At 57.7% G+C, this 56,718-nt stretch carries 57 protein-coding genes, 4 tRNA genes and 1 riboswitch (2 of these 62 running past the window's edge); of the genes, 40 read left to right on the top strand and 21 right to left on the bottom strand.

Annotation, left to right across the window (positions count from 1 at the left end; translation table 11 throughout):
* The 3 genes from KP808_RS17610 to KP808_RS17600 form a co-directional block, all read left to right on the top strand.
* Positions 1–467: the 3' portion of a MarR family winged helix-turn-helix transcriptional regulator gene (locus tag KP808_RS17610; protein WP_058399935.1), read on the top strand. It extends 22 nt beyond the left edge of the window; the window shows 467 of its 489 coding nt (coding positions 23–489); its start codon lies beyond the left edge, outside the window; it ends in the stop codon at positions 465–467.
* Positions 468–543: 76 nt separating this feature from the next.
* Positions 544–1,752, top strand: coding sequence for an HlyD family secretion protein (locus KP808_RS17605; RefSeq protein ID WP_230016582.1), 1,209 nt, complete (start codon positions 544–546; stop codon positions 1,750–1,752).
* Between the two features lie 63 nt (positions 1,753–1,815).
* Positions 1,816–3,375, top strand: coding sequence for a DHA2 family efflux MFS transporter permease subunit (locus KP808_RS17600; RefSeq protein ID WP_230016581.1), 1,560 nt, complete (start codon positions 1,816–1,818; stop codon positions 3,373–3,375).
* Positions 3,376–3,539: 164 nt separating this feature from the next.
* On the opposite strand, the gene KP808_RS17595 is transcribed toward KP808_RS17600, so the two are convergent.
* Positions 3,540–4,994: a TrkH family potassium uptake protein gene (locus KP808_RS17595; protein WP_004665905.1), complete on the bottom strand. Its 1,455-nt coding sequence runs from the start codon at positions 4,992–4,994 to the stop codon at positions 3,540–3,542.
* 173 nt (positions 4,995–5,167) lie between these two features.
* Here KP808_RS17595 and KP808_RS17590 point away from each other — a divergent pair, with 173 nt between their 5' ends.
* On the top strand, positions 5,168–5,728 hold the full coding sequence (locus tag KP808_RS17590; RefSeq protein WP_230016580.1) for a nitroreductase family protein: 561 nt from the start codon (positions 5,168–5,170) through the stop codon (positions 5,726–5,728).
* On the opposite strand, the gene KP808_RS17585 is transcribed toward KP808_RS17590, so the two are convergent.
* The 6 genes from KP808_RS17585 to KP808_RS17560 form a co-directional block, all read right to left on the bottom strand.
* A complete protein-coding gene (locus tag KP808_RS17585) occupies positions 5,725–7,074 on the bottom strand; it encodes a sensor histidine kinase (RefSeq protein ID WP_058409650.1) in 1,350 nt (449 codons plus the stop codon). The genes KP808_RS17590 and KP808_RS17585 overlap by 4 nt on opposite strands.
* A gap of 86 nt (positions 7,075–7,160) precedes the next feature.
* Complete coding sequence (locus KP808_RS17580; protein WP_058399939.1) at positions 7,161–7,673, bottom strand: Spy/CpxP family protein refolding chaperone; 513 nt, start codon at positions 7,671–7,673, stop codon at positions 7,161–7,163.
* Positions 7,674–7,782: 109 nt separating this feature from the next.
* A complete protein-coding gene (locus tag KP808_RS17575) occupies positions 7,783–8,460 on the bottom strand; it encodes a response regulator transcription factor (protein WP_002554461.1) in 678 nt (225 codons plus the stop codon).
* A gap of 7 nt (positions 8,461–8,467) precedes the next feature.
* Positions 8,468–8,881, bottom strand: coding sequence for a hypothetical protein (locus KP808_RS17570; protein ID WP_058399941.1), 414 nt, complete (start codon positions 8,879–8,881; stop codon positions 8,468–8,470).
* A 143-nt stretch (positions 8,882–9,024) separates the two neighbouring features.
* Positions 9,025–9,324, bottom strand: coding sequence for a YciI family protein (locus KP808_RS17565; RefSeq protein ID WP_230016579.1), 300 nt, complete (start codon positions 9,322–9,324; stop codon positions 9,025–9,027).
* 1 nt (position 9,325) lies between these two features.
* Entirely contained in the window at positions 9,326–9,922 is a 597-nt protein-coding gene (locus tag KP808_RS17560; protein ID WP_002554458.1) for a septation protein A, read from the bottom strand.
* Positions 9,923–9,987: 65 nt separating this feature from the next.
* Here KP808_RS17560 and KP808_RS17555 point away from each other — a divergent pair, with 65 nt between their 5' ends.
* From KP808_RS17555 to arfB, 8 genes are all read left to right on the top strand, one after another.
* Entirely contained in the window at positions 9,988–10,851 is an 864-nt protein-coding gene (locus KP808_RS17555) for a PHP domain-containing protein (protein WP_122281828.1), read from the top strand.
* A 13-nt stretch (positions 10,852–10,864) separates the two neighbouring features.
* Positions 10,865–11,494: an L-threonylcarbamoyladenylate synthase gene (locus KP808_RS17550; RefSeq protein WP_002554456.1), complete on the top strand. Its 630-nt coding sequence runs from the start codon at positions 10,865–10,867 to the stop codon at positions 11,492–11,494.
* A gap of 119 nt (positions 11,495–11,613) precedes the next feature.
* Entirely contained in the window at positions 11,614–12,312 is a 699-nt protein-coding gene (locus tag KP808_RS17545; RefSeq protein WP_170855934.1) for a segregation and condensation protein A, read from the top strand.
* Between the two features lie 15 nt (positions 12,313–12,327).
* The gene (scpB, locus tag KP808_RS17540; protein ID WP_122257994.1) at positions 12,328–13,095 is read left to right on the top strand and encodes an SMC-Scp complex subunit ScpB; all 768 of its coding nucleotides are present in this window, start codon (positions 12,328–12,330) and stop codon (positions 13,093–13,095) included.
* A gap of 304 nt (positions 13,096–13,399) precedes the next feature.
* Positions 13,400–13,591, top strand: coding sequence for a DUF1289 domain-containing protein (locus tag KP808_RS17535; protein ID WP_005767716.1), 192 nt, complete (start codon positions 13,400–13,402; stop codon positions 13,589–13,591).
* Positions 13,592–13,775: 184 nt separating this feature from the next.
* Positions 13,776–15,002 (top strand): 23S rRNA pseudouridine(2605) synthase RluB, encoded by a 1,227-nt coding sequence (gene rluB / locus KP808_RS17530; protein WP_005781848.1) that lies wholly within the window; start codon positions 13,776–13,778, stop codon positions 15,000–15,002.
* Positions 15,003–15,273: 271 nt separating this feature from the next.
* Complete coding sequence (locus KP808_RS17525) at positions 15,274–16,683, top strand: amino acid permease (protein WP_219169742.1); 1,410 nt, start codon at positions 15,274–15,276, stop codon at positions 16,681–16,683.
* A gap of 31 nt (positions 16,684–16,714) precedes the next feature.
* Positions 16,715–17,128: an alternative ribosome rescue aminoacyl-tRNA hydrolase ArfB gene (gene arfB, locus KP808_RS17520; RefSeq protein WP_003314723.1), complete on the top strand. Its 414-nt coding sequence runs from the start codon at positions 16,715–16,717 to the stop codon at positions 17,126–17,128.
* A 259-nt stretch (positions 17,129–17,387) separates the two neighbouring features.
* Here arfB and KP808_RS17515 read toward each other — a convergent pair whose 3' ends face one another.
* The 4 genes from KP808_RS17515 to phhA all read right to left on the bottom strand — a co-directional run bounded on the left by KP808_RS17515 (position 17,388) and on the right by phhA (position 20,558).
* Positions 17,388–18,587, bottom strand: coding sequence for an MFS transporter (locus tag KP808_RS17515; RefSeq protein ID WP_230016578.1), 1,200 nt, complete (start codon positions 18,585–18,587; stop codon positions 17,388–17,390).
* Between the two features lie 138 nt (positions 18,588–18,725).
* Entirely contained in the window at positions 18,726–18,905 is a 180-nt protein-coding gene (locus KP808_RS17510; protein ID WP_005746724.1) for a hypothetical protein, read from the bottom strand.
* Positions 18,906–19,368: 463 nt separating this feature from the next.
* Positions 19,369–19,725, bottom strand: coding sequence for a 4a-hydroxytetrahydrobiopterin dehydratase (locus KP808_RS17505; RefSeq protein WP_058409642.1), 357 nt, complete (start codon positions 19,723–19,725; stop codon positions 19,369–19,371).
* A gap of 35 nt (positions 19,726–19,760) precedes the next feature.
* Positions 19,761–20,558: a phenylalanine 4-monooxygenase gene (gene phhA, locus KP808_RS17500; protein WP_230016577.1), complete on the bottom strand. Its 798-nt coding sequence runs from the start codon at positions 20,556–20,558 to the stop codon at positions 19,761–19,763.
* A 267-nt stretch (positions 20,559–20,825) separates the two neighbouring features.
* Here phhA and KP808_RS17495 point away from each other — a divergent pair, with 267 nt between their 5' ends.
* Positions 20,826–22,415 carry a sigma-54-dependent transcriptional regulator gene (locus tag KP808_RS17495; protein WP_230016576.1) on the top strand — a complete coding sequence of 530 codons (1,590 nt, stop codon included), beginning with the start codon at positions 20,826–20,828 and terminating at the stop codon, positions 22,413–22,415.
* Positions 22,416–22,498: 83 nt separating this feature from the next.
* Here the strand turns inward: KP808_RS17495 and KP808_RS17490 are convergent, their stop codons facing one another.
* Positions 22,499–22,765, bottom strand: coding sequence for a DUF2790 domain-containing protein (locus tag KP808_RS17490; protein ID WP_122258001.1), 267 nt, complete (start codon positions 22,763–22,765; stop codon positions 22,499–22,501).
* Positions 22,766–23,077: 312 nt separating this feature from the next.
* Between KP808_RS17490 and acs the strand changes: the two genes are divergently transcribed.
* The 14 genes from acs (at position 23,078) to astE (ending at position 38,775) form a co-directional block, all read left to right on the top strand.
* Complete coding sequence (gene acs / locus KP808_RS17485) at positions 23,078–25,033, top strand: acetate--CoA ligase (RefSeq protein WP_002554444.1); 1,956 nt, start codon at positions 23,078–23,080, stop codon at positions 25,031–25,033.
* Between the two features lie 529 nt (positions 25,034–25,562).
* Positions 25,563–26,339 (top strand): ABC transporter substrate-binding protein, encoded by a 777-nt coding sequence (locus KP808_RS17480; protein WP_002554443.1) that lies wholly within the window; start codon positions 25,563–25,565, stop codon positions 26,337–26,339.
* A gap of 84 nt (positions 26,340–26,423) precedes the next feature.
* Entirely contained in the window at positions 26,424–27,113 is a 690-nt protein-coding gene (locus tag KP808_RS17475; protein WP_002554442.1) for an ABC transporter permease, read from the top strand.
* Positions 27,110–27,808 (top strand): ABC transporter permease, encoded by a 699-nt coding sequence (locus tag KP808_RS17470; RefSeq protein WP_002554441.1) that lies wholly within the window; start codon positions 27,110–27,112, stop codon positions 27,806–27,808. Before KP808_RS17475 ends, KP808_RS17470 begins: the two co-directional genes overlap by 4 nt.
* Position 27,809: 1 nt before the next feature.
* Positions 27,810–28,922 carry a succinylglutamate desuccinylase/aspartoacylase family protein gene (locus KP808_RS17465; RefSeq protein WP_230016575.1) on the top strand — a complete coding sequence of 371 codons (1,113 nt, stop codon included), beginning with the start codon at positions 27,810–27,812 and terminating at the stop codon, positions 28,920–28,922.
* A gap of 22 nt (positions 28,923–28,944) precedes the next feature.
* Positions 28,945–29,709, top strand: a complete 765-nt coding sequence (locus KP808_RS17460) for an ABC transporter ATP-binding protein (protein WP_002554439.1) — start codon at positions 28,945–28,947, stop codon at positions 29,707–29,709.
* A 135-nt stretch (positions 29,710–29,844) separates the two neighbouring features.
* Complete coding sequence (gene argR / locus KP808_RS17455) at positions 29,845–30,837, top strand: transcriptional regulator ArgR (protein ID WP_004665895.1); 993 nt, start codon at positions 29,845–29,847, stop codon at positions 30,835–30,837.
* Between the two features lie 236 nt (positions 30,838–31,073).
* The gene (locus KP808_RS17450; RefSeq protein ID WP_122281824.1) at positions 31,074–32,291 is read left to right on the top strand and encodes an aspartate aminotransferase family protein; all 1,218 of its coding nucleotides are present in this window, start codon (positions 31,074–31,076) and stop codon (positions 32,289–32,291) included.
* Positions 32,292–32,424: 133 nt separating this feature from the next.
* Entirely contained in the window at positions 32,425–33,456 is a 1,032-nt protein-coding gene (gene aruF, locus KP808_RS17445) for an arginine/ornithine succinyltransferase subunit alpha (RefSeq protein WP_005746295.1), read from the top strand.
* Positions 33,457–33,519: 63 nt separating this feature from the next.
* A complete protein-coding gene (gene astA / locus KP808_RS17440; protein WP_004659722.1) occupies positions 33,520–34,545 on the top strand; it encodes an arginine N-succinyltransferase in 1,026 nt (341 codons plus the stop codon).
* Positions 34,542–36,011, top strand: coding sequence for a succinylglutamate-semialdehyde dehydrogenase (gene astD, locus KP808_RS17435; RefSeq protein ID WP_230016574.1), 1,470 nt, complete (start codon positions 34,542–34,544; stop codon positions 36,009–36,011). Before astA ends, astD begins: the two co-directional genes overlap by 4 nt.
* A 48-nt stretch (positions 36,012–36,059) precedes the next feature.
* A complete protein-coding gene (gene astB, locus KP808_RS17430) occupies positions 36,060–37,406 on the top strand; it encodes an N-succinylarginine dihydrolase (RefSeq protein WP_230016573.1) in 1,347 nt (448 codons plus the stop codon).
* A 61-nt stretch (positions 37,407–37,467) separates the two neighbouring features.
* Complete coding sequence (locus tag KP808_RS17425) at positions 37,468–37,755, top strand: hypothetical protein (protein ID WP_005731381.1); 288 nt, start codon at positions 37,468–37,470, stop codon at positions 37,753–37,755.
* 12 nt (positions 37,756–37,767) lie between these two features.
* Complete coding sequence (gene astE, locus KP808_RS17420) at positions 37,768–38,775, top strand: succinylglutamate desuccinylase (protein WP_230016572.1); 1,008 nt, start codon at positions 37,768–37,770, stop codon at positions 38,773–38,775.
* Between the two features lie 153 nt (positions 38,776–38,928).
* Here astE and KP808_RS17415 read toward each other — a convergent pair whose 3' ends face one another.
* Positions 38,929–39,441 carry a 6,7-dimethyl-8-ribityllumazine synthase gene (locus KP808_RS17415; RefSeq protein ID WP_230016571.1) on the bottom strand — a complete coding sequence of 171 codons (513 nt, stop codon included), beginning with the start codon at positions 39,439–39,441 and terminating at the stop codon, positions 38,929–38,931.
* Positions 39,442–39,567: 126 nt separating this feature from the next.
* Positions 39,568–39,734: riboswitch (FMN riboswitch) on the bottom strand.
* A 212-nt stretch (positions 39,735–39,946) separates the two neighbouring features.
* Here KP808_RS17415 and ltaE point away from each other — a divergent pair.
* The 7 genes from ltaE (at position 39,947) to KP808_RS17380 (ending at position 45,909) form a co-directional block, all read left to right on the top strand.
* The gene (ltaE, locus tag KP808_RS17410) at positions 39,947–40,951 is read left to right on the top strand and encodes a low-specificity L-threonine aldolase (protein WP_230016570.1); all 1,005 of its coding nucleotides are present in this window, start codon (positions 39,947–39,949) and stop codon (positions 40,949–40,951) included.
* 144 nt (positions 40,952–41,095) lie between these two features.
* A complete protein-coding gene (gene alaS, locus KP808_RS17405; RefSeq protein ID WP_230016569.1) occupies positions 41,096–43,720 on the top strand; it encodes an alanine--tRNA ligase in 2,625 nt (874 codons plus the stop codon).
* Positions 43,721–43,813: 93 nt separating this feature from the next.
* On the top strand, positions 43,814–45,046 hold the full coding sequence (locus KP808_RS17400) for an aspartate kinase (protein WP_002554427.1): 1,233 nt from the start codon (positions 43,814–43,816) through the stop codon (positions 45,044–45,046).
* A 171-nt stretch (positions 45,047–45,217) separates the two neighbouring features.
* Positions 45,218–45,406, top strand: coding sequence for a carbon storage regulator CsrA (gene csrA / locus KP808_RS17395; protein WP_002554426.1), 189 nt, complete (start codon positions 45,218–45,220; stop codon positions 45,404–45,406).
* A 62-nt stretch (positions 45,407–45,468) separates the two neighbouring features.
* Positions 45,469–45,559 (top strand) — tRNA-Ser (locus tag KP808_RS17390).
* 109 nt (positions 45,560–45,668) lie between these two features.
* Positions 45,669–45,745, top strand: a tRNA-Arg gene (locus KP808_RS17385).
* Between the two features lie 87 nt (positions 45,746–45,832).
* Positions 45,833–45,909, top strand: a tRNA-Arg gene (locus KP808_RS17380).
* A 43-nt stretch (positions 45,910–45,952) separates the two neighbouring features.
* Here KP808_RS17380 and bamE read toward each other — a convergent pair.
* A complete protein-coding gene (gene bamE / locus KP808_RS17375) occupies positions 45,953–46,444 on the bottom strand; it encodes an outer membrane protein assembly factor BamE domain-containing protein (protein WP_058399958.1) in 492 nt (163 codons plus the stop codon).
* Positions 46,445–46,768: 324 nt separating this feature from the next.
* Between bamE and mgtE the strand changes: the two genes are divergently transcribed.
* Positions 46,769–48,211, top strand: coding sequence for a magnesium transporter (gene mgtE, locus KP808_RS17370; RefSeq protein ID WP_002554424.1), 1,443 nt, complete (start codon positions 46,769–46,771; stop codon positions 48,209–48,211).
* Between the two features lie 174 nt (positions 48,212–48,385).
* Here mgtE and KP808_RS17365 read toward each other — a convergent pair whose 3' ends face one another.
* From KP808_RS17365 to KP808_RS17355, 3 genes are all read right to left on the bottom strand, one after another.
* The gene (locus tag KP808_RS17365; RefSeq protein ID WP_002554423.1) at positions 48,386–48,712 is read right to left on the bottom strand and encodes an Arc family DNA-binding protein; all 327 of its coding nucleotides are present in this window, start codon (positions 48,710–48,712) and stop codon (positions 48,386–48,388) included.
* 446 nt (positions 48,713–49,158) lie between these two features.
* Entirely contained in the window at positions 49,159–49,344 is a 186-nt protein-coding gene (locus KP808_RS17360) for a PA3371 family protein (RefSeq protein WP_002554422.1), read from the bottom strand.
* Positions 49,345–49,380: 36 nt separating this feature from the next.
* The gene (locus tag KP808_RS17355; RefSeq protein WP_219169728.1) at positions 49,381–49,620 is read right to left on the bottom strand and encodes a hypothetical protein; all 240 of its coding nucleotides are present in this window, start codon (positions 49,618–49,620) and stop codon (positions 49,381–49,383) included.
* Between the two features lie 316 nt (positions 49,621–49,936).
* Here KP808_RS17355 and KP808_RS17350 point away from each other — a divergent pair.
* Positions 49,937–50,013: transfer RNA gene (locus tag KP808_RS17350), tRNA-Arg, on the top strand.
* Positions 50,014–50,942: 929 nt separating this feature from the next.
* Positions 50,943–51,062, top strand: coding sequence for a DUF4917 family protein (locus KP808_RS17345; protein WP_230016568.1), 120 nt, complete (start codon positions 50,943–50,945; stop codon positions 51,060–51,062).
* Here the strand turns inward: KP808_RS17345 and KP808_RS17340 are convergent.
* On the bottom strand, positions 51,051–51,284 hold the full coding sequence (locus tag KP808_RS17340) for a hypothetical protein (RefSeq protein WP_147466509.1): 234 nt from the start codon (positions 51,282–51,284) through the stop codon (positions 51,051–51,053). The genes KP808_RS17345 and KP808_RS17340 overlap by 12 nt on opposite strands.
* Before the next feature lie 749 nt (positions 51,285–52,033).
* Here KP808_RS17340 and KP808_RS17335 point away from each other — a divergent pair.
* Genes KP808_RS17335 through KP808_RS17325 form a run of 3 tightly spaced genes read left to right on the top strand, consistent with a single transcriptional unit; the run spans position 52,034 to position 55,256 of the window.
* Positions 52,034–53,215: a cupin domain-containing protein gene (locus KP808_RS17335; RefSeq protein ID WP_230016567.1), complete on the top strand. Its 1,182-nt coding sequence runs from the start codon at positions 52,034–52,036 to the stop codon at positions 53,213–53,215.
* A gap of 23 nt (positions 53,216–53,238) precedes the next feature.
* A complete protein-coding gene (locus KP808_RS17330; RefSeq protein ID WP_122258012.1) occupies positions 53,239–54,051 on the top strand; it encodes a TylF/MycF/NovP-related O-methyltransferase in 813 nt (270 codons plus the stop codon).
* Entirely contained in the window at positions 54,036–55,256 is a 1,221-nt protein-coding gene (locus KP808_RS17325) for an MFS transporter (RefSeq protein WP_122258013.1), read from the top strand. The genes KP808_RS17330 and KP808_RS17325 overlap by 16 nt, the downstream gene beginning before the upstream one ends.
* A gap of 912 nt (positions 55,257–56,168) precedes the next feature.
* Here KP808_RS17325 and KP808_RS25975 read toward each other — a convergent pair.
* The 3 genes from KP808_RS25975 to KP808_RS17315 form a co-directional block, all read right to left on the bottom strand.
* On the bottom strand, positions 56,169–56,234 hold the full coding sequence (locus KP808_RS25975; protein ID WP_227447959.1) for a hypothetical protein: 66 nt from the start codon (positions 56,232–56,234) through the stop codon (positions 56,169–56,171).
* Between the two features lie 99 nt (positions 56,235–56,333).
* Complete coding sequence (locus KP808_RS17320; protein ID WP_147466510.1) at positions 56,334–56,606, bottom strand: alcohol dehydrogenase; 273 nt, start codon at positions 56,604–56,606, stop codon at positions 56,334–56,336.
* Between the two features lie 24 nt (positions 56,607–56,630).
* Positions 56,631–56,718, bottom strand: the 3' portion of a protein-coding gene (locus KP808_RS17315; protein WP_230016566.1) for a DUF3772 domain-containing protein. Its footprint extends 2,321 nt past the window's final position; the window shows 88 of its 2,409 coding nt (coding positions 2,322–2,409); its start codon lies off the right edge, out of view; its stop codon occupies positions 56,631–56,633.

Here is a 56,718-nt window from a genome sequence, read left to right as displayed (position 1 = left end):
ATTTCGATTCCAGCCTGATCGGGCTGCTGGTCGGTCGTACCAATGCGCTCAAAGACCGCATGCTCGACAAGTACCTGCTGCCTTATGACGTGACGTTCGCGCAGTTCAAGGTGCTGATCATCATTGCCCAGTTCTCGACCGACACCCCTGTGGAGTTGTGTCGTCACCTGTCGCTGGACAGCGGTTCGATGACCCGCATGCTCGATCGGCTGGAGCAGAAAGGGCTGGTTGTGCGCCAGCGGTCAGCGACTGATCGTCGTCAGGTGCGCCTGGCGTTGACGGAGCAGGGGCAGGCGCTCTCGGACCTGCTGCCGCAGATTGGTGCGGACGCCATGAATGACACCTTTGCCGCGCTCGACAGTGATGAGGTCGAGACCCTGACAAGGATTCTCACCAAGGTACTGGTGGCCGCCGATGACCACATCACCCTGACTCGTCTGAGCTTCAACCCCAAAGCTAAAAGCTGAGCGGCAGATCTGTCGGCAGGCGTGCGCCTGCCCCTCGTCCCTGTCTCGCCGTTTCGCTGATAAAAAGGTAACTGCCATGGCCACTGCCGCCACTGAAAACACATCTGCCCAGTCCTCACAGCAAACTCCGAAGCCCGGCAAGCGCAAGTTCCTGCTGATCGGGCTCGCCGTCATCGTCGTGATTCTTGGTTTGGCCATCTGGGCCTGGTACGAGTTTTACGGCCAATGGAGCGAAGAGACTGACGACGCCTACGTGAATGGCAACGTCGTCGAAATCACCCCGTTGGTCACCGGAACCGTTATCAGCATTGGTGCCGATGACGGTGATCTGGTGCACGAGGGGCAGGTACTGCTCAAATTCGACCCGAGCGATGCCGAAGTCTCGCTGCAAAGCGCCGAGGCCAATCTGGGCAAGGTTGTACGTCAGGTGCGTGGTTTGTACAGCAATGTCGATGGCATGAAGGCACAACTGGCTGCGCAGCGTACCGCCGTGCAGACCGCTCAGGAGAACTATAACCGGCGGCGCAGTCTGGCCGCGGGCGGGGCGATTTCCCAGGAAGAGCTGTCGCATTCCAGAGACAGCCTGACCAGCGCGCAAAGTGAGTTGAACAATATTCAGCAGCAGTTGAGCACCAGCGTGGCGCTGGTCGATGACACGGTTGTCTCCTCACATCCCGACGTCAAGGCTGCTGCCGCCCAGTTGCGTCAGGCCTTTCTGGCCAATGCACGCAGTACGCTGGTAGCGCCTGTCACCGGTTATGTGGCCAAGCGCAGCGTGCAACTGGGCCAGCGCATTCAGCCGGGCACCGCGACCATGGCTGTGATCCCGCTGGATCAGTTGTGGATTGATGCCAACTTCAAGGAAACCCAACTGGGCAAGATGCGCATTGGTCAGCCGGTGGAAATCAGCTCCGACCTGTATGGCAGCGATGTGAAGTACAGCGGCACTATCGACAGCCTGGGGGCTGGCACCGGCAGTGCCTTTGCGCTGTTGCCTGCACAGAACGCGACGGGTAACTGGATCAAGATCGTCCAGCGTGTGCCGGTCCGTGTACATATCAACCCTGAAGAGCTGGCGAAGCATCCGTTGCGCATCGGTCTGTCGACCACCGTCGAGGTCAATCTGCATGACCAGAGCGGTCCGGTGCTGGCGCAACAGCCGCGCAAGCAGGCCGCTTTCAGCACTCAGGTTTACGCCGCGCAGCTGGCCGACGCTGATGCGTTGATCGCCCGTCTGATTCACGAGAACAGTGCTTCCAGTGGCAAGACTGCCGTTCAGCGCTGAACCGCCAATCCGTGAACCCCGGCCGCTTGGCCGGGGTGTCGCACTCGTCTTCAGGGATTTGCGATGAGCAACAACGCCCCCGCTTCTTTCACCCCGCCAAGCCTGTTGCTGTGCACCATCGGTCTGTCGCTGGCGACCTTCATGCAAGTGCTCGATACCACGATTGCCAACGTGGCGTTGCCGACCATCGCCGGCAATCTGGGGGTCAGCTCCGAGCAGAGCACCTGGGTTATTACCTCGTTCGCAGTCAGCAACGCGATTGCCTTGCCACTGACCGGCTGGCTCAGTCGCCGCTTTGGCGAGGTGAAGCTGTTTCTATGGGCCACCATTCTGTTCGTGATGGCGTCGTTTCTGTGTGGCATTTCCCAGTCCATGCCGGAACTGGTGGGGTTCCGGGCGTTGCAGGGCATGGTGGCCGGTCCTCTTTATCCGATGAGCCAGACATTGCTGATCGCGGTTTATCCTCCGGCGAAAAGGGGCATGGCGCTGGCATTGCTGGCGATGGTGACGGTGGTTGCGCCTATCGCCGGGCCGATCCTCGGTGGCTGGATCACTGACAGTTACAGTTGGCCGTGGATTTTCTTTATCAACATCCCCATCGGCTTGTTCGCTGTGCTGGTGGTGCGTTCGCAGATGGCTAAAAGGCCGGTCAGCACCGCTCATCAACCGCTGGATTACATCGGCTTGCTGGCCTTGATTGTCGGTGTCGGCGCGTTGCAGATAGTGCTCGACAAGGGCAATGATCTGGACTGGTTCGAGTCGAACTTCATCATCTTCGGTTCGCTGATTTCGCTGGTCGCGTTGGTCTTCTTCGTGATCTGGGAAATGACCGACAAGCACCCGATCGTCAACCTGCGGCTGTTTGCCTACCGCAATTTCCGTATCGGTACGCTGGTCATGATCGGCGGCTATTCAGGCTTCTTCGGTATCAACCTGATTCTGCCGCAGTGGTTGCAGACCCAGATGGGTTACACCGCGACCTGGGCGGGGCTGGCCGTCGCACCGATTGGCATCCTGCCGGTGCTGATGTCGCCCTTTGTCGGCAAGTACGCGCACAAATTCGACCTGCGTCTGCTGGCAGGGCTGGCGTTTCTGGCGATGGGGCTGAGCTGTTTCATGCGTGCCGGCTTCAACACTGACGTGGACTTCGAGCACGTGGCAATGGTGCAGTTGTTCATGGGCATTGGTGTGGCGCTGTTCTTCATGCCCACCCTGAGCATTCTGCTGTCCGACCTGCCGCCCAATCAGATCGCCGATGGTTCAGGGCTGGCAACCTTCCTGCGCACCCTGGGCGGCAGCTTCGCAGCCTCGCTCACCACCTGGATCTGGATTCGCCGCGCCAACCAGCATCATGCCTACCTGAGTGAAAACATCAGCACCTTCGACCCGACAACCCGGCATGCCCTCGACAGCCTGGGCGGCGCGAGCCCGCAGGCCTACGCCCAGCTGGAACGCACCCTCAACGCGCAGGCCTACATGATGTCCACGGTGGACTACTTCTACCTGCTGGGCTGGGTATTTGCGGGGCTGATTCTGCTGGTCTGGCTGGCCAAACCGCCGTTTGGTGCCAAGGCGGGGCCCAGCGGCGGGGGGCGGGCACTAGTTGCTTATGCGCCTGACTGAACCGTGCCTTGGCCAAATTGCCCCAAGGCGCTTTTCAACCGCGATGGCATTGACGACGCAGAGTGCGACTGCATTACTGCGCGGAGCGTGGGAACGATAAATCAAATGCCGTCTTCGCGAATAAGCGAAGCGTCGTCTGGTCCGCTCCTGCGCCCAGCCAGACCTCAATGCCGCCAGAACGCCGGTACACACAGCACCAGCACGGTAATGATCTCCAGTCGGCCAAGCAGCATGCCGCCGGACAGAATCCACTTGGCAGCATCGGGCAGGGTAGAGAAGTTGCCCGCAGGCCCAATCACCTCGCCCAGCCCCGGCCCTACGCCGGACACAGTGCTGGCAGCGCCGGTCAGTGCAGTCATCCAGTCCAGCCCGAGCAGCGACAGCATCAGTGCGATCAGGCAGATAGTGATGGTGAAGAAAAACGAAAAGGTCAGAATCGAGCGAACGATTTCGTCGTCCAGTCGATGGCCGTTGTATTTCTGCTTCATCACCGCGCGTGGGTGAATCAGTTGATTAAGGTTGGTCTTGAGCAGGATATAGGCGACCTGAAAGCGGAAGATCTTCACCCCGCCCGCCGTCGAGCCCGAACAGCCGCCGATGAAACCCAGATAGAAAAACAACATCAGCGAGAAGTTGCCCCACAGGCTGTAGTCACCGAGTGCAAAACCGGTAGTTGTCACCACCGACGTCACGTTCAGCGCCACGTGACGCAGCGCCTCGGTCCACGGCAGGTCGGTGGTGTTGGCGTACCAGACAGTCATTACCAGCCAGGTGACCAATAGCAGCCCGATCAGCCCCTGCACCTGCTCATCCTTGATCAACGCCTTGCGATTACCGCGCAGGGTCGCGACATACAGGGTAAAGGGCAGGCTGCCGAGGATCATCACCACAATCGCGACCCAATGCACCGCAGGCTGCGGCCACTTGGCCAGCGACAGGTCGGAGGTAGAGAACCCGCCCGTGGAAATGGCCGACATCGCATGGTTGATCGCATCGAACAGGCTCATGCCCGCCGCCCAGAAGGCCAGGCTGCCCAGCGCGGTAAAGCCGACATAGGCCAGCACAATGAACTTGGCCACCATGTGCGAGCGGGGCATGACCTTTTCCGAGCGGTCCGAGGATTCGGTCTGGAACAGGCGCATGCCACCAATGCGCAGCAACGGCAGAATCGCCACGGCCATACCGATGAAGCCGATACCGCCAAGCCAGTGCAGCATCGAACGCCAGATCAGAATGCCCGGTGACATGCTGTCCAGATGGCTGAGCACGGTGGAACCGGTGGCGGTGATGCCTGACATGCTTTCAAAGAACGAATCGGTGTAACTGATGTGCTGGGTCAGCAGAAAGGGCAGGGCGGCGAAGATGCACACCACGATCCAGCTGGAGACGGTCAGCATGTACATGTCCCGCGGGCGCAACTGGACGTTGTCGGGGCGTCCGGGCACCACCAGCGCCAGGCCGGCGATAAAGGTGATGGCACTGGCCCACAGAAACTCGCGCAGGTCCTCGAAACGGTCGTAGATGACCAGCGTGGCCATGGGCACGATCATGGCGACAGCCAGGGTGATCAGGAAGATGCCGATAATGAAACCGATGATGCGAAAGGTCGGCAACGACATGAATGGCTCGGGCGGGTGTGAGGGAAGGCGCCATTCTACCCGCGCTTGAAGGCATGTAAACCAGTGCAGCCAGGGGCAAGGTTCGACAGAGTGGGTAAGGAATTGTCCGTCGCACTCGTTATTGACGGTAAACAGGCTCTAGAATGCTCGATCACTTTTCAAGGAGACCGCCCATGCAGGCGCTCGACGCTTTGCTCAATCGCGTATCGGTTCCGCGACTGGTCGACCCGGCCCCGGATGCTGCGCAGCGGGAAATCATGTTCGGTGCGGCGCTGCGCTCACCGGATCATGGACAGCTCAAGCCTTATCGTTTCCTGACCGTCGAAGGTACGGCCCGTGAGCGCATGGGCGAGCTGTTGGTGGAAGCGCTGCAGCAAAGTAGCGGTGAGATTACCCCGCAGGCGCTGGAAAAGGCCCGTCTGGGACCGTTGCGCGCACCCTTGGTCGTGGTGGTGATCGCTCGCTTGCAAGACCATTTCAAGGTTCCGCGTTCGGAACAGATGATCACCGCCGGGTGCGCCGCCCACGGCGTGTTGCTGGCGGCATATGCACTGGGTGTCGGCGCGGTCTGGAGGACGGGTGAGCTGTGCTATACGCCACACGTCGCCAAAGGGTTCGGGCTTGAGGCCGACGAAGAGGTGATTGGCTTTCTATACCTCGGCACCCCGCAGAACCCGCCGCGCGAAGCCCCGAAAGTCGACGTTGGCGGGTTTGTCAGCGAGTGGCAAGGCTAAACAGATGATGAGCTGAGCGGTTCTCTGGGCAGATCCAGCGTGGCAATGAAGCCGCCGTCCGGGTGATTGCCCAGCATCAGAGTGCCGCCATGTCGCTCCGCTGCGCGTTTGGCGATCGCCAGCCCCAAGCCGTGACCGGGCGTGGTCTGGCCGGGGGCGCGATAAAACGGCTCGCCCAGTTGCGCAAGGTGCTCTTCGGCAACGCCTGGGCCGTGATCGCGAACACTCAGGCGGACCTGACTGTCGACCTGGCTCGCCTGCAGATCAATGCGCTGCCCTGTGGGGTTGAAGCGCAAAGCGTTGCGCAGCAGGTTATCCAACGCCCGTTCGATCATGTCCGGCCAGCCCTTCAGGTGCAGGTCATGCTGCACCTGGACGCGAATGTTCTGGTCGACACCGTCCAGTTGCGTGTCGTTTTTCAAGCGTTGCAGAAGTGCATCGAGGTCCACGGGTTCAGGGCCACGAAGCTCTGCGTCGAGGCGCGCCAGGGCCAGAATCTCGCTGATCAGCGCTTCCAGCCGGTCGCATTCGCGGCCTAGACGCGGCCAGAGCTTTTCACGCTCGGCAGGCTCCGCACGTTCAGCCAGCGCCAGGGCGATACGCAGCCGGGCCAGTGGCGAACGAAGTTCATGTGACACATCACGCAACAGCTGCCGCTGGCTGCCGATAAGGCTTTGCAGGCGTGCGCCCATACGGTTGAAGTCAGTGGCCAGCACGCCGAATTCATCACGCCGGTTGGCCAGTTGGCCGAGGCTGTGCTGTTGATAGCTGGTCTGCCCCAGATCATGCACCGCGCCGCGCAGACGGCTCAGCGGTCGGGTGATCGAGAGCGTTACGAACAGGCTGAAAAGGGTCAGCACCACCAGCGCAATACCCAGCGCACTCAGCGGCCACATCAGGCTCTGACGGTGCCACTCGTCGAGCTCCGGGTGCGGAACGCGGTAGATGAACAGGTACGTTTCACCGGTTTTCGGACTGCTGTATTCGGTTGCCAGACGGCGCCAGGGCAGTTTGCGGCCCTGATCCTCGTCGGCCTGCTGGCGCGCTTCGAGCGCAGCGGCGCGTGGCGGGAAAGTGCCACGCACCATAGGCTCGCCGCTGTCGCTCAGCACCTGAACATCGATACGATTGCGTCGTTTGATATCCTGAAGGAAATCCTGAGCGTTATCCGCGCCCTTTTCTTCGAAGCGTTGGGTCCATTGTTCCGGCAGTGAGTTGAGCACCGGATGACGATTGAGAATCCATGCATCCTGATTGAGCATGTGCCCGACGAGCACCGACAGGCCTCCCACCAGAGCAATGGCCAGCCAGAAGCTGGCCAGGATTCGCCAGAACAATGAACGCACAGGATTCCCTCGATCTCAATAAAGAAGCCCGGCATGCGTATGCATGCCGGGTCTGGTTCAAGTCATCTGGCCAGACGGCCTGACCATTACTGCATCTTTGCAGCTTTTTCCGCTTTCCAGGCTTTGAATTCGGCCCATTCGGCGCGACGCTCGTCCTGCCGTTTCTTGATTTCGTCGAACTGCTTCTGCTGTTCAGGGCTCAGCAGTACACGAATGGCGCTGTCGGTCTCGGCGCGCTTGGCATTGATTTCGTTGTACATCGCTTTCTGCTCGGGGGCAGGCATCTTGTCCAGATAGCGTTGAGTGATCTCATGGTGTTCGTGCTTCTGCTCGCGCATCAGCCGGTCGATCTGCTGACGCTGTTCACGGCTCAGGTCCAGGTCTCGCAGAGGGCCGGGGCCTCGACGCATTTCCGGACCAGGGCCTGGCTCGCCCATAGGGCCGCGACGCATGTCTGGACCTGGGCCACGATCAGGACGATCAAGGCGCATTGCCGGCGCATCTGCGTCAGGGCCACCCGCTGGCGGAGGTGGCGGTGCAGCCATGACAACGGTGGGCAGGGCAGTGGCGAACATCAAAGCGATCAGGGTCTTGCGCATGGTGTATCTCCTTGTCTCTAGTGCGGCTCGATGCCGATGAGCCCAGTTTAGGGAGATCAAGGTCAAGCGCAGTCAGCGCTTGGTAAAGCTTGTGTAAGGGGGCAGATACTTACAAAGCATAATAATAGCCGCGGCTGCGCAGGGCGACGATGCGTGGGCGACCGTCAGCGTGAGGGCCGATTTTCTTACGCAGGTTGCTGACGTGCATGTCCAGGCTGCGGTCGTAGAGCGTCAGTTTGCGGCCCAGCGCCAGTTGCGCCAGCTCCTGCTTGTCCAGTGGTTCCCCGGGCTGGCGCATCAGTGCTTCAAGCAGACGGCTTTCGGAGACGGTGAGGGTCAGTTCCTTTTCGTCGACACTGACCACGCCGCGCATCGGACTGAAGGTCAGGTCGCCCAGTTCCAGTTGCGTAGACGACGCCACCGGGTGGCTGCGACGCAGCACGGCGCGCAGGCGGGCGGTGAGCTCACGCGGGTCGCAGGGTTTTGCCAAGTAGTCATCAGCGCCCAGTTCAAGGCCCAGAATGCGGTCCAGCGGTTCGCCGCGTGCCGAGAGCATGACCACCGGCAGGTCCGGGTGGTCATTGCGCAATTGCTTGAGCAGCTCCAAGCCGCTGCCATCAGGCAACATCACGTCCAGCACCACGGCCGCCGGAGCTGCATCGGCCAGAGCCTGACGCGCACTGGCGCCGTCGTGACAGGCGCGCACCTGAAAACCTTCCTGGCTCAGCCAACTGCTCAGCAGCTCGCACAGCTCCTGATCATCATCAATTAGTAACAGCTCGCTCATGACTCACTCAATTTAGCCACTGCCGACGTTGCCTACGCCAACCACTGACCAATATACCGCACAGAAGGGCGAACATCGCAACGCCACCGCCTGCGACGAACCATTGTTGTTGCTCGGTCAGCAAGCGAGGAGGCGCTGCCGACAGTGCTTCTTTGAGCTGCAACTTGAGCTTTTGGTTCTCTTGGCGCAAACGTGTCAACAAGGCGTTGTCGCGTTCCGGGTCGACGTTTTGCAACTGCCGTGTCAGCTCGTCGCGCTGACGCTCGCTGTCCTTGAGCCGCAACTGAAGGTCGGCAATCTGATTGGCGGGGCTGGGCAGGTGCAAAGGCTGCACTGCGCCGCTCTCAGTGACCGTCTCGGCGTTCACCTGAAACCCTGTCGCCATCAAAACTGCCAACAGACACCACGTACCTGAACGCATCTGAACTCCCTTTTACCGAGCCGTGTAAATTCGCACATTGAGCAGGTTATCGGCAGTGTGTCGGGAAGGATGAGCAAGAGGCGGGGGTCAACACGGCTCTGCCTCGGTTGAAGCAGAGCGTGTCTGTGTGTCAGAGGAGGGGATCAGGGCAGGACTTGCTTGAACGGCTTGACCACGACATTGGCATAGACGCCTGCTGCAACGTATGGATCGGCTTCGGCCCACGTTTTGGCGGCGCTTTGCGATTCAAACTCGGCCACGATCAGGCTGCCGCTGAAACCGGCAGCACCCGGGTCGTTGCTGTCGACTGCCGGGTGTGGACCGGCCATCACCAGACGGCCTGCGTCCTTGAGCGCGTGCAAGCGCTCAAGGTGTGCCGGGCGCACGCTGAGGCGTTTTTCCAGCGAGTTTTCGACGTCGGTGGCGATGATTGCGTAGAGCATGTCAGTCCTCGGATTTGGTCGTATTGGGAGCGGTGTCGTGCAGATGGCGTGACAGGTAGATCCCTTGGCCGACCAGGAAGATCAGGGTCATGCCCAGGCTGCCGAATACTTTGAAGTCGACCCAGAATTCCTGATAGGTGAAGGCCACGTACAGGTTGGCCGCGCCGCAGAACAGGAAGAATACGATCCAGGCGATGTTGAGCCGGGTCCAGATCGCCGCTGGCAGGGTCAGTGCGTGGCCCATGATGCGTTGGATAAGCGGGCGGTCACCGATGAAATGACTGCCAGCGAAGGCCACGGCAAACAGCCAGTTGACCACCGGGGCTTTCCATTTCAGGAAGGTTTCGCTGTGGAAGGCCAGTGTCAGACTGCCAAACACCAGACAGGCGACCAGTGTGAGCCACTGGCTTTTTTCCAGCTTGCGCTGTTTGAGGTAAAGAATGCCGTAGACCACCACCGAACTGATGATCAGCATCGCCGTTGCGCTGAAAATGCCGCCTACCATATAGGTATTGCCGAGGATATCCACGGCACGCGGCTCGGTTTTGTAAACGATGAAAAACAGGAGCAGCGGGATGAAGTCGATGAATTGTTTCACAATGGCAGCCAGAAGCAGGATGTGGCGGCATAATAACAAACATCAATGAACACGAAAGCACCACTATGAATGTTGACCTGCACTGCCACAGCACCGCTTCCGACGGGGCGCTCTCGCCCACGGCACTGGTTGCCCGTGCTCATGAAAATGGCGTGCGCGTCCTTTCGCTGACCGACCACGATACCCTCGAAGGGCTTGAAGAGGCCCGCGCGGCAGCGCATTCATTGGGCATGCAGCTGGTCAATGGGGTGGAGCTGTCCTGCACCTGGGGCGGTGCGACCATCCATATTCTGGGCTATGGATTCGATACCGAGGCACCGGCGCTGACCGAAGCCATCGTGCGTTTGCATGAAGGGCGCTGGCTGCGTGCGGAAGAAATCAGCCGCAAATTGGCGATCAAAGGTATGCCTGGCGCGCTGGAAGGCGCTCGCGCGATCCAGCAGGAACTGGGTGACAGCGGTAATGCGCCTGCGCGTCCACACTTTGCTGACTTCATGGTGCGCGCAGGTTTCGTCAAGGACCGCGCCGAGGCGTTTCGTAAATGGCTGGGTGCTGGCAAACTGGGCGATGTGAAGCTGCACTGGCCAACGCTGGAAGAAACCGTCGCCACCTTGCGGGCGTCGGGTGCATGGGTCAGCCTCGCGCATCCTTCACATTATGACTTTACCCGCAGTAAACGGCGTAAACTGGTCAGCGATTTCGTCCAGGCTGGTGGGCACGCCATAGAAGTGGTCAATGGCATGCAGCCTGCCGATCAGGTGGGGACCCTGGCCATCCTTGCACGCGAGTTCGGTCTGCTGGTTTCTGCCGGCAGCGACTTCCACGGTCCTGGCAACTGGGGCGAGATCGGCACTTATCGTCCCGTGCCTGAAGATCTACCGCCTTTGTGGTGCAGATTTAAACATGAACAGCCTACTGCCGCCGTCTGAACAGGAAGTTACCGTGAGTCAATTTTTCCAGGTCCATCCGGAAAACCCGCAGCCGCGCCTGATCAAACAGGCCGCGGAAATCATAAAAGCCGGCGGGCTGGTGGTGTACCCGACAGATTCGTCCTATGCGCTGGGTTGTCAGATCGGTGACAAGAGCGCCATCGAGCGTATCCGCCGCCTGCGTCAGCTGGACGACAAGCACAACTTCACCCTGATGTGCTGCGACCTGTCGCAACTGGGGCTTTTTGCCAAGGTCGACACTGGCGCTTTCCGTGCCCTCAAGGCGCACACCCCAGGGCCTTACACCTTTATTCTCAACGCCACCCGCGAGGTGCCGCGCCTGGTGCTGCACCCCAAGCGCCGCACTATTGGCCTGCGCGTGCCGAGCCATCCCATTGCCCAGGCCTTGCTCGAGCAATTGGGCGAGCCGCTGATGAGCGTCAGCCTGATCATGCCGGGTGACACTGTGCCGCTCAGCGATCCCTACGAGATGCGCCAGATTCTCGAGCATCAGGTGGACCTGATCATTGATGGCGGGATCGGCGGTATTTCGGCGTCCACGGTCATCAACCTGGCCGGTGGAGAGCCCGAGGTGGTTCGGGTCGGCTGCGGTGATCCAACGCCGTTCGGTGAACGCGCTTAATGACCGTCGTCGAGGCAGTCGACAGCCAGGCAGACGCCCAGCAGGAGCTGCCGTTCGCGCTGGTCTACGGGCGTGCGGTCACGCAGATGCCGCTGGACCTGTACATCCCGCCCGACGCGCTGGAGGTCTTTCTTGAGGCGTTCGAGGGGCCGCTCGACCTGCTGCTGTACCTGATCCGCAAACAGAACATCGACATCCTCGATATTCCCGTTGCCGAGATCACCAAGCAGTACATGGGTTACGTCGAGCTGATGAAAACCGTGCGCCTGGAGCTGGCGGCCGAATACCTGGTCATGGCCGCCATGCTGGCCGAGATCAAGTCGCGCATGCTGCTGCCGCGCTCGGCGGAAGTCGAAGAGGAAGAAGGTGACCCGCGCGCCGAGCTGATTCGCCGCCTGCAGGAATACGAGCGTTTCAAGGCCGCTGCCGAAGGTATTGACGGCCTGAGCCGGGTCGGCCGCGATGTCATCGTACCGAAACTGGACGCCCCCGAAGCCCGCGCACGCAAGTTGCTGCCGGATGTCAGCCTTGAAGAAGTGCTGATGTCGATGGCCGAAGTGCTGCACCGTGGCGACATGTTCGAAAGCCACCAGGTCAGCCGCGAGGCACTGTCCACCCGCGAGCGCATGAGCGATGTCCTGGAACGTCTCAAGGGCGGCGGTTTTGTGCCGTTCGCCGAGCTGTTTACCGCCGAAGAAGGGCGTCTGGGTGTGGTCGTGACGTTCATGGCGGTGCTTGAGCTGGTCAAGGAGTCACTTGTCGAACTGGTCCAAAACGAGCCCTTTGCGGCGATCCATGTCCGGGCGCGAGCCGAGTAGAGCAAGAACACACCCATGAACCTCAACGAACCCCGCGAACTGGCCCCGCTGCTTGAAGCATTTCTGCTGGCCTCCGGAAAGCCGCAGACACTGGAGCGGCTTTATGAGCTGTTCGAAGAGGGCGAGCGTCCCGAACCGCCGGTGTTCAAAAAAGCGCTGGAGGTGCTGCGTAAGTCTTGCGAGGGGCGTGCTTTCGAACTCAAGGAGGTCGCTTCGGGTTATCGCCTGCAGATTCGTGACCGGTTTTCCCCCTGGGTCGGACGGCTGTGGGAAGAGCGGCCGCAGCGTTACTCCCGCGCCATGCTGGAAACCCTGGCCTTGATCGCTTATCGCCAGCCGATCACGCGGGGCGAAATTGAGGAGGTGCGCGGTGTTGCGGTGAACAGCCACATCGTCAAGACCCTGCTGGAACGCGAGTGGATTCGGGTGGTGGGCTATCGTGACGTGCCTGGCAAGCCGGCGATGTTCGCGACCACCAAGGGGTTTCTGGACCACTTCAACCTCAAAAGCCTCGATGAGCTGCCACCGCTGGCCGACCTGCGCGAGATGGAAACCGAGCCGGTCCTGGATTTCGAAGACGCCCCCGTACCCGCGCACCTGCAAGCCCTGGCCGACGCCAGCCTCGACCCGGACGCAGAGCCCGAAGCGCCTCGCGACGAAACCAGCTTCCGCAGCCTGCTGGTGGAGCTGGATTCGATGGAGCAGGGCCTAAAGACCGATTTCGACGACCTGCTGCGGGCGGAGCCAGAGCCTGAAGACGACAAAGGCGACGATGAGGTCTGATTGACTCGCGCTCCCACGCTGAAGCGTTCAGCGTGATAAACAAGTCTCGTGGGAGCGAGCTTGCTCGCGAAGGCGATGGTGCAGGCTCGCTATTTTCGGACTCTGTAAGGGCCCTTTCGCGAGCAAGCTCGCTCCCACAAGACCTGTATGTAGCCATGAGCGTTCTGCGTCCTCTTGATACCTCGTCCTGGAGCGTGCAGAACGATAATCAGGACTGTAGTGCCAACGCCCAGCGCACTTCGGTCGAATTCATACGCCAGCCCAGGGTCACATCTGATACCACTCGCCATGAGAGCCGCTGCCCATGAGTTCGACCAAGAACCCCTGCATCAGTCTGTGCAAGTTCGATGATGATATCTGCCTGGGCTGTGGCCGCAGCAAGCGTGAAATCAAGGCCTGGAAGAAACTCGACAAGGATGACAAGCGCACGGTACTCGATGAGTCCGCCAAGCGGCTGGCGAAGCTCAAGACCGCCGGTCGTAAAAAGAAGAAGTGATTCGGGCATTTGCCACTGACGCTGGATGCGTAAACCGGCGTAGGGGCGTATGATGGCCGACCCTCGGCGATCAAGTGTCGCCCGGGCTTTCAAGTATTTCGCCCTGCCGCTATCCACAGCGCGCCGGGCACAGGTCTTGCCGGTTCTCGGCCAGCCCTGATTCGACACACCGGGAGGTGCCCAGATGAGTGAAAAAGACAAGCAGGACAGCCAGGAAATCGGACCCGCAGGCGAAAAGCTGCAGAAGGTTCTGGCGCGCATTGGCGTGGGTTCACGCCGTGACGTAGAAGCCTGGATTACCCAAGGCCGCATCAAGGTCAATGGCAAGGACGCGACCCTCGGTCAACGCGTCGACCTGCATGACGCCATCAGTGTCGATGGTCGCGTCATCAAGCGCGAAGAAGCAGCCGAAACGGTTCGCCGCGTGATCATGTACAACAAGCCCGATGGCGAAATCTGCACCCGTGACGACCCTGAAGGCCGTCCGACCGTGTTCGATCGTCTGCCGCGCCCAAAAGAGGGTCGCTGGATCAACATCGGCCGTCTCGACATCAACACCACCGGTCTGCTGATGTTCACCACTGACGGTGAGCTCGCCAACCGTCTTATGCACCCATCGTTTGAAATGGACCGCGAATACGCGGTTCGTGTGCGTGGCGAAGTCGATGATGACATGCTGCTGCGCCTCAAGAATGGTGTGATTCTTGAAGACGGTCCGGCACGTTTCACCGACATCCAGCAGGCACCAGGCGGCGAAGGTTTCAACCACTGGTATCACTGCGTGGTGATGGAAGGTCGTAACCGTGAAGTACGCCGTCTCTGGGAATCCCAAGGGCTGGTTGTCAGCCGTCTGAAGCGTGTGCGTTACGGGCCGGTGTTCCTCAACTCCGACCTGCCGATGGGCCGCTGGCGCGAAATGAGCCAGTACGAAGTCGACATTCTGGCGGCCGAAGTCGGTCTGCAACCTGTGGCCCAGCCGCAGATGAATGCCAAGACCAAAGACAAGATGGAGCGTCTGCAGCGTCAATCGTCGCGCCCTCTGGGCAAAGGCGAGCGCGTTCGCACCTTGCGTCCGGCTGCTGGCGCTCCGGCGACCGGCGATCGCGCACCGCGTCAGCCGCAAATTACCGGCAGCGAACGCGATCGTCCGCGTGGCGGCGATTCCACGCAGCGTCCTTCGCCGCGCAAGGATTCGGGCAAGCCCGGTTCGCGTGCACCGCGCCCGGCGGACAACAGCCGTGGCACACCGGTCGCCGAGCGTCCTAGCGAGATGAACAAGCGTCCTGCCAAGCCTGGGCCAAAGCGTGTTGGCATCAAGCTGGTCAACGACGATGCACCGTCAGGCAAGCGTCGCGGTCCACCGGCAGGTTCGGGTCAGCGCCCTGGCTTCGGTCGTCGCAAGCCTGAGTGATCCTGTGGTGTGAATGAATGGCAACGCCAGCCCCGAGGGCTGGCGTTGTCGTTTAGGGCGATGTGAGAAACCTTGTCATACAGCCCCGGCGCATTCATTTCCCTGTTTCAAACCTCAACCTGTATGCAGGTGTACAATGCCGCGCTTTTTTCTGTGAATCATTGCTGCTCAATGCTTCGGATTACCCGTCCGGGGTGCTGCAATTCTGTTGCGCCACGAGCGCGGCAGGTCCTTTTCGGTCACAGAACAAGAACAATCAGGTAGCTATCGAATGAGTGAAACAACTGCACCTTCGGGTGAATTGAAGCGCGGTCTGAAGAATCGGCACATTCAGCTGATTGCTCTGGGCGGCGCTATCGGCACTGGCTTGTTTCTCGGGTCGGCGGGCGTGCTGAAATCGGCCGGGCCTTCGATGATTCTCGGTTATGCGATTTGTGGCTTCATCGCTTTCATGATCATGCGCCAGCTGGGCGAGATGATCGTCGAAGAACCGGTCGCCGGGTCGTTCAGCCATTTTGCCCACAATTATTGGGGCGGTTTTGCCGGGTTCCTGTCTGGCTGGAACTGCTGGCTGCTGTACATCCTGGTCGGTATGTCGGAGTTGACTGCTGTCGGCAAGTACATTCATTACTGGCTGCCGGACATCCCGAGCTGGGTTTCAGCGGCTGCGTTCTTCATTCTGATCAATGCCATCAACCTGACCAACGTCAAGGTGTTCGGCGAGACCGAGTTCTGGTTCGCGATCATCAAGGTGGTGGCGATTATCGGAATGATTGCGCTGGGCAGTTACATGCTGGTCAGTGGCAGTGGCGGCCCGCAGGCGTCGGTCAGCAACCTCTGGGAACACGGCGGATTCTTTCCCAATGGTGTCGGCGGGCTGGTCATGGCGCTGGCAATCATCATGTTCTCGTTTGGCGGCCTGGAAATGCTCGGCTTCACCGCTGCCGAGGCCGAACAGCCGAAGACCGTGATCCCCAAGGCGATCAATCAGGTCATCTACCGCATTCTGATTTTCTATATCGGCGCACTGGTTGTGTTGTTGTCGCTGACGCCCTGGGACAGCCTGCTGGCCAGCCTCAATGCCTCGGGTGACTCCTATAGCGGCAGCCCGTTCGTGCAGGTGTTCTCGATGCTGGGCAGCGATGCGGCGGCGCATATCCTGAACTTCGTGGTACTGACTGCAGCGCTGTCGGTCTATAACAGCGGCACTTATTGCAACAGCCGCATGTTGGTAGGCATGGCCGAGCAGGGCGATGCGCCCAAAGCGCTGGCGCAGGTCGACAGGCGCGGGGTGCCGGTCAAGGCTATCTTTGCGTCTGCCGCGGTGACCGTGGTGGCGGTTCTGCTCAATTACTTCGTGCCGCAGCAGGCACTGGAATTATTGATGTCGCTGGTAGTGGCCACACTGGTCATCAACTGGGCGATGATCAGCTATTCGCACCTGAAATTCCGCCAGCACATGAACCGCACCGCCCAAGTGCCGTTGTTCAAGGCGCTGTGGTATCCCTACGGCAACTACGTGTGTCTGGCGTTTGTGCTGTTTATCCTCGGCATCATGCTGATGATTCCCGGCATCCAGATATCGGTTTACGCGATACCGGTCTGGCTGGCGGTCATGTGGGTGTGTTATCGAGCCAAGAACAGGCGTAGCGTTGTCGTGAATGCCAAGACTGGCAAATAACCGTGCCTGTAGCAGAAAAGAAGATGCCCCGATGCTGGTGATTTCCAACAATGTCCATCTGCCGGACGCCGAGATCGAATTGACTGCTATCCGTGCCCAGGGCGCAGGAGGGCAGAACGTCAACAAGGTCTCCAGCGCCGTGCATTTGCGTTTCGACATCAACGCCTCGTCGCTGCCGCCGTTCTACAAGGAGCGGCTGCTGGCGTTGAGTGACAGTCGCATCACCAGCGATGGTGTGATCGTGCTCAAGGCCCAGCAATACCGCACTCAGGAACAGAACCGCGCCGACGCGTTATTGCGCTTGAGCGAACTGATCGTCAACGCCGCCAAAGTCGAAAAGAAACGCCGCCCGACACGGCCGACCCTGGGTTCCAAGACCCGCCGTCTGGAGTCCAAGAGCAAACGCGGCTCGATCAAGGCCGGACGCGGCAAAGTGGATTTCTGAGTACGGCTGGCCCTTCAAGATCGGACGCAGAGCGTCCAGAACGGCGTTACCACGCGGGAGCGTGGGAACGATCAGCCCGAATATCGTGCGACGCTCTGAGTCGCATGCCTTTCCGGACGCTCTGCGTTCTCTCGGCGACGCAGAGCGTCGAGACCTGCATTCCCACGCTGGAGCGTGCGGAACGATAATCCCAACTATCATGCGTCGCTCCGCGTCGCATGCCGTTCTGGATCGTGGGAACGATGACCGGAACCGATCATCAGTAGCGCAATATCTGCGTCTGCTTGTACAGATAGACGCTCAACGCCAGCCCGGTAAGTGACGCCAGCGCTGCGAACAGGAAGATCGAGACAAAGCCGAAGCCTGCGGCAATCGCGCCTGCCAGTGGGCCGGTGATGCCCAGGGACAGGTCGATGAACAGCGAGTAAGCGCCGACCGCAGCGCCTCGGCTGGAGGCGGGGACGAGGTTCACAGCTTCCACGCCCAGCGCGGGAAACACCAACGAGAACCCGAAACCGGTCAACGCCGCGCCAGCCAGTGCCAGCTCCGGAGTGGGGGCCATCCACAGCAGCAACAGCCCCAGGCTTTCCACTGACAGGCAGACAATCGCCACCCGAAAGCCGCCCAGACGATTGATCAGGTTGCCGAACAGCAGGCGCGCCGCAATGAAGCTGCCACCGAACAGGGTCAGGCACAGCGCCGCATTCGGCCAGTGGTTGCTCGCGTAGTACAAGGTGATAAAGGTTGCGATGGTGCCGAAGCCAATGCCGCCCAGCGCCAGGCCCATGCCGTGTGGAAACACTCGCCCCAGCACATGCATGAACGGCAACCGTTCACCCGGCACAATCGGTGCGGCCTGCTTGTGCCAGGTCAGGTATAAGCCCAGTGCGCAGAGCAGCATGATGCTGACCCCCACTGTCCACAACCCGAGCGAGTTAACCATCCAGACACCCAGCGGTGCGCCGATGGCCAGAGCGCCGTAGCTGGCGATACCGTTCCAGGAGATCACTTTTGCAGTGTTCTGCGCGCCGACCCGGCCAATGCCCCAGCCAATCGAACCCGAACCTACCAGACTTTCCGCGCTGCCGAGAATCACCCGGCCAATCAGCAGAATGATCAGGCTCGTCATCGGCCAGCTGTCCAGCCAGACCGGCACCAGCATGAATATACCGCTCAGCCCGCAGCCGGTCAGGCCGATCTGCACGGCTTTCTTGCTGCCCAGATTGTCGATGATGCGGCTCGCCCACGGCCGACTGATCAACGTCGCCAGGTACTGCACGCTGATCACCAGGCCTGCGATAACCGCGCCGAAGCCCAGATCGCTGTGGACGTAGCCTGGCAATACGGCAAGCGGAATACCGATATTCAGGTAGCCGATGAACGTGAACATCACGATGGAAATGACGGTCTGGGTAACAGCCATAGGGGTTTGCGGCGTGGTTTGCTGTGTCTCGGGCATGGGGCAGGCTTTCGTTCTGTGCGGGTATGGCGTTCGAGCGGGCAGGGAAAAACCCTTAGCAAGCTCTCGAAGTGCTCATCATACCGACGCATCGCGAGGTGCAGGAGCAACGAAGTGAAATAAACGGCAAATGGGGGGTTATTTGTCTGCCGGGGCTACAAGCTGAGTGGTCACGAGGGCGGCCAAGGCGTTTTCCTGAGTACCGAAACGGGCGAGCAGGGCGCTCTGTTTTTCCGGGCTGAGGCGTGACCAGATTTCGATCATTTTCTCGGCGGTGCCAATCAGGGCGTTGGCTTGCGTTTCAGTGAAGTCGCTCATAAAAATCTGCTGTTTGCCTGTTGCTGGTTTTCCAGGCGTATTGAAAATCGGCAGAACCGTTTTTCGATACGCCTGAAAACAATCGCCTTCAGTCTTTGCTTCCGGCTTTCTGGCTGTCTTGAGCCGAGGGTGCTGCTTTCATTGCGACAGGTTGACCAAGCTCCTGTTGAGCCAGGGTCGACTGTTGTGGTTCCTGTTGGCCTGGTGGGAAGTTAGGGATTTCATGCATCGTCGTCGCTCCTCGCAAGGGGTTGCAGATAGAACCGTGCTTTAAAAAAGCCTGCGCAGGATACCCCACTGAAAATGACAATCAGGATATTTTTTATCCTCATTGGCCTGTCAGCGAAACAAAATCGCATTTTCACTGTCCGGGCCCATGCCTTGCGAGTCGCTGCACGCTTTGGTTTTACTGCGTTATGGCTGCATCAGGGCGCAATAACCTTCGTAGACCTTCTCGCAAAAATTATTTGCGGCCCTCGGCGCCACGGGCCACTTCATCGGTGCGCGCGGCCATGATGAAGTCGTTGCGGTGCAGCCCTTTGATCGAATGACTCCACCAGGTCACCGTCACTTTGCCCCATTCGGTCAGCAGGCCTGGATGGTGGCCTTCAGCCTCGGCAATCTCGCCGACCGCGTTGGTGAACGCCAGGGCGAATTTGAAATTCTTGAACAGGAACACTTTTTCCAGCTGCATGACGCCGTCGCGGACTTCGATGTTCCAGTCGGGGATCTGCTTGAGCAGTTCCGGCAGCTCGGCTTCGCTGACTTGTGGGGCGTCTGCTCGGCAGGCTTCGCAATGGGCTTGATTCAAGGTGCTCATAAACAGGGTTTCCTTTTCATATACCTGGCCGCATTTCAGGCCGCGTGGCTTTTGGTTTTAGGTGGGAATTTCGGGGCGTGCAAGCCCAACTGCATGCCCTGTTCTACCAGCGTCATGATGTCTTCCTGCGCCAGGTCGAACAGGCGCTTGAGGCTTGGCAGAACAAAATACAGCGGTTGCAGAATGTCGATGCGGTATGGAGTGCGCATCGCTTCAAGCGGGTCGAATAGCTGGTGTTCGGGAGCCGACGACAGGCTGTACACCGCTTCCTTGGGCGAAGAAAGAATACCGCCGCCATAGATCTTGCGCCCGTGTGGTGTATCGACCAGGCCAAACTCGATGGTCATCCAGTACAGACGGGCCAGATACACACGTTGTTCCTTGCTCGCGCTCAGGCCAAGTTTGCCGTAGGTGTGGGTAAATTCGGCAAACCACGGATTGGTCAGCAGCGGGCAGTGACCAAAGATTTCATGAAAGATGTCCGGTTCCTGAAGATAGTCCAGCTCTTCCTCGGTGCGAATAAACGTCGCCACCGGGAAGCGCTTGCTGGCCAGCAGTTCAAAGAACGTCTGGAAGGGGATCAGCGCTGGCACTCGCTCAACCTGCCAGCCGGTGGTCGCACCCAGCACCTTGTTGATTTCTCCCAGCTGCGGAATACGCTCATGGGGAAGGCCCAGTTGCTCGATACCGTCCAGATACTCCTGACAGGCCCGACCTTCAATGATCGTCATCTGCCGGGTAATCAAGGTGTTCCATACCGCATGTTCGGCAGCTGTGTAATCAATGAAGCCCGAAGCGTCCGGCTCGCGTGCCACGTAAAGCGTCTGGGCCATGCTGATGTCCTCGAAAGGCTGCTCTTGTGAAGTATTTTTGTAAAAGCCTGCCTGCAGGAATAACCCGCTTTCGACGATGGGTCTGCCTGTGAAAGTCGTCGCGCTCCCGTCCTGTCGCCAGATTTCGTAACGAAAACTTTACGAATGATTCCCGTGGGTCAGGAATTCAGCAGATTGCTCTCTCGCGAAGCGTGCGTCTGTAACGTATTGTTGACGGAAAACTTTGCCACTCTCTAAAAAAACCATGCTCACAGGGGCGAATGAATCATGCGCATCAAGGTGCATTGCCAGAACCGGATCGGCATTCTTCGCGACATTCTCGATCTGTTGGTGGCCTACGGCGTCAACGTGGCGCGTGGTGAGGTGGGGGGCGAGCATGGCGACGCTATCTATCTGCATTGCCCGAACCTGATCAATCTGCAGTTTCAGGCCCTGCGCCCGAAGTTCGAGGCGATCACCGGTGTATTCGGCGTCAAGCGTGTCGGGCTGATGCCCAGCGAGCGTCGGCACATGGAGCTCAACGCCTTGCTCGGTGCGCTGGAGTTCCCTGTGCTGTCTATCGACATGGCCGGCGCAATCGTCGCAGCCAATCGCGCAGCCGCGCAGTTGCTGGGTGTGCGGGTCGATGAAGTGCCGGGGATACCTTTGTCGCGCTATGCCGAGGATTTCGACCTGCCTGAGCTGGTGCGGGCCAGCCAGTCGCGGATCAACGGCCTGCGGGTCAAGGTGCGCGGCGATGTGTTTCTGGCTGACATCGCCCCGTTGCAATCGGAGCACGATGACAGCGAAGCCATGGCCGGGGCCGTACTGACCCTGCACCGCGCTGATCGGGTCGGTGAGCGCATTTACCATGTGCGCAAGCAGGAGTTACGCGGCTTTGACAGCATCTTTCAGAGTTCGAAGGTCATGGCCGCGGTCGTCCGCGAGGCGCGGCGCATGGCACCACTGGATGCGCCGCTGCTGATCGAGGGCGAAACCGGCACCGGCAAGGAATTGCTGGCCCGTGCCTGTCACCTTGCCAGCCCGCGCGGCCAGTCACCGCTGATGGCGCTCAACTGTGCCGGGCTGTCGGAGTCCATGGCCGAGATTGAGCTGTTCGGCTATGACCCCGGTGCGTTCGAAGGCGCGCGAGCGGAAGGCCGACTCGGGCTGCTGGAGCTGACAGCAGGCGGCACGTTGTTCCTTGATGGCGTGGGTGAGTTGAGTGCGCGTATGCAGGCCAAGCTGCTGCGTTTCATTCAGGACGGCAGCTTTCGCCGGGTCGGCAGCGATGAGGATATGTTTCTCGATGTGCGTGTGATGTGTTCGACCCAGGTCGACCTGTCAGAGCTATGCGCCCAAGGGGTTTTCAGGCAGGACCTTTATCATCGCCTCAATGTGCTGTCGCTGCACATACCGCCGTTGCGCGATTGTCTGGACGGTCTTGAGCCGCTGGTGGAACACTTTCTGGATCACGCCAGCCGCCAGATCGGCTGCCCGTTGCCAGGCATTGCGCCGGCTGCCATCAAGCGCCTGAGTCAGTACCACTGGCCCGGCAATGTAAGGCAATTGGAAAATGTATTGTTTCAGGCTGTATCGCTGTGTGACGGCAGCAAGGTACAGGCCGAGCATATTCGTTTGCCGGATTACGGTGTGCGGCCAGGGCTGAGCGATATGTCTCTGGAAGGGGGGCTGGACGCTATTATCGGGCGTTTCGAAAAATCGGTGCTGGAACATTTATATGTGCAATATCCCAGCAGTCGCCAATTGGGCAAACGCCTGGGGGTGTCACATACAACCATTGCCAACAAGTTGCGTGGTTATGAGTTGGGGCGTGAGTCAGGCCGGCACGCAGCCGATCAACAATCCGCTGATTGACCGTCCGGCAACCAACGCTCGTGTATACGCCCCGCAATCAATATCTGCGAGGCGTCGAGCACGGGTCGCAACAGCGAAAAGCATCAACCGTTGCTGCAGCCGTTGCCCATCACCTGGTAGCTCATGGTGTGCCGTGCGCCTTGCGAGTCTTCATAGACCATGCGCGCCGGGACCACTTCGCAGACATTGGGGATCTGGCTGATGGAAATAACCCGGGCGATATCCAGATGAGTGCCATACGTGTATTGCTCGACACGGGCTTGGTGGGCAGCAACTTTGGTCTGCGATTCTTCGGCCATGGCGAAGCTGCTGACACCGCACAGTGCCAATGTCACTAATAAAGCTTTCATTGTGTTTTACCTTTTTGAAAGTGAGCGCGTGCGCATCACGCTTTTAGCGTCATGTGCGAACTCTGTTTGATATCTAGAAGCGGGCTGCGTGGGGGCAGCTGATAGTTGCCGTGTTGGCGAGATGAATTCTAGGCCTGTTGCAAGGCGACATATATAAAGACTTTGGATAAGCGCTTTCATCAAAACGGTAATAATCCGGAGGCAGCCTGAGGCTCCGGCCTTGCCCGGTAATACCAACGTCGAATGGCCCCACCGGGTGGGGCGGGATACAACGGGTGCATAAAACAACAACTATCCACCGAGGTAACCAAGATGAGTGCAGCTTCCCTGTACCCCGTCCGCCCAGAAGTCGCAGCGACTACGCTGACGGATGAAGCGACCTACAAGGCCATGTACCAGCAGTCGGTGGTCAACCCTGATGGTTTCTGGCGTGAACAGGCTCAGCGCCTCGACTGGATCAAACCTTTCAGTGTGGTCAAGCAAACCTCGTTCGACGACCATCGTGTCGATATCAAATGGTTCGCCGACGGTACGCTGAACGTTGCCTATAACTGCCTGGATCGCCATCTGGCAGAGCGCGGCGACACCATTGCCATCATCTGGGAAGGCGATGACCCTTCCGAGCACCGCGAAATCACCTACCGCGAGCTGCACGCCGAAGTCTGCAAGTTTGCCAACGCACTGCGCGGCCAGGACGTGCACCGTGGTGACGTCGTCACTATTTACATGCCGATGATCCCCGAGGCTGTGGTCGCCATGCTGGCGTGCGCCCGGATCGGTGCGATTCACTCGGTGGTATTCGGCGGTTTCTCGCCCGAAGCGCTGGCTGGGCGGATTATCGATTGCAGTTCCAAAGTGGTTATTACTGCCGACGAAGGCCTGCGCGGTGGCAAGAAGACTGCGCTCAAGGCGAATGTCGACCGTGCCCTGACCAACCCGGAAACCAGCAGCGTGCAGAAGGTCATCGTCTGCAAACGTACCGGTGGCGAAATCGAGTGGAACCGTCATCGTGATATCTGGTACCACTCGCTTCTGGAAGTGGCCTCCAGCACCTGCGCGCCAAAAGAGATGGGGGCCGAAGAGTCGCTGTTCATCCTTTACACCTCGGGCTCGACCGGCAAACCCAAAGGCGTGTTGCACACCACTGCGGGTTATCTGCTTTACGCGGCGCTGACCCATGAGCGCGTATTCGACTACAAGCCGGGCGAAATCTACTGGTGCACCGCCGACGTCGGCTGGGTCACCGGGCACAGCTACATTGTCTATGGGCCCTTGGCCAATGGTGCGACCACGCTGCTGTTTGAAGGTGTGCCGAACTACCCGGACATCACGCGTGTGTCGAAAATCATCGACAAGCACAAGGTCAATATCCTCTACACCGCGCCGACCGCGATCCGCGCCATGATGGCCGAGGGCACCAAGTCTGTTGAAGGTGCCGACGGTTCCAGTCTGCGCCTGTTGGGTTCGGTGGGCGAGCCGATCAACCCGGAAGCCTGGGGCTGGTACTACAACACCGTTGGCAAGCAGAACTGCCCGATTGTCGACACCTGGTGGCAGACCGAAACCGGTGGCATTCTGATCAGCCCGCTGCCAGGCGCAACAGCGCTGAAACCGGGCTCGGCAACACGTCCGTTCTTCGGCGTGATTCCGGCGCTGGTGGACAACCTGGGCAACCTCATCGAGGGCGCGGCCGAAGGCAATCTGGTGATTCTCGATTCCTGGCCGGGTCAGTCACGCTCGCTGTATGGCGACCACGACCGTTTCGTCGACACCTACTTCAAGACCTTCCGTGGCATGTACTTCACCGGTGACGGTGCCCGTCGCGATGAGGACGGCTACTACTGGATCACCGGGCGCGTAGATGATGTGCTCAACGTTTCCGGCCATCGCATGGGCACCGCAGAGATTGAAAGCGCGATGGTTGCGCACCCGAAAGTCGCCGAAGCCGCAGTGGTCGGTGTGCCGCATGACTTGAAAGGGCAGGGCATCTACGTCTACGTCACCCTCAACGGTGGCGAAGAACCGAGCGACGCGCTGCGCACTGAGTTGCGCAACTGGGTGCGCAAGGAGATCGGCCCGATTGCTTCGCCTGATTTCATCCAGTGGGCGCCTGGATTGCCGAAGACCCGTTCGGGGAAGATCATGCGCCGTATCCTGCGCAAGATTGCCACCGCTGAGTACGATGCGCTGGGTGACATCTCGACGCTGGCCGATCCGGGTGTGGTGCAGCACCTGATTGACACGCACAAGACCATGAACGCTGCCTGACCTCTCATTGACTGAGCGCGCCTCGTCCGGTGAACGCCGGGCGGGGCGCTTTTGTTTGTGCGGCCCGGTATCGGAAACGAGATATATATCGGTTTGTTACGGGTTTACACGGCGTTGTCGGACGGTGCTTCATTGTGGGACGTTCTCTGGCTTTCTTGTAGGAAGCTGCGACGCATCAGGGCGTTTCATCCGTCATATGGAACGCTGGGCTTGCCGGATTAGAAGGGTTTGCCAATAATGGGCGCGCTTTTTGCTGTTATGACAGGTTTAGCTGGCTCTGCTGGATCAGCATAAATATGCTTCGTCAATAGCTGGTAGTGGGTTTTTCGGTGCATCTGTAACTAGTTGTCGCATTGAAGAAATATCGACTTCGAGCCTGTCGTTAAAATGCCCGTCAGTCGCCGAAGGTCCGTGAGCCACCAATGCGGTGTCACACCCCCGGCGTCGCTCTCCCCCGAGATTGTCCTTTCGCACATTGGGCGCTTGCTCACTTTGCCACTTGTCGTGCTTTACCGATGGAGTCCTGGAAATGAAGAAGCTCATGCTTATTGGCGCGATGGCGTTGTCCGTGCTCGCCCAGCCGATCTTTGCTGATGAAAAACCGCTGAAAATCGGCATCGAAGCGGCTTACCCTCCGTTCGCTTCCAAGGCTCCGGATGGCAGCATCGTCGGTTTTGACTACGACATCGGCAATGCGCTGTGTGAAGAAATGAAGGTCAAGTGCACCTGGGTCGAGCAGGAATTCGACGGTCTTATCCCCGCGCTGAAAGTGCGCAAGATCGACGCGATCCTTTCGTCCATGTCGATCACCGACGACCGCAAGAAGTCTGTGGATTTCACCGGCAAGTACTACAATTCCCCGGCCCGTCTGGTCATGAAAGACGGCACCGTGATCAGCGACAGCCTGGCGGAACTCAAGGGCAAGAAAATCGGTGTGCAGCGCGGTTCGATCCATGAGCGTTTCGCCCGTGAAGTTCTTGCTCCCAAAGGTGTGGAAGTGACGCCGTACGGTTCGCAGAACGAAATCTACCTGGATATCGGTGCGGGTCGTCTGGATGGCACTATTGCCGACGCCACCCTGCTGCAGGACGGTTTCCTGAAGACCGACGCAGGCAAGGGTTACGCGTTCACAGGTCCATCGTTTACCGACCCGAAATACTTCGGTGACGGCATCGGCATCGCCGTGCGCAAGGGTGACAAGGCCAACCTTGAGCGCCTGAATGCCGCCATTGCAGCCATCCGTGCCAACGGCAAGTACAAAGCGATTCAGGACAAATATTTCGACTTCGATATCTACGGCAAGTAAGTCGTCATACCGATCCTGATCAATGGCGCAAACAGAATTGCCTGGCTTGCGCCATTTTTATTCCACGCTTGAGGACCGCACATCATGTTGAAAGGTTACGGAGCTGTCATCCTCGAAGGTGCCTGGCTGACGTTGCAGCTGGCCCTGTCGTCGATGGCTCTGGCGATCGTTCTCGGTCTGATCGGCGTGGCGCTTCGTTTGTCGCCGGTACGCTGGATTGCCTGGCTGGGCGATCTGTACAGCACGGTCATTCGCGGCATTCCCGATCTGGTCCTGATATTGCTGATTTTCTACGGCGGTCAGGACCTGCTTAACCGCGTTGCGCCGCTGCTGGGTTTTGATGACTACATCGATCTTGACCCCTTGCTGGCCGGGATCTGCACTCTGGGCTTCATTTTTGGTGCCTATCTCTCGGAAACCTTTCGCGGTGCGTTCATGGCCATCCCCAAGGGGCAGGCCGAAGCAGGCATGGCGTATGGCCTGAGCAGCGGCAAGGTGTTCTTCCGCATTCTGGTGCCGCAGATGATTCGTCTGGCGATCCCCGGTTTCACCAATAACTGGCTGGTCTTGACCAAGGCCACTGCACTGATTTCCGTGGTCGGCCTGCAGGACATGATGTTCAAGGCCAAGCAGGCGGCCGATGCCACCCGCGAGCCTTTCACCTTCTTTCTGGCGGTTGCGGCGATGTACCTGGTGATCACCAGCGTGTCGCTGCTCGCCTTGCGTTACCTCGAAAAACGCTACTCGGTAGGCGTCAGGGCGGCTGACCTATGATCTTTGACTACAACGTGATCTGGGACAGCCTGCCGCTGTACTTCGGCGGTTTGCTGACCACCCTGAAACTGCTGGCGATTTCCCTCGCGTTCGGGCTGCTCGCGGCGTTGCCGCTGGGCCTGATGCGGGTCTCGAAAAACCCTTGGGTCAATATGCCGGCCTGGCTGTACACCTATGTGATCCGCGGCACGCCGATGCTGGTCCAGCTGTTCCTGATCTATTACGGGCTGGCCCAGTTCGATGCGGTGCGCGAAAGCTTTTTGTGGCCTTGGCTGTCCAGTGCTACGTTCTGTGCCTGTCTGGCGTTCACTATCAATACCAGCGCCTATACGGCCGAGATCATTGCCGGCAGCCTCAAGGCCACGCCGGCCGGTGAAATCGAGGCTGCGCGGGCCATGGGCATGTCGAAGGCCAAAATGTATCGGCGCATTCTGCTGCCGTCGGCCTTGCGCCGGGCGCTGCCGCAGTACAGCAACGAGGTCATCATGATGCTGCAGACGACCAGTCTGGCCTCCATCGTGACCCTGATCGACATCACCGGCGCTGCCCGCACGGTCAACGCGCAGTTCTACCTGCCGTTCGAGGCTTACGTTACCGCAGGCGTTTTCTATCTGTGCCTGACATTCATTCTGGTGCGGCTGTTCAAAATTGCCGAACGCCGCTGGCTGGGCTATCTGGCCCCACGGAAGGTCTGAAATGCAAAGAATCGATCATGTATTGCCGTGGAGCACCCTCGGCACCGAACGCACGCTGAGTGTCTTTCGTTTCGGCACTGGCGAGCGAAAAGCCTACATTCAGGCCAGTCTGCACGCAGACGAACTGCCCGGCATGCGCACCGCCTGGGAGTTGAAGAAACGCCTGACCGAGCTGGAACAGCAAGGCGCCCTCAAGGGCGTCGTCGAGCTGGTGCCGGTGGCCAATCCGCTGGGGCTGGGCCAGTTGCTGCAAGGCGCGCACCAAGGGCGTTTCGAGTTCGGCAGCGGCAAGAATTTCAACCGTGACTTCACCGAGCTGAGCGAGCCGGTCGCCGAGTTGCTGGAAGGTCAGTTGGGCGATGACCCGCGCGCCAATACCCAATTGATTCGTCAGGCGATGATGACTGCACTTGAAGGCTTGCCTGCCGCGCAATCGGAGTTGCAGGGCATGCAGCGCATCCTGCTCAAGCATGCCTGCATCGCTGATGTGGTGCTTGACCTGCATTGCGATGCCGATGCCGTGCTGCATATGTATGCCTTGCCGCAGCACTGGCCGCAATGGCGCTCGCTGTCGGCGCACCTGAATATTCAGGTAGCGCTGCTGGCCGAGGATTCCGGCGGCAGTTCCTTCGATGAAGCCTGTTCGCTGCCGTGGTTGCGTCTGTCACGGACCTTCCCGCAGGCGCAGATCCCGCTGGCGTGTCTGGCGACCACTATCGAGCTGGGTGGTCAGGCCGACACCGGCAAGCCTCAGGCGCAAGCGCACGCCGAAGGCATTCTGGCGTTTCTGGCCGAACAGGGTTTTATCAGCGGTGACTGGCCGCAGCCGGCACATCAAGCCTGTGAAGGTCTGCCATTCGAAGGTACCGAATTGCTCTATGCGCCGCATCCTGGCGTGGTGACATTCCTGCGTGCCGCAGGCGATAAAGTCGAAATCGGCGATGCGCTGTTCGAAGTCATCGACCCGCTGTCCGATCAGGTCAGTACCATTTGTGCGAATACTGCCGGGGTGCTGTTTGCCATCGAGCGGCTTCGTTACGCTCAACCAGGTTTCTGGCTGGCCAAAGTGGCGGGGCGCACCGCGCTGCGTCATGGACGTCTGCTCAGTGATTGACCGTTCTGTGGGAACCCAAAGCATGAACAAACTGGAAGTGCAGGACCTGCACAAGCGCTATGGCAGTCACGAAGTGATCAAGGGCGTGTCCCTGACCGCCAAAGCTGGCGATGTCATCAGCATCATCGGCTCCAGCGGCTCGGGCAAAAGCACCTTTCTGCGCTGCATCAACCTGCTCGAACAGCCCCATGCCGGCAAGATCCTGCTCAACAACGAAGAGTTGAAGCTGGTGCCGAACAAGGACGGCGGTCTGAAAGCTGCTGACGCCAGACAGTTGCAGCGCATGCGCTCACGCCTGTCGATGGTGTTCCAGCACTTCAACCTGTGGTCGCACATGACGGCGCTGCAGAACATCATCGAAGCGCCGGTTCATGTTCTGGGCGTGTCGAAAAAGGAAGCGCTGGAAAAAGCCGAGCACTACCTGGCCAAGGTCGGCGTGTCCCATCGTAAGGACGCTTATCCAGGACACATGTCCGGTGGCGAGCAGCAGCGTGTGGCCATTGCCCGCGCGCTGGCGATGGAACCTGAAGTGATGCTGTTCGACGAGCCTACCTCGGCGCTCGACCCTGAACTGGTTGGTGATGTGCTCAAGGTCATGCAGGGGCTGGCTCAGGAAGGCCGGACCATGGTGGTGGTGACTCACGAAATGGGCTTTGCCCGGGAAGTCTCCAACCAGCTGGTTTTCCTGCACCAGGGTGTGGTTCTGGAGCGTGGTGACCCGCGCGAGGTACTGGCCAACCCACAGACCGAGCGTCTGCAGCAGTTCCTGTCAGGCAGCCTCAAGTGACGATCGGCATCGCATGGCGATGCCTTTTTACGGCAGAACAGGGCATGCTGCGCGACGCGCGACATAACCTGGATGTTCCAGATCGAGCCATCTTCTGAGGCTCGGCTTTTGCGGCAATACGTATCGGATCTCCCAATGACTGCCCATCGAATAGGTTTTCTCGTCTGGCCTGGCACCAAAGCCCTGACTCTGGCACTTGCCGAGGAAGCCTTGCGTGTCGCTCAGCGCGTTCATCCTGAAGTGGTCTACGAATTGTCGTTTCTACAGGCCGAGGCAGGGGAGCCGACAGCAGTTGCCGGCGCCTGGCAATTGCCGGGCGAGCCTTGGACCGGGCGACTGGACGGTTTTCAGAAGCTGTTTCTGCTCGCCGATGAGCCTCCGGCAGCCGTGGCCCCGGCGCTGGGCAGCGCGCTCAAGCAACTGGTGCGTGCCGGCTGTTCGATTGGCGGACTGTCAGCGGGCGTTTACCCGCTCGCGCAACTGGGCCTGCTGGATGGCTATCGCGCTGCTGTGCACTGGCGCTGGCAGGACGACTTCGCTGAACGCTTCCCCAAAGTCATCGCCACCAGCCATTTGTTCGACTGGGACCGGGATCGTCTGACCGCCTGCGGTGGCATGTCGGTGCTCGACCTGCTGCTGGCAGTGCTGTCTCGCGATCACGGCGCGGAACTGGCCGGGGCGGTTTCCGAGGAGCTGGTGGTCGAACGCATTCGCGAAGGCGGCGAGCGTCAGCGCATTCCGTTGCAGAACCGTCTGGGCTCCAGCCATCCAAAGCTGACCCAGGCTGTACTGTTGATGGAAGCCAACATCGAAGAGCCGTTGACCACTGACGAAATCGCTCAGCACGTGTGTGTGTCGCGCCGCCAGCTGGAGCGGATTTTCAAGCAGTACCTCAACCGTGTACCCAGCCAGTATTACCTTGAGCTGCGCCTGAACAAGGCGCGCCAGATGCTGATGCAGACCAGCAAATCGATCATCCAGATCGGCCTTTCGTGCGGTTTTTCCTCGGGGCCGCACTTCTCCAGCGCCTACCGCAACTTCTTCGGCGCCACGCCGCGTGAAGACCGCAACCAGCGACGCAGCAGCAGTCCGTTCGAACTCTCGCCGGTGCCTGCCGAACGCGGTTGATTGTCTTGTCGCGATAGAAGTGCTGCCGCGACAGCTCAGGTCCAGACAGGCCGACCTCAATCTGTTTAAACTGCGCCTTTGTGACGCAATATGTCGCATTGCCGAAAACCTTGAAAAAACCCGGTTTTGCGCTGTAACAAGTTGTCGCCTGGCGGCAAGGCCGAACACAATTCAGTCCTTACAATCTTTCCATCGCTCGCCAGTTTCAGGCGGGCGTTCCTCATCAGGAGACTCCGATGTCCGTTGAGCATGCTGCGGTGCAACGCGCCGATTTCGACCAGGTAATGGTCCCCAATTACGCCCCGGCCGGGTTCATTCCCGTGCGCGGTGCGGGCTCCCGGGTCTGGGATCAGGCGGGACGCGAACTGGTGGATTTCTCGGGCGGGATCGCCGTCAACGTATTGGGCCACTGCCATCCGGCGCTGGTCGGTGCCTTGACCGAGCAGGCCAACAACCTCTGGCATGTGTCCAACGTTTTCACCAACGAGCCGACCCTGCGTCTGGCGAAAAAGCTGGTGGATGCGACGTTCGCCGAGCGCGTGTTCTTCTGTAACTCCGGTGCTGAAGCCAACGAAGCCGCTTTCAAGCTGGCGCGTCGTGTGGCGCATGATCAGTACGGCCCGGAAAAGTACGAAATCATCGCGGCCCTGAACAGTTTTCATGGCCGTACCCTGTTCACTGTCAGCGTGGGTGGGCAGCCGAAGTACTCCGATGGTTTCGGGCCGAAAATCACCGGCATCAGCCATGTGCCGTACAACGACCTTGAAGCGTTGAAAGCGGCTGTTACCGACAAGACCTGCGCCGTGGTGCTGGAGCCGATTCAGGGCGAAGGCGGCGTGTTGCCGGGCCAGCTGGAATACCTGCAAGGCGCGCGCAAACTGTGTGACGAGCACAACGCGTTGCTGGTGTTCGATGAAGTGCAGAGCGGCATGGGCCGTAGCGGTCATCTGTTCGCCTACATGCATTACGGCGTGATCCCGGACATCCTTTCCAGCGCCAAAAGCATCGGTGGCGGTTTCCCGCTGGCGGCCATGTTGACCACTGAAAAGCTCGCCAAACACTTTGCGGTCGGCGTCCACGGCACCACGTATGGCGGCAACCCGCTGGCCTGCGCGGTCGGTGAAGCGGTGATCGATGTCGTCAATACGCCTGAAGTGCTGGCTGGCGTGCAGCGCAAGCATCAGCAATTCAAGACCCGCCTGGAGAGCATCGGCCAGCAGTACGGCGTCTTCACCGAAGTGCGCGGCCTGGGCCTGTTGATCGGCTGCGTGCTGTCCGACGCCTGGAAAGGCAAGGCCAAGGACATTTTCAACGCCGCTGAAGCCCAGGATCTGATGATTCTGCAGGCCGGTCCCGACGTGATCCGTTTCGCGCCGAGCCTGGTGATTGAAGACGCAGACATCGAAGAAGGCCTGAACCGCTTCGAACGTGCCATTGCCAAGCTGACGTCCTGACTCATCCGCTATATCCCGGTGTCTGCCTGGCCGGCAAACACCGGACATTTTCCTGTGCTGTGCGGCATGATGCCGTTTGGTGCTTTTATCAGTGCCGGTCGTAAATGCCGGTCGATCTACAAGGAGTGGCACCATGCTGGTGATGCGCCCTGCGCAAATGGCTGATCTGGCCGAGGTTCAACGCCTCGCTGCCGACAGCCCTATCGGTGTCACGTCCTTGCCCGACGATGCTGGCCGCCTGACCGACAAGATCGGCTCGTCGGAGGCATCGTTCGCCGCCGAGGTCAGCTTCAACGGTGAAGAAACCTACTTCTTCGTGCTCGAAGACAGCGAAAGCGGCAAGCTGGTGGGCTGCTCGGGCATTGTTGCTTCGGCGGGCTACTCCGAGCCGTTCTACAGTTTTCGTAACGAAACCTTCGTGCATGCGTCCCGCGAACTGAAGATCCATAACAAGATCCATGTTCTGTCCCAGTGTCACGACCTGACCGGTAACAGCCTGCTGACCAGTTTCTATGTGGTCCCGGAACTGGTCGGCACGGCGTGGTCGGAGCTCAATTCTCGCGGCCGCTTGCTGTTTGTTGCCAGTCACCCCGAGCGCTTCGCCGATTCGGTGGTCACCGAGATCGTCGGTTACAGCGACGAGCAGGGCGATTCGCCATTCTGGGATGCCATCGGGCGCAACTTCTTCGACCTCAATTACGCCGCTGCCGAGCGCCTGTGCGGACTGAAAAGCCGGACCTTCCTCGCCGAGCTGATGCCGCATTACCCAATCTACGTGCCATTGCTGCCTGACGCTGCGCAGGAGGCCATGGGCCAGGTGCATCCGCGTGCGCAAATCACCTTCGACATCCTGATGCGCGAAGGCTTTGAAACCGACCATTACATTGACATCTTCGACGGTGGCCCGACCCTGCATGCCAAGGTATCCGGGATCCGGTCCATTGCGCAGAGCCGTCTGGTGCCAGTGAAAGTCGAAACCGCGCAAAGCAGCGATGTCGGCACAGGCGGGCGTTTGTACCTGGTTGCCAACGGCCTGTTGCAGGATTACCGCGCAGTGCTTCTGGAACTGGACTGGGCGCCCGGCAGGCCAGTGGTGCTGAGCCTCCAGGCCGCCGACGCACTGGGTGTTGGTGAAGGTGCCAGTGTGCGGATCGTCGCGGTCTGAGTCAGACGTTCGATAGCCGATTAGCGAGTTTCAAGGCTCTCGATGAGCCGCTGAGGAGATAACATGATCGTTCGTCCTGTACGCAGCAGTGACCTGCCTGCGCTGATCGAGCTGGCGCGCAGCACCGGTGCCGGTCTGACGACACTGCCCGCCAATGAGCAGCGTCTCGCGCACCGGGTAGGCTGGGCTGAAAAGACCTTTCGCGGAGAAGCCGAGCGCGGCGATGCCGACTATCTGTTCGTGCTTGAAGATGACGATGGTCGGGTGGTCGGTATCTCTGCCATCGCCGGGGCGGTCGGCCTGCGCGAGCCCTGGTACAACTATCGGGTCGGCCTCACGGTCAGTGCTTCGCAGGAACTGAACATCTACCGGGAAATCCCGACCCTGTTCCTGGCCAACGACCTGACCGGCAATTCCGAGCTGTGCTCGCTGTTCCTGCACAGCGATTCACGCAATGGCCTCAATGGCCGCCTGCTGTCCAAGGCGCGCATGCTGTTCATCGCCGAATTTCCGAAACTGTTCGGTAACAAGATCATTGCCGAGATGCGTGGCATGTCCGACGAGAATGGCCGGTCGCCGTTCTGGGAAAGTCTGGGTCGGCATTTCTTCAAGATGGAATTCAGCCAGGCCGATTACCTGACCGGTGTTGGCAACAAGGCATTCATTGCCGAGCTGATGCCCAAATTTCCGCTTTATAGCTGCTTTCTTTCCGAAGACGCACGCAATGTGATCGGCCGCGTGCATGCCGACACCGAGCCTGCGCTGACCATGCTCAAGGGCGAAGGGTTCTCGTATCAGGGTTACGTCGACATCTTCGATGCTGGGCCTGCCATCGAGTGCGAGACCGGCAAGATTCGCGCAATCAAGGACAGCCAGGCGCTGGTACTGGCCATCGGTACGCCAGGTGACGATGCGCCGCAGTTTCTGATTTACAACCGCAAGCGTGAAGACTGCCGCATTACGGTAGGCGCTGCGCGTTTCGCCGCTGGCACGCTGGTGGTTGCGCCACAAACCGCCAAGCGGCTGCGCATGAGTGCAGGCGACAACGTGCGCGCCGTGCCTTTGTCAGCGGCGCGGGAGGGCGTTTGATGAGTACCCTCTACATTGCAGGTGCATGGCAGGCCGGGCAGGGCGAGCTGTTCCATTCTTTGAACCCGGTGAGCCAGCAGACGCTGTGGTCCGGGCAAAGCGCTACGGCAGAACAAGTCGATTACGCGGTGCAGGCTGCGCGTCAGGCATTTCCCGGCTGGGCGCTGCTGTCTCTGGACCAGCGCATTGCTGTGCTGGAGGCCTTTGCTGCCAGCCTCAAGGGCCGCGCCGATGAACTGGCGCACTGCATCGGTGAAGAAACCGGCAAGCCTTTGTGGGAGTCGGCGACCGAAGTAACCAGCATGGCCAACAAGATTGCCATCTCGGTGCAGAGCTATCGCGAACGAACCGGCGAAAAGAGCGGGCCGCTGGGCGATGCCACCGCAGTATTGCGCCATAAGCCACATGGCGTGGTCGCGGTGTTCGGGCCTTACAACTTTCCTGGTCATTTGCCTAACGGGCACATCGTTCCGGCCTTGCTGGCGGGCAATACGGTAGTGTTCAAGCCCAGCGAACTGACGCCGAAAGTTGCCGAACTGACCGTCAAGTGCTGGATCGAAGCCGGGTTGCCTGCCGGTGTTCTCAACCTGCTGCAAGGCGGTCGTGAAACCGGTATTGCACTGGCTGCCAACCCAGGCATCGACGGGCTGTTCTTTACCGGGTCAAGCCGCACCGGTGACGCGCTGCACCAGCAGTTCGCCGGGCGCCCCGAGAAGATTCTCGCGTTGGAAATGGGCGGTAACAATCCACTGATCGTTGATCAGGTTCAGGACATAGACGCAGCGGTGTACACCATCATTCAGTCGGCGTTCATTTCCGCAGGCCAGCGCTGCACCTGCGCGCGTCGCCTGTTGGTGCCCGAGGGCGACTGGGGCGATGCCTTGCTGGCGCGACTGGTTGCCGTCAGCGCGACTATCGAGGTGGGAGCGTTCGATCAGCAGCCGTCTCCGTTCATGGGCTCGGTCATTTCGCTGGAGGCCGCACGCGCCTTACTCGAAGCACAGCGCAACCTGCTCGCCAACGGCGCAGTGACCTTGCTGGAAATGCGTCAGCCGCAGCCCGGCGCGGCGCTGCTGACGCCGGGCATTGTGGATGTCAGCGCGGTCGCCGAGCGGCCTGACGAAGAGCTGTTCGGCCCGCTGTTGCAGGTCATCCGCTACGCCGGTTTCGACGCCGCCATCGCTGAAGCCAACGCCACTCGCTATGGCCTGGCGGCAGGTTTGCTCTCGGACTCCGAAGCGCGCTATCAGCAGTTCTGGCTGCACAGCCGCGCCGGGATCGTCAATTGGAACAAACAGCTGACCGGCGCCGCCAGCAGCGCACCGTTCGGCGGAGTCGGAGCCTCGGGAAACCACCGCGCCAGCGCCTATTACGCAGCCGACTATTGCGCCTATCCGGTGGCTTCGCTGGAGACGGGCAGCCTGACCCTGCCGACGACACTGACTCCCGGCATCAGGCTGAGCTGACAGGGTGCGCACGATTGCTTATAAAAACAGATCCACGGAGCCTTGCCGATGAAGTCCTGTGAAGTGAATTTTGACGGTCTGGTCGGGCCAACCCACAACTACGGCGGGTTGTCCTACGGTAATGTCGCCTCCCAGAGTAACAGCCAGCAATGCGCGAACCCGCGTGAAGCGGCGCTGCAAGGCCTGGCGAAAATGAAAGCGCTGATGGACCTGGGCTTTACCCAGGGCGTGCTGGCACCGCAGGAACGCCCTGATGTGGCCGGTTTGCGGCAGTTGGGTTTCACCGGCAGCGATGAACAGGTGATTGAAAAAGCCGCCCGTCAGGATATGCCATTGCTGGTTGCCAGTTGCTCGGCATCGAGCATGTGGGTGGCCAACGCGGCGACGGTCAGCCCCAGTGCTGACACCGCAGATGGGCGCGTGCATTTCACGGCAGCCAACCTCAACTGCAAATACCATCGCAGCATCGAACACCCGACCACCAGCCGCGTGCTGGGGGCGATGTTTGCCGATGCAAAGCACTTTGCCCATCATCCTGCGTTGCCACCAGTCGCGCAGTTCGGCGACGAAGGCGCAGCCAACCACACCCGTTTCTGTCAGGACTACGGCCAGCCCGGTGTTGAGTTTTTCGTTTTTGGCCGCAGTGCTTTCGATACCCGCTACCCGGCACCGCAAAAGTATCCGGCCCGCCAGACCCTGGAAGCGTCACGAGCTGTTGCGCGTTTGCATGGCTTGAGCGAGGGCGGCGTGGTTTATGCTCAGCAGAACCCGGCGGTCATTGATCAGGGTGTGTTTCATAACGATGTGATCGCGGTCGGTAACGGTGAGGTGCTGTTCTATCACGAGGATGCATTCCTCAACACCGAGCCGATGCTCAATGAGCTGCGCGCCAAACTCGGCCGTGTCGGTGGGCAGTTGCGGGCGATTTGTGTGCCGCGTGCCGAAGTCTCGGTGCAGGATGCGGTGCGCTCTTACTTGTTCAATAGCCAGTTGTTGTCACGCCCGGACGGCTCGATGCTGCTGATCGTGCCGCAGGAGTGTCAGGCCAATGCGAGCGTCTGGGCTTATCTGCAGCGATTGATTGCCGATGACGGCCCGGTTGCCCAGGTCAAAGTGTTCGACCTCAAGCAAAGCATGCAGAACGGCGGCGGCCCTGCCTGCCTGCGACTGCGTGTGGCGCTCAAGGAAGCCGAGCTGGCAGCGGTGAACCCAGGCGTGATCATGACTGCGCCCCTGTATGACACGCTGACGCAATGGGTCGACAGGCACTACCGTGATCGCATGAGTGAAAACGATCTGGCCGATCCCCGATTGCTGACCGAATGCCGTACGGCATTGGATGAACTGACGCAAATCCTTAAACTGGGTGCCGTCTATCCGTTTCAACTGAATTGAAACACCCTGCGCGCCGGGCAAATGTCTGGCGCATGATTTCTTTATCTAGAGCATTCCGACTATGAGCGACGCCCTGCAACTGATCCTTGAAGACACCGATGGCACCCAGCTGGAAACTTCTTGCACCCGCGTAGCCATTATCTGGCAGGGCAAGGAACTGTGGATTCAGCAGGATGGCCGTGGCCAATTGCTGATCGGCGTTGACGTCGAAGAAGACGATGCAGAGTACGCCAACCTGCTGCTGCGCCCGCTGGCAACCAACCTGGTCAGCCTGCAACTGGAAATGGAACCGGCCGACGCAGGTGCCGACGAAGACGGTCACGTTCACGGCCCTGACTGCAACCACTAAGGAAGTTGCCCTATGCTCGCCCTCGGCAAACTGCTTGAACTGACCCTGGCTGGACGTGAGCCAGCGGAAAAGACTCAACTGACCGTCGAAGGCGTGCGGATGCGATGGATGGGCGAGGGGGCTCTGGAGGTTCGCCCGCCGGAGGTTCGTGACAATGGCACGGACCTGCTGCTCTCCGCCGGTATTCATGGCAACGAGACAGCACCCATCGAGCTGCTGGATGAACTGATCCGCAGCATCGCGCGCGGCGACCTTAAACCGCGCGCACGTATCCTGTTTCTGTTCGGCAATCCCGACGCCATGCGGCGCGGTACCCGGTTTGTCGAGCAGGACGTCAATCGGCTGTTCAACGGTCGTCACGAGCAAAGTGGCGGTGCAGAAGCCCTGCGTGCCTGCGAGCTGGAGCATCTGGCCGCCAGCTTTTTCAGCCTGCCGGATCGCTACCGCCTGCATTACGACCTGCACACTGCCATTCGCGGTTCGAAGATCGAGCAGTTCGCGCTGTACCCGTGGAAAGAAGGCCGTCAGCACTCGCGCCTCGAACTGGCCCGGCTGCGTGCTGCGGGGATGAGTGCGGTGTTGTTGCAGAACAAGCCGTCCATTGTGTTCAGCGCCTATACCTACGATCAACTGGGTGCCGAGGCCTTCACTCTGGAACTGGGCAAGGCCCGGCCGTTCGGCCAGAACCAGCAGCTCAACCTTGCGCCGCTGCGTTTGCGTCTGGAGCAGATCATCGAAGGCCGCGAGCCCGAGCTGGATGAAAATCTTGAGGGGTTGCAACTGTTCAGCGTGGCACGCGAAATCATCAAGCGCACCGATGCATTCACGTTCAACCTTGCCGATGCTGTAGAAAACTTCTCACCGTTGGAAAAGGGCTACGTGCTGGCCGAAGACGCGGGCGGTTCACGCTGGGTGGTAGAGGAGGAGGGCGCGAGGATCATCTTCCCCAACCCGAAAGTCAAAAACGGCCTGAGGGCGGGGATTCTGATTGTGCCGACTGATGCGGGCAGCCTTGGCTGATCGCCTTGCACCCTCAAGATCGGACGCAGAGCGTCCAGAACGGCATTCCCACGCTGGAGCGTGAGGAACGATAGGTGTCCGGGAGAACACCTATCGTGCCAATGCTCCGCGTTGGCATGCAGTTCGTGACGCTCTGCGTCACACCTACGCGTTTCAGCAGGCCACTTTTTGCTGAGCGTCCAGGCGACGCAGGCTGCGTACCTTGTTCAAGGTGTCAGCGCAGGTCTTCGCCGCTTCTTCGCCTTTGTGCGAGAAGTGATCGAAGAAGAACTTCTGGTGTTCTTCGCCCGCATGGAAGTGGTGCGGTGTAAGGACCACGGAAAACACCGGTACTTCGGTTTCCAGCTGGACCTGCATCAGCGCACTGACCACTGACTGTGCAACGAATTCGTGGCGATAGATGCCGCCGTCCACTACCAGTGCAGCGCCGACGATGCCAGCGTAGCGGCCGGTATTGGCCAGCAGTTTTGCATGCAGCGGAATTTCGAAGGCACCGCCCACTTCAAAGATGTCTATGTCACTTTCCGCATAGCCATGATTGGCCATCTCGGCGATAAAACCTTTACGGCTTTGATCGACAATATCCTTGTGCCAGCAGGCCTGGATAAAGGCGACGCGTTCGTTCGGGTGGCTTTTGCTTTTGCTGTCGATTGCAGTAGGTTGCACGTGTTCTGACTCCTGTTTATAGAAAAAACAGGGCGTTTGGATCGAAAGGGATTCAAGTCGCGTAGGAAAGCCTCCTGAACGATGTCGTTCATGATGAGGTTTTGCAGACGTTCTTGCAGACACCAATCCCGCTCTCTCTTCATCCGGACTATGACCGTCGGCCCCGGAATCACACCGGGTCTGCTGACCTTGCCGATCGCCAGCCAAAGCTGCGACCCCCAAGCGCTCGCGGGCTAGACGCATTGCGCGCCATTACCGCCGGTGGGGAATTGCACCCCGCCCTGAGAACGTTGCCGGCACTTTACGTGGCCGGCGCGGGATTTTTATCACAGTTCGCTGGATCATGCATGGACACTTTCGTACGGTGCACCTACCTTTTTCTTATAAGGGCACGGAGTATCGAGAGCGGCGGTGCTTGATTATCATGTACCGCGGCCTCAGTAATGCCTTGTTGCAAGCCAAAGGTTGCATGCATTATCGATCTTCAACTTCAGGGAGCTTTTTCGTGACTGTCATCGATCTGCGCAGCGACACAGTGACTCTTCCTACGGCCGGCATGCTCGATGCCATGGCACGTGCGCCCGTCGGCGATGACGTCTACGGTGAGGACCCAACCGTCAACCTGCTCGAAGCGACGCTCGCCGAGCGCCTCGGGTTTGATGCCGCGCTGTTTGTCCCGTCAGGCACCATGAGTAATCTGCTGGCACTGATGGCGCACTGTGAGCGTGGCGATGAATACATCGTTGGCCAGCAGGCACACACGTATAAGTACGAAGGCGGCGGTGCAGCGGTGCTGGGTTCCATCCAGCCGCAGCCACTGGACGTGCAGGCCGATGGCTCGCTGGACCTGAAGCAGGTGCTCGACGCCATCAAGCCCGATGACTTTCACTTTGCCCGCACACGCCTGCTGGCCCTGGAAAACACCATGCAGGGCAAGGTGCTACCGTTGGAATACCTGGCTGCCGCACGCACACTGACGCTGGAAAAAGGCCTCGCCCTTCATCTGGACGGCGCACGGCTGTACAACGCATCGGTCAGGCTGGGCGTCGATGTCCGCGAAATTACCCGGCACTTCGATTCTGTTTCGGTGTGCCTTTCCAAGGGCTTGGGCGCACCGATCGGCTCGGTACTGTGCGGATCGCAGCCATTGATCGCCAGAGCGCGTCGCCTGCGCAAGATGCTCGGTGGCGGCATGCGTCAGGCCGGAGGGCTGGCTGCCGCAGGGCTCTATGCGCTGGATCATCAGGTCGAGCGGCTGGCGGATGACCATGCCAATGCTGCGTTTCTGGCCGAAGGCCTGAGCGGGCTCGGCTACGCTGTCGAGCCGGTGCAGACCAACATGGTCTACGTGCAGATCGGTGAGCGCGCTGCATCACTCAAGGCGTTCTGCGCCGAGCGTGGCATCGTGCTCACAGCCGCGGCGCGGCTGCGCATGGTGACCCACCTGAATGTGTCGCGCGCGCAGGTTGAACAGGTCATCGCTGCATTTGCAGCCTTTGAACACTCATGAGATGACGATAATCCAGTTAGTTGTTTCTATCGCACAAACACACTGTACCGAGGGCGCAACGCCTATATAATGCGGCCCTTTGCCGTCGCTACGTCATTTGACGTTTTGCACTTGCCTCTGGCCGCAGTCTCCGTGGAAGAACCTATGAAAAGCGCAGAAATCCGTGAAGCCTTCCTTGGCTTCTTCGAAGAGCAAGGCCACACCCGTGTCGCTTCAAGCTCCTTGATTCCGGGCAATGACCCAACCCTGCTGTTCACCAACGCAGGCATGAACCAGTTCAAGGATTGCTTCCTGGGCCAGGAAAAACGCGCCTACACCCGCGCCGTTACCAGTCAGAAATGCGTGCGTGCCGGTGGCAAGCACAACGACCTGGAAAACGTCGGCTATACCGCTCGTCACCACACTTTTTTCGAAATGCTGGGCAACTTCAGCTTCGGTGACTATTTCAAGCGTGATGCCATTACCTACGCCTGGACCTTCCTGACCTCCGAGAAATGGCTGAACCTGCCCAAGGAAAAGCTTTGGGTCACGGTCTACGCGACCGACGACGAAGCCTACGACATCTGGACCAAAGAGATCGGCGTGCCTGCCGAGCGCATGGTTCGTATCGGCGACAACAAAGGCGCGCCTTACGCCTCCGATAACTTCTGGACCATGGGCGATACCGGACCATGCGGTCCTTGCAGCGAGATTTTCTTCGATCACGGCCCGGAAATCTGGGGTGGCCCGCCAGGCTCGCCGGAAGAAGACGGTGATCGTTACATCGAAATCTGGAACAACGTATTCATGCAGTTCAACCGGACTGCAGATGGCGTGCTGCACCCGCTGCCAGCGCCGTCGGTCGATACCGGCATGGGCCTGGAGCGTGTCAGTGCGGTTCTGCAACACGTACATTCCAACTACGAAATCGACCTGTTCCAGAGCCTGCTGGCTGCGTCGGCCAAGGCCATTGGTTGCAGCAATGACAACCAGGCTTCACTGAAGGTCGTGGCGGACCACATCCGCTCGTGCGGCTTCCTGATCGCAGACGGCGTGCTGCCTTCCAACGAAGGTCGTGGCTATGTGCTGCGCCGCATCATTCGGCGCGCCTGCCGTCACGGCAACAAGCTGGGTGCCAAGGGCAGTTTCTTCTACCAGATCGTTGCCGCGCTGGTGGCCGAAATGGGCTCTGCGTTCCCTGAGCTGGTGCAACAGCAGTCGCATATCGAGCGCGTGCTGAAAGGTGAAGAAGAACAGTTCGCCAAGACCCTTGAGCAGGGGCTGAAAATTCTTGAACAGGATCTGGCTGACCTCAAAGGCACCGTGGTGCCGGGTGAAGTCGTGTTCAAGCTGTACGACACCTACGGTTTCCCGATGGACCTGACGGGTGACATCGCCCGCGAGCGCAACCTGACCCTGGACGAAGCCGGCTTCGAGCGTGAAATGGACGCCCAGCGCGTGCGCGCCCGTTCGGCCAGCTCGTTTGGCATGGACTACAACAGCCTGGTCAAGGTCGACATCGCTACGCAGTTCACCGGTTACTCTGCAACGACTGGCAGCGCCAGCGTTGTGGCGCTGTATAAAGAAGGTCAGTCGGTCACTCACCTGAATGAAGGCGAAGAGGGCGTGGTGATTCTCGACACCACCCCGTTCTATGCCGAATCGGGCGGTCAGATCGGCGACAGCGGTTTCCTGCATGCCGGTGATGTGCGTTTCGATGTCAGTGACACCACCAAGACTGGCGGTGCGTTCCTGCACCACGGTGTTGTGGCCTCCGGCAGCCTGAGCGTCGGCACCCAGGTTGAAACACAGGTGGCCGATGAAGTTCGCGATGCAACCAAATTGAACCATTCGGCCACTCACTTGCTGCACGCCGCATTGCGTCAGGTGCTGGGTGAGCATGTTCAACAGAAAGGCTCGCTGGTCGACAGTCAGCGCCTGCGCTTTGACTTCAGCCATTTCGAGGCGATCAAGCCCGAGCAACTGCGTGCGCTGGAAGATATAGTCAACGCAGAGATTCGCAAGAACACCGAGGTAATGACCGAAGAAACCGATATCGACACCGCGAAAAAGAAAGGTGCCATGGCGCTGTTCGGCGAGAAGTACGGCGACAGCGTTCGGGTGCTGAGTATGGGTGGCGAGTTTTCCGTCGAGCTGTGCGGTGGTATCCACGCCAGCCGTACCGGTGACATCGCGCTGTTCAAGATCGTCAGTGAAGGCGGTGTGGCAGCAGGTGTACGGCGTATCGAGGCGGTCACCGGTGCTGCTGCGCTGGCCTGGCTGAATGCGGCCGAAGATCAACTCAAGGAAGCCGCGACGCTGGTCAAAGGCAATCGCGACAACCTGCTGGACAAGCTGACGGCTGTGCTTGAGCGCAACCGTCTGCTGGAAAAACAACTGGAACAACTGCAAGCCAAGGCAGCCAGTGCCGCCGGCGACGACCTGTCGTCTGCCGCGCTGGATGTCAAAGGGGTCAAGGTTCTGGCTACGCGCCTGGATGGCCAGGACGGCAAGGCGCTGCTGGCGCTTGTCGACCAGTTGAAGAACAAGCTCGGCCGCGCAGTGATCCTGCTCGGCAGTGTTCATGAGGACAAGGTTGTCTTGGTCGCAGGCGTGACCAAGGACCTGACTGGCCAACTCAAAGCCGGTGATTTGATGAAGCAGGCGGCTGCCGCTGTCGGTGGTAAAGGCGGTGGGCGTCCTGATATGGCTCAAGGCGGTGGTGTCGATGCAGGTGCGCTGGATTCAGCGCTGGCACTGGCCGTTCCTTTTGTAGAGCAGGGTATCTGAGTCGAGTCTGCAGGCCTGTCGATCGCCGACAGGCCTTGCAAGGATTTGAATGGGTTAATAGGTGCTCTTAACGGGTTCTGAGGCGGCTTTGAGATGGCTTTAATCGTACAGAAATTTGGCGGCACCTCGGTGGGCTCTGTAGAGCGCATCGAGCAGGTGGCCGACAAGGTCAAGAAATTCCGTGAGGCTGGAGACGACCTGGTGGTCGTGCTGTCAGCCATGAGCGGCGAAACCAACCGTTTGATCGAGCTGGCCAGGCAGATCAGTGATCAGCCGGTTCCCCGTGAACTGGACGTGATCGTTTCCACGGGCGAGCAGGTCACCATCGCCCTGCTGGCGATGGCGCTGATGAAGCGTGGCGTGCCTGCGGTGTCCTACACCGGCAATCAGGTCCGTATCCTCACCGACAGCGCGCACAACAAGGCGCGCATCCTGCAGATTGACGACCAGAAGATCCGCTCCGACCTGAAAGCCGGTCGTGTAGTGGTGGTCGCCGGTTTCCAGGGCGTCGATGAGCACGGCAACATCACCACCCTCGGCCGTGGTGGCTCGGACACTACCGGTGTTGCGCTTGCCGCAGCGCTGAAAGCTGACGAGTGCCAGATCTACACTGACGTCGATGGTGTGTACACCACCGACCCGCGTGTGGTGTCGCAGGCTCAGCGCCTCGACAAGATCACCTTCGAAGAGATGCTGGAAATGGCCAGCCTCGGGTCCAAGGTGCTGCAGATCCGAGCGGTCGAGTTCGCCGGCAAATACAACGTCCCGCTGCGCGTTCTGCACAGCTTCAAAGAGGGGCCGGGCACCCTCATTACAATCGATGAAGAGGAATCCATGGAACAGCCGATCATTTCCGGCATCGCCTTCAACCGCGATGAAGCCAAGCTGACCATCCGTGGTGTGCCAGACACCCCCGGCGTAGCGTTCAAGATTCTCGGCCCGATCAGCGCGGCCAATATCGAAGTGGACATGATCGTGCAGAATGTTTCGCACGATAACACCACCGATTTCACCTTCACGATCCATCGCAACGACTATCAGGCTGCCTTGCAGGTGCTTGAGTCCACCGCGCGTGAGATCAGTGCTCGTGAAGTGTCCGGCGATACCAAGATCGCCAAGGTGTCCATTGTCGGCGTCGGCATGCGCTCGCACGCAGGCGTTGCCAGCCGTATGTTTGAAGCATTGGCCAAGGAAAGTATCAATATACAGATGATCTCCACGTCGGAAATCAAGGTTTCCGTGGTCATCGAAGAGAAGTATCTGGAGTTGGCTGTGCGCGCGTTGCACACGGCTTTTGAGCTGGATGCTCCGCGGCAGGGTGAGTGATCCTGTCGTCGAAGGGCGCGGTCTGACCGCGTCTTTCGGGTGCTGCGCAGAAAGGCTGTGGTTTTCTTTGCGTTAGTCGATACACAGGTAAGGGTTGTGGCCTTGTGCTACAGGTCGATGCCTACTGGTTTGCAGACTGTTGTCCCTGAATAAAGGCGTAAGGAGAAAAGTATGCTGATTCTGACTCGTCGGTGCGCGGAAAGCCTGATCATTGGTGACGGTGAGATTACCGTGACCGTGCTCGGAGTGAAGGGTAATCAGGTGCGTATTGGTGTCAATGCGCCCAAGGAAGTCGCTGTCCACCGTGAAGAGATTTACCTTCGCATCAAGAAAGAGAAGGACGAAGAACCAAGCCATTAATTTTTATTGAATTTTTGGTTTGCAAACGGGGAAAAGGGTGGTTATTATACGCCCCGTGTTGCGGAGAGCTGGCCGAGTGGCCGAAGGCGCTCCCCTGCTAAGGGAGTACACCTCAAAAGGGTGTCGGGGGTTCGAATCCCCCGTTCTCCGCCATTATTTATGTAGTGCGTAAGATTGGGCTTGATCGGTAAGTTGTTGAATTTACTAGAAAAAGTGCTTGACTAAACAATTTTACGACCTATAATGCGCGGCACCAACACATGCACTCGTAGCTCAGCTGGATAGAGTACTCGGCTACGAACCGAGCGGTCACAGGTTCGAATCCTGTCGAGTGCACCATTTAAAGTTGTTTGAAGTGTTGTAAGTAATTACAAGGTTTCCGATAACTGGCTCCAACCAGAGGTGATCTGGTCTAAAAACACCAATGCACTCGTAGCTCAGCTGGATAGAGTACTCGGCTACGAACCGAGCGGTCACAGGTTCGAATCCTGTCGAGTGCACCATACAACGAAAAGCCCACATCGAAAGATGTGGGCTTTTTGCTTTCTAGCGTTTTCCTTTAACGCATCCATTCTCGTCAAATGTCACATTATTGCTGCGACCCTTTTTCTGGTTGTACACGTAATGTGATTCGCCATTACGGTTGGTGACTTTGTCCGGGCGCCCCAGCAGGCTCTCAACATCACGCTGCGTCATGCCGGGAGGTGTGCGCTGGTTGATGATCGCTGCCCGACGCTGTTCGGCGCTCAGGCGGTTGCCGCAACCATCATCGCGTGTGCCGACCACCACCAGTTTCTGGCGCGTGGGTTTTCGGTGTGTTGGCGCTGAAAGGTTTGCGGGCGGAAGCAGGTCGATGTTGGTTCCCGGTGGTGCATTGAAGGCCCTCTGCATGCGGGTGCTGTGGCCTTCGGGGCAGCCGAGGGTGGTGAACATGATCTTTCCGGAAGCGTCCTCGCAGCGATGAACAGTGCTGGCGGTTGCAGGTGCAGGAGCGCAGAGTAGAGCGCTCCACAGGGATAGATGAACGGCTGTGCGCATGCTCAAGTCCTCCATGACAGGGTGTCGTGCAAGCCTAGCCGCAGCCTCTGTGGGCGGCGAGCGCGTTTTCTTGGCTGAATGTGACGTCGAAGCCGGGCTGGCTAACAGAGTTGTGCAGGTTTGCGCTGCAAACGGTTGTTATAAGCTGAATTTCTCGCATGCGCTTCTCTAAAAGCGGTGTATCATTGCGCCCGTCAGCTCCGCCGGGGCTTGTGGAACACCTCCATGGACTTACCCAGTCGTTACTCAATAATGTTTTTCAACAATCATGAATTAACTGATTGATCTCCCGGCGTGCTCCGCTGCTGGGAGTGGAGTTCGCCTATGACCGAAAGAGAAGTAAAAAAAACGCAGGAAAGCTTGCAGGATCGCCTGGCTCAGGTTGTCGATCTGCTGCAGCGCCAGCGTATTGTTGAAGACCTGACCCATCGTCAGGAAGGTCAGCATCAGGACCGTGTAGAAAACCTGGTTCACCGGCAGAACCTTGTCGAGTTGCAACGCAAGCTCGAAGACCTTCACTCTGCCGACGTCGCCTATATCCTCGAAGCCCTGCCTCTGGAAGATCGTCTGACCGTATGGCAGCTGGTCAAGGCCGAGCGCGACGGCGACATTCTTCTTGAAGTATCCGATTCCGTTCGTGAAACCCTGATCGCCGACATGGATGATCACGAGTTGCTCGCGGCGGCACGGGACATGGACGCCGACGAACTGGCCGACCTTGCTCCCGAGTTGCCCCGCGATGTCGTTCACGAGCTGATGGAGGCACTGGATTCACAACAGCGTGAGCGCGTCCGTTCGGCTTTGTCCTATGACGAGGATCAGGTCGGTGCGCTGATGGACTTCGAGATGGTGACGATCCGTGAGGACGTCAGCCTTGAAGTCGTGCTGCGCTACCTGCGCAGGTTGAAAGAGCTGCCGGGCCACACCGACAAACTGTTTGTGGTCGACTCCGAAGGCGTGCTCAAGGGCGTGCTGCCGATCAAGCGCCTGCTGGTCAATGACCCGGAGAAGCAGGTTGGCGAAGTCATGGCCAACGATCCGGTCAGCTTTCACCCGGAAGACGATGCCTACGATGCTGCTCAGGCCTTCGAGCGTTACGACCTGATCTCCACGCCGGTGGTGGACAAGAACGGCAAGCTGATCGGCCGTCTGACCATCGATGAAATGGTTGACCTGATTCGTGAGGAGAGCGAAAGCGAAGTCCTCAACATGGCGGGTCTGCGCGAAGAAGAAGATATCTTCGCGTCGGTATGGCGTTCCCTGCGCAACCGTTGGGCCTGGCTGGCAGTCAATCTGGTGACGGCCTTCCTGGCTTCGCGCGTGATCGGCCTGTTCGAAGGCTCCATCGAGAAGCTGGTGGCGCTCGCTGCGCTGATGCCTATCGTGGCCGGGATTGGTGGCAACTCCGGTAATCAGACCATCACCATGATCGTGCGCGCGATGGCGCTGGATCAGGTCAATACCGGTAATACGGCCCGCCTGTTGCGCAAGGAACTGGCTGTCGGCCTGATCAACGGTCTGCTCTGGGGCGGGGTGATCGGCGTGGTCGCCTACATGCTGTATGGCAGTTGGTCGCTAGGCGTGGTCATGACCGCAGCCATGACGCTCAACCTGCTGCTGGCGGCGCTGATGGGCGTTTCCATCCCTATGGCGCTGGCGCGCCTGGGGCGAGATCCTGCCATGGGGGCAAGCGTCATGATTACGGCGATGACCGACAGCGGCGGTTTCTTCATCTTCCTGGGGTTGGCGACGATCTTTCTGCTCTAAGCTCTGCCTCAAGACAAGCTCTTAAAATAAAAAAACCGCCATGATCAGGCGGTTTTTTTTATGCCCCGACGAGGTCTTCGGGTTGCCATGTACTGCCACTAAACCTACTACTAACGAAAAAGGCTACAACGAAAAAGGCCAGCTTTCGCTGGCCTTTGTCTGTTACACCAAGTCTCAGGACTCTTCGGAAGCGAGTTCCGTGTCATGAGCAATCAGCGAAACAAGTGCATTCTGTTGACGATGTGAAAGCTGACGAAAACGTTGCAGCAGCTCGCGTTCGTGCAAGGACAGCTCAGGACTGTCAAGACGCAGGCTTGGTTCATCACCAAGTGCGCCTTCCTGAATCAGGCTTTGTTCGAGGCGAGCAATGATTTCCGAGTTCATGCTGCGGTGATGATTCTTGGCTACCTCTTGCACGCGATTACGCATGCCGTCTGGTAGGCGAACGACGAACTTGTCAGCCGTGCGGCTGGAATAAGTAGCCTGTTTCATAGGGCTCATATATTTAACCGGTTAGTTCAGGGGAAGCGGTTCTAGCAAGTGGCCGCAAGATTGTCATCGTGAGACAGTCATTTTGGCCAAATGTTCAACCGGGGTTCCAAGGGGTCGACATCATGCCGTAATACGTCGAATCCTTGGCGTCAATTCTGTGACAAATATTGACTCAGGTGGCGGCTTTTGGCCAGCACCAATTATCAGAAATGCGAGCAAATTTGCAAAGTCCTCGCATTTGCCCCTGAATAACCGGGCACGTCACCGAGCTTCTTTTTGCCATCATGGCTATTTGACTCTGAGAGTAGGTCGGAATTCAGCGCAAACGAAGCTACCCGACCAAGGGTTACGAGGGCAGGGCGCAGGAAGGATTTTGGAGCTTATAAACGCAGTGCTCGGCGCGATGAGCGGGTCGAGCGAGAGGGTTGTGAGCTTTTGGGACTATGCCTTTTAGCTTAGCGAAGCACCGGGTCGAATTTGATACGACGGCCGAGAAACAGCGCTACTACAAAAAGGCTGGCAAACACGCCTGCAGCGATGTTGGCAGCGATGCTCAAAGTGTGCGCTTGAACAGGAAGCAACAGGTCAACGATCACAGCCATAATCGCCAGGACCAGAAATGACAACGCGGATTTTGACATGGCTACTCTCTCTATAAATGGCTGGTTCAAGCGTTCTCAGAAAATCCAGCGCTGCTCGGCGCGTGGCATCTGAAGTGAATCATCATCGTCATTGGCCAATACCGCTGCACTGGCAATGCGGTCAGTCATGATGGCCAACTGGGGCGCATGGCTGATCTGGTGATGCACAGGAGCAGGTGCGGTGACCTGCGTATCCTTGGCACCGGAATCGTGAAAATGAAATGCCACCAGAGCCACCAGAGCTGCCGCATTCAACACTGAGAGAGTCTTGTTCATTTTCCAGTACCTGTGCCCGACCGTTTGGGAGGAGATGTGTTCACTGATACTGATAATGCAGTCTGCATGCCAACCAGAAAATGATAAAAAGTCCTTTTAAATCAATAGTTTGTAAATTTAAAAAAAGTCGGGCGCAGTGCGTTTTGCAATGATGGCTTTTTGGGGTATTGCAAATTGCATGATCGGTTTATTCATTCGCGTTTCGGGGCGACATCGGCTACAGCTCTGAAGGGCAATGACGACATGACAAAAGCGGCACATGCCGCTAAGATGCACGCCGTCCTCGCTGGCACCGATCGGTGTGCTGGCACGCAGTGTCTCAGTAGCTCAATTGGATAGAGCATCCCCCTCCTAAGGGGAAGGTTGCAGGTTCGAACCCCGCCTGGGACACCACTATAATCAGATAGTTAGCTAGATTTTTCGATAGCTCCTCGATTGAATTTCCTCTCAAGTCCCCACTTTGGTCCCCACTTCTCATAGCGATTCGGTATTGAGTTATCAACTTGGAATTGGATTCTTTTGGCCGATTTCCAAAACTGATGCCTGGTCGTTCTCTCTACCCGTGAAATTGCATCACGATTGAAAAGTCACTGCGAATTGCAACTGATTCCCTGACGTCGGATTGCGGATGAGAATTCTCTTCCTAATGTTGCACTCGCTGCATTACTGGGCCAGTGGTTCGTGAAAGCAGGAATGAAGAATGACGCGCCAGCGCAAGCCCTTGGAATCCTGACGAAGGCAATCACACGGTTGGTGCAGACTGCAAAGCTCACGAGGAATACCGCCGTGAAATTCTGGGCTGTCTACAAAGCACTGGTCGAGTTTCACCATGGCAATTACATGGACGAATCGAAAGAGCACGAGGCGATTCGTTTCCTTGGCAGCGAGTGCGCCAAGCTGCAAGTGACAACCCCGGGGGATGGCGAGAGGGTCTACATGGGACTGAGACAGGCGCTTACGGATGGCACAAGCGACGATTCCGATTTCTCCTCGGGCTACTCGACTACGTTGCTTCATCTGAGAATGCAGTCTCGGCAGACCCGTAGATAAAGTCCAGCTAGTGCGTGCCGCCGCCGGGTTGGCGCAGCTCGCGGCTGCCTCGAAAATCACGTATCTGCGATAACAAATGGCAACAGTAAAAAGGGCGCTGTGAGCGTTTCGGAAATGTGTAGATTGGCGTTACAACTGCACGAGAATGTAGCCGTCCCGTAACGCTACCCCAAACTCGGCGCTATCACTACCGCACCTCGCAGACCTAGACTCACAAATAGTTACTACGACAGGGACGGCCACCCCGTTGTATTTTTTCCTAAGGATTGAAAATGCCAGAAATTGTTGATTGGGCGCACATTGCAGAGCAGTACACCGACACCCTGTTGTTGGGGAATGGTGCGAGCATGGCTCTGCATCCGGGCTTTGGTTGCGGTTCGCTAATTGAATGAGCTCAGCTTGCGTGACATACCTACCGCCAGATCTCGCCCACTCATGTAAATCTTTTCAAGCGGCGCGCGTTGAGCATAAGGCAGTTCATACAAATTTGAGAAATCTTCTTGATTTTTTAAATGAGACCAAGTGCTTATGTTGTTCTCGTGGAAAGCCCCAGCAAATGCTGAAAGTCTTTGCACCCAGGTTTCAACGGGGTGAAAATCTTTTCTTATGTCCATCTAAGTGTCTCCACGGTGGTGAACTACCTATGTTGCAGTGGGTGACCACCTAAGGTCATCCGTCGTAACGTTCATCTCGTCGATGAGTCACTCTCCAATGGGCGCTTCCAAAAACTATTAGCTCGTCCATATAGCTCCTCTTAAGCGGGTGCACCTATTTTTCGAAAGCCGATCTTACCGTCCCGCTCTGAATGGAGCATCGTACCGAGCCACGCTCAGCGCGTGAAAACCACAAGGCATATAGTAGGTCAAGGCTATAATTGTCCTACAACATACGTCGCTGCCTTATCTTCACAGCCGGCTAAGCAACCCGGCGGTCGGTTGGAAAGTCTGCACACATACAGTGCAATTAGCACTGCAAAGAAATACTCCGTATCCACAATGCTGCCTTAAAGACTCCAGTACATAGGACAATTAATTGGGAACGCGACATCTGATAAGGCATTCGCTTTAAAGCACCATATTGGTGAAGGCGAAATATCGCGCACCAAAATAGATCAATATACTTTTTTGAAGAAATATATTGACACAATAACCCCGGGCACCCTTTACTATTCCTGCAGTAATCAACGCTGCTCACAATCAAGGAGTGAACTATGAAACTTTCGAAAAAAGACGTTCGAATTGTGAAGCTGCAGGCAGCCGGTCTGGCTACGTATCAATTGTTTTAAGCTGTGAAAAAGCGAGAGGCTTTGCCTCTCGCTTTTTTGTGCTTGAATTTTGACATGGATCCATACCAGGAGGTGAGTGTGATCAAAGAGATTTTAGGCGAGATAGAATTCTCGGATTTCGCTAAAATATACTTGGGGAAAAAGTGTTTTCTTCAACGTGGCGTTAGCAAAATGGGCAAATATTTTAATCTGGATGATTTTGATCAATACTTACTTCAACACGAAGGCAGCTTACAGGACAAAGTTAGAGTCAACTATAAAGGTTCACCGATGTCAGTCCCGGCACACATAGGGATGCATGAAAGCCAGCGCAACTGGACTCTTGAAAAATTCCGGCAAGGAGCCACGCTTAAGCTCGAAGAACTAGAGACACGCAACCCTTACTTTATTAGTCTTTGTTCGCGAGTCAGGACTGTTTTTGGAGGGCATGTATATGCCAAACCATTTCTAACCGGCCCTGGCCATAAGGGGCTGAATGTTCACTTTGACACATCAGAAGTTTTTGTAATCCAATTGAAAGGGAAAAAGCTGTGGAAAATCTGGGAACGTCTTATTGAGGATCCAGTTCCTGTGATGCAAATACCATTATCTGAGGAAACTCTTAACCCTCCGCTGATGGAGATTGAACTTGCCGAAGGAGATATCTTATATATGCCCTCTGGCACTCCTCATTCCGCCGTGGCAGAAGATGAGACGTCTCTTCATGTCGGTATAGGGATTGATCCGCCCAAGATAGCTGATGTGCTGGCCGCCTATATAAAAATGCTGGCAGAAAAAAACGATACGCTGCGAACGAATATTTTCCCCCATTCGGCCTCTCAACTGCTGGAAAAAATCACGACACAAGCCATTAACGATCTCCATGAAACACCTTTCAGCGAAATGTTTGAGCGCTACACAACTGCGAGCAACGCGACTGCAGCAAACCTAAGTAAAAAAATGCTATCAACTACCACGAAAGCGCAATCAATCAACGGGCGCTCTAAAATTCAGATCCCCTATGGACACTCGCTCATGTCTAGAAGAGAGAACGGTACAATAAAGGTATTTCCCGGGGGAACACTTGCTACCGGCAACAGCTTGGTTCTAAACCCAACAGCCATAGAATTTCCGGACTACTGCGAGGAAGAAATAGAATATATTCGAAAATGTGCCGCTTCGGAAATTCAAATTTCAGACATACCAGGAATGCTAGACTTAGATTCGAAAGTAATCCTATGCTCCAGCTTAGTAGACGCAGGCGCGTTAGTCATTTCGTAATGGAATAATTCTAAGGAATGGAAATGTATTTGGAGCTTCTAGCTAAAACCCTAACTAATAGCATCTACGAAGATCGTCTACCCTCAGCGTCTGAGGTCGAGATCAATACACTAGAAGAAGTTCTTGCGGAGCTAAAATGTGAGAATGTGTCGTTTAATATATCGGCAAAAGAGCTAGCTCAGATCCTTCAGTACACGAAGAAGTCGAGAAACGTGCACACCTTCGTAAGCGAAAGAGCCTTGCGAAATATCGCTGACTGTATCGAGGCAGTCAAGGCATCAGGCGTACAAGGGGACGTTATCGACTGCGGCGTGCTACGCGGGGGTACTTCTATCTTTATGGCAGGTGTGTTGAAGCACCATGGTATGGATCGTAAGCTGTATGTCGCAGACTCATTCCAAGGTTTACCGGCACCGTCAGCCAAAGAATCTACATTTGCAAGAGAGTTCTGGTACAAATATGCAGATCGTCTGAGTGAATACAATTTGAGCTGTTTTGCGTCAAAGGCAGATGTAATCTCTAATTTCGAAAAGTACAATCTGATAAGCCATGGGGTTATTTTTCTTGAAGGTTGGTTCGCAGAGACTTTGAGTTCACTGCCGGTATCCACTCAATTCTCCCTAATCAGAATAGATGCCGATTGGTATCAATCAACTATGGATGCCTTAAGTCATGCCTATCCTTACTTGTCAACGGGCGGATATGTCATAGTTGATGACTATCTACTTGAAGGGTGCAAGCAGGCTGTTGATGAGTATCGAAGGGTTCACGACATCACCTCCCCCATTGAAATTGCTGATGAAAGAAATGGAGTAGTATTTTGGCAGAAGAAATAGAACTCCCAGCTAGTGCAAAGAAACAGTTATTGGTAGGCGACGCTCTATCTACCTTTGGTGGCTGGCTTGACATGATTGCTATACTGACCATCGCGGCGTATAGCTTTCATGTCACTCCTTATCAGATGGCGATCGTCAGTGTTTTTAATCTGCTGCCTGGCATAGTGCTAAGCAAGCTTATCGGAAAATTTACTGAAGCACACTCACCACTCCTCATAGCCCAAGCCAGCTTGATCCTCCGAGCCAGCGCCACTATTCTAATATTGTTTTCAGGCAATCTGATAGTTTTCTGTACTGTAATAGCTTGCCGCTCGGTTTTTGCGAGCTTCACTCTCCCGGCCATTAACAAACTGGCGGAACACAACGTTCCAAATACAGATAAAAACGCATATCTTTCTATGCTTTCGTTGGTAAATGGCATTTGTAAGATCCTGGCGCCAATTCTCGGTGGCTTATTGAGTGAGATCTGGTCAACCAGTCTTCCATTAATTTGCTCATGCATACTAACCTTATTGTCTCTGATATTTTTCAATCATCGCCTTTCAATTCATTCGCAGCTATCTATTCCAAGCGCATCTAGCTTGCAGGCTGAAGGTAAAAATATTTCTGGCGGTGAGCTTTTTTTTCTGTGCGTGGCAGTGTACTTCTCGTTCGTATTCATGACTAACAACCTCTTGCCGCTAACGCTCAAATTAATGGATTATTCTCCTGCGCTGCTAGGTATTTTGATCGGGGCCTCCGGCAGCGGAAACATTCTGGCTTCCATATATATTTCTAAAAGAGCAACAAGAGCTACTCGAATTCAGACCGGTGAAAGCATTAAACCCATGTTGAACTCAGGCATCTGCACGGCCGCATGTTTTCTCCTGATAGGACTGTTAATGGGTACTGGCAACGACAATGCTCAAATTCTAATTGTAACTTCATTCATGGCAATAGGCATTTTCAGCGCGGCATTTTCGATCTCCACAAACCGTTTTTTATTTTGGGCATTTGCTAACAGAATTGGAAGTGCGACGGCAAAACTACAAGCGGTACAAAATGCATCAATGCTGGCTGCGCCGCTGCTGGGAGCATTTATTATCGATCACACCTCTCCAGGCATATTGTTCATCAGCGCAGGTGCAATTGCGATCATCGCTTTTGTCTTTATATATGCCCACTCTTCAATTCAGTTGAGGCACTCAGACACAAAGCCGATTTAATACATAGCAATCCATTGCAATAATTAGTCGAGCCCACGAGGATGTTTCAGGTCGGCTGTACTGACCCAAGAACGCGAAGTCAGCTTCGAATCATCATAGTAAAACTTCTTGACTCTGATTAGCTTCTGCTATCCTACGGCAGCCTTCGGAATACTCCGAATTCAACTCTAAGTGAGCACTTTAGTCGATTGGCACAGCGCTGGTTATCTCTGTCGTCAAGCGAGGTATACCCATCGAGCCCTGTCCGCTGTCAGTGGTGCGGCCGCTTTGCACCCTGCCCTATGATGCGCGCTGACCTGGGCCGCGGGTAGCTCGAAATAGGGCCTCGCGGCGAAACAAAATCCTCCGCCAACCTTCAGGTTTGAAGCAGTGCGAAAGCATGCATGGTCGATTGTGGCGATTCGAAACCGCCACCGACAGGAAGATGAGGCTCTGGTTTACCGTTGCATTTCCGTTGAGCAGTTTCATGGCCGCACGCTTTGTTTTCCTCCAACGACGAAGCGTGCGGCAACCGCTCCTGCACATGGCGCAACTGCGTATAGGGCTCCTGCCTGTTGACCTTAGGGGTTCAGGCTCAGCCTACGCCGTCAACCGCAGTCAACTGAGCCTGCGATGGCAGCCAGGCACACTGAATTTCACGTAGTGCTAAGCTCGAAAAAAGCCGGGGATGCCGCTCACGCAGGATTGTTAGCAGATCGTTTTTCCTGCGTGTTCCAAAGTCCCGAACCGCATAAATCAGCCGATGCGAAGTGTAGTGGTCTAATGATTCCGGACACCCATTTAGGCGAAAATATCGCCAAATAGAGGTGTCAAATCAAGTCGAGATTTTTACACCTCAGCAACTCGAACTCCCCCTCCTGATGAATCAATCCAATCAAGCTGATTTGCACGACCGATCAAGTGGTTCACGTATCACAGCTCAATCACTATCTTGCCAACCTGCGCATTGGACTTCATGTACTGATGCGCTTCAACTATCTCGCTAAGCGGGAGGACTTATGAAACCACTGGCCGCTCTCAAGCCCCTGGGTGATGACGTCCTTGGCACGGTTCAGGCGTTCAGGATTCTGGCTGATTTCAAAGAGCTGGTAGCCACGAATGGTCAGATTCCTTGGACAGGAGCTCCATGACAGGAATACTCAGGTCTGCGGTCTCAAGCGCTCCATACTGGAAGAAAATGCCCAGATACGGCAGTGCGAAGGCCATGCGCGCGCCTTTGTCACCAGTCATACGGTTCACTTCAGCAAACAGATCCCCCTCCAGCGCTGCAATGACGTGCACAGCGCCGGTTTGCAGAAGTATGTGGCAGCCGCCTGAACCGAGGTGAGCCCAGTTAGTTGGCTGCGTCATCCGCTCTGCTCCAGCCCTGAAGTATCACGGGTTCTCTTCTGGCGCTTCTTTCCCGGAGCCCTCATTGATCAACACCATACTCTGCGGTGCAGACAGCGCTACACCCAATTCC

Origin of the sequence: Pseudomonas savastanoi (assembly GCF_020917325.1) — a bacterium.
In the GTDB taxonomy this organism is placed as follows: domain Bacteria; phylum Pseudomonadota; class Gammaproteobacteria; order Pseudomonadales; family Pseudomonadaceae; genus Aquipseudomonas; species Aquipseudomonas amygdali.
This window is presented reverse-complemented; position numbering and strand designations above follow the sequence as displayed.

Coding starts and splice junctions, on each gene's coding strand:
- KP808_RS17605 (WP_230016582.1), top strand. CDS start 544: ATGGCCACTGCCGCCACTGAAAACACATCTGCCCAGTCCTCACAGCAA.
- KP808_RS17600 (WP_230016581.1), top strand. CDS start 1,816: ATGAGCAACAACGCCCCCGCTTCTTTCACCCCGCCAAGCCTGTTGCTG.
- KP808_RS17595 (WP_004665905.1), bottom strand. CDS start 4,994: ATGTCGTTGCCGACCTTTCGCATCATCGGTTTCATTATCGGCATCTTC.
- KP808_RS17590 (WP_230016580.1), top strand. CDS start 5,168: ATGCAGGCGCTCGACGCTTTGCTCAATCGCGTATCGGTTCCGCGACTG.
- KP808_RS17580 (WP_058399939.1), bottom strand. CDS start 7,673: ATGCGCAAGACCCTGATCGCTTTGATGTTCGCCACTGCCCTGCCCACC.
- KP808_RS17575 (WP_002554461.1), bottom strand. CDS start 8,460: ATGAGCGAGCTGTTACTAATTGATGATGATCAGGAGCTGTGCGAGCTG.
- KP808_RS17570 (WP_058399941.1), bottom strand. CDS start 8,881: ATGCGTTCAGGTACGTGGTGTCTGTTGGCAGTTTTGATGGCGACAGGG.
- KP808_RS17565 (WP_230016579.1), bottom strand. CDS start 9,324: ATGCTCTACGCAATCATCGCCACCGACGTCGAAAACTCGCTGGAAAAA.
- KP808_RS17555 (WP_122281828.1), top strand. CDS start 9,988: ATGAATGTTGACCTGCACTGCCACAGCACCGCTTCCGACGGGGCGCTC.
- scpB (WP_122257994.1), top strand. CDS start 12,328: ATGAACCTCAACGAACCCCGCGAACTGGCCCCGCTGCTTGAAGCATTT.
- KP808_RS17535 (WP_005767716.1), top strand. CDS start 13,400: ATGAGTTCGACCAAGAACCCCTGCATCAGTCTGTGCAAGTTCGATGAT.
- rluB (WP_005781848.1), top strand. CDS start 13,776: ATGAGTGAAAAAGACAAGCAGGACAGCCAGGAAATCGGACCCGCAGGC.
- KP808_RS17525 (WP_219169742.1), top strand. CDS start 15,274: ATGAGTGAAACAACTGCACCTTCGGGTGAATTGAAGCGCGGTCTGAAG.
- arfB (WP_003314723.1), top strand. CDS start 16,715: ATGCTGGTGATTTCCAACAATGTCCATCTGCCGGACGCCGAGATCGAA.
- KP808_RS17515 (WP_230016578.1), bottom strand. CDS start 18,587: ATGCCCGAGACACAGCAAACCACGCCGCAAACCCCTATGGCTGTTACC.
- KP808_RS17510 (WP_005746724.1), bottom strand. CDS start 18,905: ATGAGCGACTTCACTGAAACGCAAGCCAACGCCCTGATTGGCACCGCC.
- KP808_RS17505 (WP_058409642.1), bottom strand. CDS start 19,725: ATGAGCACCTTGAATCAAGCCCATTGCGAAGCCTGCCGAGCAGACGCC.
- phhA (WP_230016577.1), bottom strand. CDS start 20,558: ATGGCCCAGACGCTTTACGTGGCACGCGAGCCGGACGCTTCGGGCTTC.
- KP808_RS17495 (WP_230016576.1), top strand. CDS start 20,826: ATGCGCATCAAGGTGCATTGCCAGAACCGGATCGGCATTCTTCGCGAC.
- KP808_RS17490 (WP_122258001.1), bottom strand. CDS start 22,765: ATGAAAGCTTTATTAGTGACATTGGCACTGTGCGGTGTCAGCAGCTTC.
- acs (WP_002554444.1), top strand. CDS start 23,078: ATGAGTGCAGCTTCCCTGTACCCCGTCCGCCCAGAAGTCGCAGCGACT.
- KP808_RS17480 (WP_002554443.1), top strand. CDS start 25,563: ATGAAGAAGCTCATGCTTATTGGCGCGATGGCGTTGTCCGTGCTCGCC.
- KP808_RS17475 (WP_002554442.1), top strand. CDS start 26,424: ATGTTGAAAGGTTACGGAGCTGTCATCCTCGAAGGTGCCTGGCTGACG.
- KP808_RS17470 (WP_002554441.1), top strand. CDS start 27,110: ATGATCTTTGACTACAACGTGATCTGGGACAGCCTGCCGCTGTACTTC.
- KP808_RS17465 (WP_230016575.1), top strand. CDS start 27,810: ATGCAAAGAATCGATCATGTATTGCCGTGGAGCACCCTCGGCACCGAA.
- KP808_RS17460 (WP_002554439.1), top strand. CDS start 28,945: ATGAACAAACTGGAAGTGCAGGACCTGCACAAGCGCTATGGCAGTCAC.
- argR (WP_004665895.1), top strand. CDS start 29,845: ATGACTGCCCATCGAATAGGTTTTCTCGTCTGGCCTGGCACCAAAGCC.
- KP808_RS17450 (WP_122281824.1), top strand. CDS start 31,074: ATGTCCGTTGAGCATGCTGCGGTGCAACGCGCCGATTTCGACCAGGTA.
- aruF (WP_005746295.1), top strand. CDS start 32,425: ATGCTGGTGATGCGCCCTGCGCAAATGGCTGATCTGGCCGAGGTTCAA.
- astA (WP_004659722.1), top strand. CDS start 33,520: ATGATCGTTCGTCCTGTACGCAGCAGTGACCTGCCTGCGCTGATCGAG.
- astB (WP_230016573.1), top strand. CDS start 36,060: ATGAAGTCCTGTGAAGTGAATTTTGACGGTCTGGTCGGGCCAACCCAC.
- KP808_RS17425 (WP_005731381.1), top strand. CDS start 37,468: ATGAGCGACGCCCTGCAACTGATCCTTGAAGACACCGATGGCACCCAG.
- astE (WP_230016572.1), top strand. CDS start 37,768: ATGCTCGCCCTCGGCAAACTGCTTGAACTGACCCTGGCTGGACGTGAG.
- alaS (WP_230016569.1), top strand. CDS start 41,096: ATGAAAAGCGCAGAAATCCGTGAAGCCTTCCTTGGCTTCTTCGAAGAG.
- KP808_RS17400 (WP_002554427.1), top strand. CDS start 43,814: ATGGCTTTAATCGTACAGAAATTTGGCGGCACCTCGGTGGGCTCTGTA.
- csrA (WP_002554426.1), top strand. CDS start 45,218: ATGCTGATTCTGACTCGTCGGTGCGCGGAAAGCCTGATCATTGGTGAC.
- bamE (WP_058399958.1), bottom strand. CDS start 46,444: ATGCGCACAGCCGTTCATCTATCCCTGTGGAGCGCTCTACTCTGCGCT.
- mgtE (WP_002554424.1), top strand. CDS start 46,769: ATGACCGAAAGAGAAGTAAAAAAAACGCAGGAAAGCTTGCAGGATCGC.
- KP808_RS17365 (WP_002554423.1), bottom strand. CDS start 48,712: ATGAGCCCTATGAAACAGGCTACTTATTCCAGCCGCACGGCTGACAAG.
- KP808_RS17360 (WP_002554422.1), bottom strand. CDS start 49,344: ATGTCAAAATCCGCGTTGTCATTTCTGGTCCTGGCGATTATGGCTGTG.
- KP808_RS17355 (WP_219169728.1), bottom strand. CDS start 49,620: ATGAACAAGACTCTCTCAGTGTTGAATGCGGCAGCTCTGGTGGCTCTG.
- KP808_RS17345 (WP_230016568.1), top strand. CDS start 50,943: ATGCCAGAAATTGTTGATTGGGCGCACATTGCAGAGCAGTACACCGAC.
- KP808_RS17340 (WP_147466509.1), bottom strand. CDS start 51,284: ATGGACATAAGAAAAGATTTTCACCCCGTTGAAACCTGGGTGCAAAGA.
- KP808_RS17330 (WP_122258012.1), top strand. CDS start 53,239: ATGTATTTGGAGCTTCTAGCTAAAACCCTAACTAATAGCATCTACGAA.
- KP808_RS17320 (WP_147466510.1), bottom strand. CDS start 56,606: ATGACGCAGCCAACTAACTGGGCTCACCTCGGTTCAGGCGGCTGCCAC.